Source organism: Streptomyces sp. NPDC001415, from assembly GCF_053597395.1.
On sequence record NZ_JBSFIE010000006.1, the window covers coordinates 1 to 57,671 of the forward strand.

Genomic DNA, 57,671 nt, shown 5'->3' on the forward strand with positions numbered 1-57,671 from the left:
TGCCCGGCACCGTAGTCGTACAGCAGGGCCAGGTCACTCTTGCCGTCGCCGTCGAAGTCACCGGAGTTGAAGAATGCGGTACCGCCTCCCCAGCACGTGCTCTCCCAGACCTTGGTGGGACCGGCTCCCCCGTTGAAGCCGCCGTCGCCGTTCGAGTTGGCGGTCAGGGTGGAAATGGCTTGGTGGGCGTCGCCCTTGCACGTGGCGCCGGAGGCACCGTAGTCGTAGAAGAGCGCGAGGTCGCTCTTGCCGTCCCCGTTGAAATCGCCGGCGGTGAGGAACTTCATGCCCGTGCCCCAGTTGCTTCCGTCCCACTGGGACACCACGCCGCCGAACCCGCCGCTGCCGCTCCCGTCGGCGGTCAGAGTGAACAGGCGGACGTGCCCGGCACCGTAGTCGTACAGCAGGGCGAGATCGCTCTTGCCGTCACCATCGAAGTCACCGGACTTCATGAACGAGGTCCCGCCGCCCCAACAGGTGCTCTCCCATACCTTCTTGGGGGCCTGAAGCGCGCCGTTGCCCTTCGGGTCGGCGAGCCATTCAACGATCGCCACGTGGTTGGTGGGTGAGCAGGTGGAACCTGCAGATCCGTAGTCGTAGAACGCGGCGACGTCGCTCCTGCCGTCTCCGTTGAAGTCTCCGGAGGTGACGAACTTCGGACTGGCCATCTCGCAGGGGCTGTCCGAACGGGGGGTGATGCCGCCCAGACCGCCGGAGCGGTCGGCCTTGCCGGGCAGGCCGAACAGCGCGGTGCGCCTGGCGCTTCCGTTCTGGCCGCAGCCGGTGGCGCTGCCCGTGCCGTAGTCGTACAGCAGGGAGAGGTCGCCGATGCCGTCGCCGTCGTGGTCGTTCGCGGGAGTCTTCTTGGGCACGGTGTCGACGAAGTGGGTGCCGCTGGCGTAGTAGCCGTTGACGGCGGCGTCCACCTGGGCGGGTGTCTGGGCACCGGAGTCGTTGTAGTAGACCCAGTTGACTCTCTGGTCCCAGGTACGGGTCTGGCCGGGGGACATCAGGTCGATGAACCACTCGTTGAAGTTCAGTGTCATGGGCTCGCGCGGGGCGTACTTCGAGGACGGGCTGAAGTACTTTCGGCCGTCCAGGTAGAAGTCGACTGCGCCGTTCACGGCCGTCATCTGCAGGTTGTGCCAGCCCTGGAGCGAGTTGAGTGCGTCCTCCTGGTTGTACGTCTCCTTGTCCGCCGGATCCGTGTCGTGCCATGCGGTGGTGAAGTGTGAGGAACCGGGGGCTCCCCAGCCGCCGTTGGGCAGGTACTCGTGGTCGAGCTCGCTGTAGAGCGGGTTCTCCGGTGTGATGGCGTAGAAGGTCTGGACCGGGTGGTCCATGGGGCGGCCGCCACTGTCGCCGGTGGTGGGTCTGTCAGTGAAGAAGACGCGTGCAGCGTAGGTGCCGCTGTAGAACTTGCGCTGGGCGGTGCTGACTTGGGCCTGCACAGTGCCAGCGGCCGTGCCGTCGGTGCTGGCTCGCAGCTGCATGGCCCGGCCGCCCTGCGCGGTGGAGTCGGCTGGGAAACTCACCCCGTTCGGGGACCACTTCGCACCGATGGGGCCGGGCCCTCCGGACTCCCCGCGCAGGGTCCAGCCGTGCGCGGTGAGGCGAGGATCGTCCGGACCCGTGTAGTTGAAGTCGTCGAAGAGGTTCCCGCTCGACGGCGGCGCGGTCGTGGCTGCGCTTCGCACATCTGGCGAGGTGGACGTAGCCGCCGAGGTGGTGGCACCGACGGTGCTGAGCGCGGTCGATGCGAGGGCCAGAGCCGCGGCGAGGAGCGCGCGGCGTCTGCGGCCCGTGTGTTCGCGGGAATGTACATGGTCCATCGGTTCTCCATAGGGCAGGGAAGGGGGTGGCGGAGCCACCGATCCGGCACGGCACGCGACAGTGCCATGCAGCACGTCGTGCGGGAATTCGCGTTGGCCTGGGCTACGAAGCTGCCGCTGCTTGCCATGGCTTCTGGGGCTATGACCGCAAGCAGTTGCATGTGTCCACGGATCGAACCGCAATCCGGGCGGGATCGGGACAAGCCAGGTGTATTGATCAGATCACTGGGCCCATCGCCCGGTCAAGACGGAGCCGGCTCGGCCGTAAGGAAGGGAAGCGGGTGCTCGGTGTGGTCATGGCCAAGGGCCTCGTGGTGCCGGTCAGCCGCAGCGTGATAGTTCCCACTGCCGCGGCCCTCCCCCCAGCCACACAAGGCCGGGGCGGAGTGCGGTAGTTTGGGGTGTTTGTGCGAGCCGGTACTACCCACTGCCTCGTCTACATCCCTCTACTCGTTCTGGCTCGTTCCCAAGGAGTGCACAGTGACCGGTCTGTCGCAGCTGGTTAAGGCATACGACGTGCGTGGCGTGGTCCCCGACCAGTGGGACGAGGGGCTTGCCGAGCTGTTCGGCGCGGCTTTCGTCACCGTCACGCAAGCCGACACGATCGTCATCGGCTACGACATGCGCCCCTCCTCGCCCGGGCTGTCCCGCGCCTTCGCCCGGGGCGCGGCCGCGCTCGGCACCTCGGTCACCGAGATCGGACTGTGCTCCACCGACGAGCTGTATTTCGCCTCCGGCCGGCTCGACATGCCCGGAGCGATGTTCACCGCGAGCCACAACCCCGCGCAGTACAACGGCATCAAGATGTGCCGGGCGGGTGCCGCCCCGGTGGGCGAGGACACCGGCTTGGCCGAAATCCGCGCGCTGGTCGAGGGCTGGGCGGACAACGGGGCGCCGGAGCCGGTCGCCGTGCCCGGGAGCATCACCCAGCGGGATGTGCTCGCCGACTACGCGGGTTATCTCCGCCATCTGGTGGACCTTTCCGGGATCCGCCCGCTGAAGGTCGTCGTAGATGCGGGCAACGGTATGGGGGGCCACACCGTTCCGACCGTTTTCGATGGTCTGCCGGTCGACCTGGTGCCCATGTATTTCGAGCTGGACGGCACGTTCCCGAACCACGAGGCGAATCCCCTCGACCCCAAGAACCTCGTCGACCTCCAGGCCCGCGTGATCGCCGAGGGCGCGGACATCGGCCTCGCGTTCGACGGCGACGCGGACCGCTGCTTCGTGATCGACGAACGCGGTGAGCCGGTGTCGCCGTCGGCGGTCACGGCCCTCGTCGCGGCCCGTGAACTGGCCAAGCACCCCGGCTCCACCATCATCCACAACCTGATCACCTCGTGGTCCGTGCCCGAGGTCGTCAAGGAGCACGGCGGCATTCCCGTACGCACCCGGGTCGGCCACTCCTTCATCAAGCAGGAAATGGCTCGCACCGGGGCCGTGTTCGGCGGTGAGCACTCCGCCCACTACTACTTCCGGGACTTCTTCAACGCCGACACCGGGATGCTGGCGGCCCTGCATGTCCTCGCGGCTCTCGGGCATCAAGACGGCACAGTCTCCGAGCTTGTCGCCGCCTACGACCGTTACGCGGCCTCCGGCGAGATCAACAGCACCGTCGCCGACCAGGCCAACCGCACGGCCGCCGTCCGGGCTGCTTACCGGGACCGGCCCGGTGCCGCGGTGGACGATCTCGACGGCCTGACCGTTGCCACGGCCGACTGGTGGTTCAACCTCCGCGCCTCCAACACCGAGCCGCTGCTCCGGCTGAACGTCGAGGCGCCCGACAGCGACACCGTCGCCAGGATCCGCGACGAGGTCCTTGCCATCGTGCGAGCCTGACCTCCCGGGGAACGGAGAGCGGAAAGGGCCCGTCGCCGCATGGCGACGGGCCCTTTCCGACGATGTACCGGAAATTCAGGCCGCGATCGGCGCGGACACCCGCACCGCCTGAGCGGGCAGTTCGACCCCGCAGGCGATCCGTACCCCGGCGGGCAGTTCGTTGTGCGGACCCACCTGGGCGCCGTCGCCGATGACGGCCTCCCGCAGAACGGATCCGGTGCCGATCGAGGCCTGCCGGCCGACCACGGAACGGTGCACCAGTGTGTCCGCCGCGATCCGGGCTCCAGGCAGCACGACGCTGCCCTCGACCACTGCGCCGGGCTCGACGACAGCCCCCTCGCAGATCACAGTTCCTCCATTCAGGATGGCCTGCTCGTGTGCCTGCGCACCGGGCAGCACGAGAGCTTCGCCGGTGGCTCCGGGCAGTGCGGGCGAGTCGATCAGGCCGCGTACGAGGTCCGCCGAGCCCTTCACGAAGGCCGTCGGCGTGCCGAGGTCGAGCCAGTAGCTGTCGTCCGTGACTCCCCGCAGGAAACCGCCGGAGCGCAGCAGGCCGGGGAAGGTCTCCCGTTCGACGGACACTTCACGGCCGGCCGGGATCGTGTCGATGACCGAGCGCGTGAAGACATAACAGCCCGCGTTGATCTGGTCGGTGACGATCTCCTCGGCGGTCTCGGGCTTCTCCAGGAATGCCTGGACCCGGCCGTCCGCGTCGGTCGGCACCAGACCGAAGGCCCGCGGATCCGGCACTCGGGTCAGGTGCAGGCTCACGTCGGCCCCCGAGGCCCAGTGGCCGGCGCGCAGCCCGGCGATGTCCAGGCCGGACAGGATGTCGCCGTTGAAGACCAGCACCGGCTCGCCCGGCCCCGACTTGAGGTGGTCGGCGGCATTGCGTATCGCACCGCCGGTACCGAGCGGTTCCTTCTCGGTGACATAGACGAGTTCAAGGCCGAGTCGCGAGCCGTCGCCGTACTCCTGCTCGAAGAGCTCGGCAAGGTAGGACGTGGCAAGCACGATCCGGGTGACACCGGCGGCCGCAGCGCGAGCCAGCTGGTGGGTCAGGAAGGGCACGCCGCCCACCCGCAACAGGGGCTTGGGCGTGAAGGTGGTCAACGGGCGAAGCCTGGTGCCTTTGCCGCCGACGAGAAGGATTGCCTCGCTCATCGTGTTTCTGCCTTTGGTCGGGAGGTGTGGCTCCGCTGCTCCCTCAGCCGGGGGCGAGCGGAGCTCTGCGAGAGGGAGTTACGGAGTGACGGCGTTGCCAGGACCCGCGTAGCCGGAGCCGAAGCAATCCTTGATCGCCTGCTCGGTCTTGGGCCGGCCAGCGAAGTGCATACGTGACGCCTCGTCACCACGCTTGGCGAACGGATTGTCGTCGAAGTAGAGCGACCACCAGTAGACGCCCTTCATCTTGCGCTCCTGGACGACCCGGCAGACCGCGGTGTACCAGTTCGCCTGTACCTCGGTGTTGAGGGCGCGCTTGACGTAGAAGTCACCCGGCGCGTGGTAGGCGCCGGTCATGGCCGCGATGCCCGCTTCGGAAATCACGATCTTGGGAAGGAGGCCGGTCGATTTCTTGTCGAGCCAGGTGTTCCAGCCGTTCACGAGCTGGTTCACCGAGGCGGTGTCGGGCTCCTTGACGGGGAAATAAGCGTCCACGCCGAGCTGTTCGACCGGCATGTTGATCCGGCCGGCCGTGTAGTTGTCGTAGTTGGCGTCGTAGCCGATCTCGCCCGAGTACCGCTTCTCGGCAGCGTCGGCGACACCCTTCCAACGCGGGTCGCCCTCCAGCGAATTGAGCTCGCTGCCCAGGGTGAAGGAGGTAACCTTGTTCTTCTGCGCCATATCGAGGAAGGGCGCAAGGAACGTCTTGTACGAGGCGAACCACGCGTTCCGGTCGGAAGGCTTGATGGACCCTCGCCAATTGGGCATCTTGCCAAGCGACTTCTCGTCCATGAGCGGGCGCAGGGTGGTGCGCAGACCGGCGTCGTGGAACACCTTCACCACGGTTTCGAGCCGTGCGGGGCTCGGGGTGCGCGGCCCGGCGAACGTCTTCGTCGAGGTGACGGTGCCGGTGTAGAAGGGGAAGGACACCGACACCGAGTTGGCCCCGAGGCCGACCAGGTACTTCGCCTGCAGCTTCGCCTTCTCCGTGATGTACGAGCCGGACTGCTCGGGGTTGTCCTCCCAGTAGATCTGAACCCCCCACTGAGGCATGCCCGGCTTCCACGGCTTGGCCACGTGGACCGGCGAGGCACCGGCCGGGACGACGGCGGGCGGTGTGGCGGGACTGGGCGAGGCCGCCTTGGCGGCCGGCTGGGCGGGCTTCTCGTCCCCTATGGCCAGGTGTGGCACGGCGGATCCGGCGGTCCAGCGCAGAGGCTGGTTGCCGAGCAGCAGCGGGACCGCGATCACGCCGGTGACGACGGTGACCGGGAAGACCGCGAGAAAGGGGATACGGGACCGGGATCGTTTCATGGGGCAGTTCCTGGGAGACGGATTTAGGCGGGTTTGGCGATCACGACGAACTTGTTCTCCTCGCGCCGCACGAACTTGATGAATCCGCGGAGACCGCCGAGCCCTTCCAGGATCGAGAACACGGGTATGAGCCCGACGACGACAATGGGTTCCCACCACTTGCGCTTGCCGCTCTGGGACACCAGGGCGTTGAGCCGCAGCCCCTCCCAGTACGTCCAGATGACGTAGGCGAAGTTCAGCGACCACAGCACCACCACCGACTGGGTCACCGGCGAGGTGTTCATGTTTCCGGTGAACCAGGCGATCAGAAGGACGGCACCGATGTGCTGCAGCGGGCCGAGGATCCAGGTGGCCACACACACCGACAGGAACCAGCGGTAGCGCAGCGGAATGGTCCGGTTGAAGCAGAGCGCCACCAGACCCCAGGCCCAGCGTTCGCGCTGTTTGACGAAGTCACGGGCGCTGGCCGGCGAGGCGCCGTAACAACGGCCGTTGAACCAGTCGCTGCGCCCGGGGTAGCGGCGGCAGAACGTCAGCGCGAGCTGAGCGTCCTCCACGATCGCCTTGGGCCCGAAGTCCCAGCCGATGGTGGCCTCGATGGAGGCCCGCAGCAGCAGCAGTTCGCCGTGGACGCCCGCGACCGGTGTGCCCGTGCCGGTCAGTGCCCGGAACCGGGCGATGTCGTCGGCGGGACGCACCGCGTCGGCGAGCCAGGTGAAGAGGTTGACCGCGTTCTCACGCGGATAGGTGAGGATGCCCTGCGCCATGTGCTTGGCGTCGTCAGGGTGCGCCCTGCGCTGCCGGTTGATGAACTGGGCGACGGCCGCCGAGGTGTCCGGGCCGACCGCGGTGTCGTCGTCCATGTGCAGCACCCAGACGTCGTCCAGCGCCTCACCCTCGGAAATCCGCAACTCGTGCGAGTAGTGATTGGCCCGGGCCTTGAACCGGGTGCCGTTGGCCGTGGCGTACGCCTTCGGCACGGTCACCACGCGGATGAGCGGGCTGCGCTCCTCCAGTGCCTGGATCCGGTCGGCTGCCTCACAGCCTTCCTCGGTGAGGACGTCCACCCGCATGTGGGGGAAGTACTGCGGGAGGTGCTCGACGTAGGACAGGACGGAACGTTCGAGCGCCGGGTAGGTGTCGTGCCGCCCGATGGTAGGTACCAGGACGATCAGGAAGTCCTGCTCCACGGGGGCCGGCGGGACCATCTCGTCGGAGCGCCGGACCCGGCGGCGGATCAGCAGCCCGCCCTGCAGTCCCACCATCACGCCGACCACCGGCAGGGACCACACGATGGTCAGGACCCAGCCCATGGGCGTGTTGTTCGGCAGGTAGGACCACAGACCCAACGCGAGCAGGACCACGAAGGGAAGCAGGAACGGCATGAGGCCGGGCTTCCAGGTTGCGTGCCGCTCCGCCATTTTGGCGGCTTGGCGTGTGGCAGTGGGCTCCACACCATGGACAGGGACAGTCATGAACGATTCTCCGTGGTTTACAAGGGACGGGGCCGCGGCTAGCTGCCGGACGTCGGCGGCTGCGGCGGACCGGGGTACGGGTTGGCCGGCTGCTGCGGGTAGCCGTGGGGGTACGGCTGCTGGGCGGGCGGTGCCGGCGGGGGCTGGTGCCCGAATCCCGGCTGGACCGGCGGGAACGCCTGGTGCTGGTGGGGGGCCGGAGCGGTGTGCTGGGCCCACGGGTTGGCCGGCGGTGTCCACGGTTCGTACACCACCGCGTCCCGGACGAGCAGCAGTACCAGGGCGATCGCGACCACGAGGCCGAGGGCGAACGTCGCCAGTTTCAGCTGCCCCTCGGTGGTGTGCGTGAACCAGTCGTGCTGACGGCTGTCGAACAGCGCGCCAGTGAGGCTACGGAGCCGGTTGTAGCCCTCGATGAGAGCCGCTCCGCACGCGAGTCCGCGGGCCCACACACTGCCGCGCAGAATGAGCAGGCCTGCCGCCAGGTACACGACGGCCCAGTTCAGGTTCGCCGTGTCGGCCTGCCCCGAGCCGTCGCCGATGCCGAAGTAGACGATCCCCCGGGCGAAGTCGGCGACGCCGACCTGCCCGAAGCAGTTGTACGCGCTCCAGGCGAGCAGAACGACGGCCCAGGCAAGGGCAAGGAACGCGGCCACGCGGTGAATGCGTGGTATCGAAGACAGTGATGCTCGGCCGGATGCCGGGGAACCGGAGATAGGTCTCACCTCGTAGGAGTCAAGTGCCGGGGCTCCGCAACCCCTTGGGAAGTCGGCGGAACGGCGGCAGGGCAGTGTCAGGACGGGGAGTGCCGGGCCTCAGCCCTGCCCGGGACCGCCGGACGCGGACTGGAGCCCGAGCCACACCTGCCCGTCGCGGCTTGGGCCGGGGCCGCCGGTGAGTGTGCGCGGGGAGTCGTAGGTGGCTTTTACATCGGCGGGGGTGTTCATCCCCTGCGGCCCCGACACGTTGTGCTGGGTCAGTCCCTGGCCCCACACCGTCCAGACCACCCAGGGGGTTTCATCCAACGTGTGGGGCTGGGCCTTGTTGACCGGCGCGTGGAAGGACTCGGCCATCATCCGCGGCTTGCCGTAGTCGGCCAGGCCGTCGTACCACCGCTTGGTCCACGCCCCGCCGCCGAACGGTTTCTGCGGCGTACCGCTGTAGTCGTCGACCCCGACCACATCCACGTACTTCTCACCCGGGTAGTAGTCCCACGGCTCGCTGCCGTGGACGTGGTCCCAGGCGTTCGGGGACCAAACGAAGATCAGGTTGTGGAGCTTGCGGGTGTCGACGAAGTACCCATAGAGGATCCGCCACAAGCCGGTGTACTCGTCCGGTGCCAGACCGGACCACCAGAAGCCGTCCTCGGCGCCCGCGTTCATCTCGTGGTACGGCCGCAGCAGCACGGGTATGTCGTGTGCGGCGAGGTAGCCGAGGTGGTCGGCGACGAACGACAGGTCGTGGAGCAGCGCCTGGTGTTCCCCGGTGCCCGGCGACACAACCCGCCGCACCCAGTCGGGGTCACGGGCCGCGGGTGAGTTGCGCCGCAGCGTCTCCTCGTAGCCCTTGATCCGGCTGCCGGGCCACGGCTGGTGGAACGACATGCCGACGAGCCCGGCAGGCCTGCCCCCGTTCTGCGGAAGCGCCGATGCTCCGCCGTCACTGCGTGGCTCCCGGCCGTCGGTGTTGAACGTGTCGTCGGCAGGCCTCGGCAGACCGCGCCACACTCCGACAGCCAGGTCGACGGCGTCATCGGCATAGGCCCATTCAGTGCGGTGGCCGGGCCAGGAAGCCGAGTACGGGCGCGGCCGGTCCACCCCCCAGCCCTCCTGCCCGTATCCGGGACCAAGGTCGACCTCGACGAAGCCGGGCAGCTTACCCGTGATGTCGAAGGGCTTTCGGTAGTAGTAACCCGGCGGCTTTTTCCCTCGGTAATCGCCGTACTCGGGGTTGTTCAGCTCATTGTGAAGCTCCACGTGCTGGCCGATCACGGTCCTGGCCGGCCGGCCGGCCCGTGCGTCGTTCTCAAGGTCGGCGAGCATGGCGAACACGGCGCGGGCGGCGGGCGACGCGGCGGGATCACGATGAGTGAGGTCACGGTCGACCGAGGCCGCACGAGCCGCTGATCCGCTGGACTCCACGGTCCTCAGACCCGCATAACCCAGCGCACCCGCTACGGCGGCGCCGCCGCTGAAGATTGCCGTACGGCGCCTCAAAACCGCTCTCCTCAGATATCGATCCACCCGTACGGTCCGCTGAAAACTCACCAGGCAGACTCATGGAGATATCAAAGAGTTATAGAGATCCCGTGAATTGGTTCGATGCCGGGTGAAGAAGCAGACGAACAGGATGCCAACCCTAACCCACGTAAAGCAATCGTAAAGCACTTTGTGAGGGTGTGTGGATGTGGATCACGTCACGGCGCTGGCGACCCGGCCCTGCGAGCGACGCCCGCGGAGAGCCTCGCGACCACCGCCGAGCTTCCGGCACTACTGAGCTTCCGGGCGCGAGAGCGCGCGTCGGAGGCTACGGAGGCTTCGCCGATCATGGGCACAGTCGCGCTCCCTGGCCGACACCACACCAAGATCACCAGCAAAGGCGGACCAAAATCGCCACTTCCCGCCTCTGGGCTGCCCCCTGCCACCTTTAGGCGGGCACCAAGACCTTCTTCTCCGAACTCCGTGACTCCCGTGGGGAATTGGGCGAAGTCGTGAGTGGGAATTACGTGGCTTTCAGAGAACCTGGCCTGGGGATGTTTTCGTGAACGTCGACAAGTTCGGCGTGGTGACGCGAAGGGCGAGACGAAGCGTCGTGCCGTTGGATGCGGTGATGAGCAGGGTGTAGGCGCCGGGGTGACCGTTGGCGAACAGTTCGGGCAAGGTCACATGCCCATCCGGTCCGGTTGGCGCCAGTTGCAGTCGGTGTACGCGATTGCCGCTCTGATCGTGGAAGGCAGGGCCTTGGCCCGCAGGGAGGACGGTTCCGTCCTGGGCCTGGAGCTGGGCGGTGAGGCCGAGACCGGCTGCGGGAGTGTGCCTGACGGATGCTGCGATCTCGATGTTCATGAACGAGGTGTTTGCCGACGCTTCCAGGGGCTGGTCGCCGGTGCGGGTGAGGGCGTCGGCAGCGGGCTGGACCTCGCCAGTCATGTCGAGCGGGGTGCTCTTGGTGCCTACAAGGGTGGCGCGGATGGTGAAGGTGCCGGGATGAGTTCCGGCGTCGATCTGCGGGGCCGCGGCAATGCCGTCGGAGTCGGTGACAGCGACAGCGACAGCGGTGGAGCCTTGGAACGTGAAGCGGGCGCCGGTGTCGCCGAGAATCTCGAAACGTACCGGTACTTGTTTGGCCGGGCCGCCTGAGGCGTTCAGCGCCTTGGCCTTGGGCCGGTTGCGGAGGGCCGAGCCCGCTTCGGCGACCATACGTCCCAGGGCCACAGGAATCAGCCGCGTGGCTGGTGCAGGGGTAGGTGTCGGCGGCGGAGTGGGACGCGGTGGGGGTGTCGGCCTCGGTGGAGTCGGCGCCGGGAGGATGGCCGTCGGCTTGTGTGCAGGGGTGTGCCGTGGGGGCTGGGGCGTCTGCCCGGATATATCGGGACCGCTCATGGGTTTGACGGCGGGGGGTATCGGGTCGGGTCGAGCGGTGGTGCCGCTTTGGTAGGTGCGGATCCAGGCGCGGACGTCGTTGAGGTAGGCGCGGGAGTGGTTGTAGCTGAGGATCGCCGCGTCCAGGTCCGTGTCGCGGGTCAGGTCGCGGCTGCCGGCGCACAGGTAGAGGCCGGTGGACAGGGCGGCGTCGTAGAGATTGTTGGGGTCTCGGACGCCGTCGGCGTTGCCGTCCGCTCCCCAGGTCGCCCAGGTCGACGGGATGAACTGGGTGGGTCCCACCGCCCGGTCGAACTCGGTGTCGCCATCCCACTTTCCTCCGTCGGTGTCACGGATCAGGGCGAACGCACCGCCGTCCAGGCGGGGTCCGCGGATCGGGCGCTCGGTCGTGCCGTCCGGGCGCAGCCCGTATCCCGAGGCGTGTACGGACTCGATGCGGCCGATTCCTGCAACCATTTCCCAGCTGAGATTGCACCCTGGCTTGGCTGCCGCCACGGCCGACTCGGCCCGTTTGTAGGCGTCCAGAGCCGTGGCCGCGATGCCGGCCGCACCGCCAGAGGATGACGCGACCGGTCCCGTCGGCATCTGAGGCGGCGGGACCAGGCCGGGCAGGTCAATGCGGCCGCTGCCGCGAGGCTGCGCCTGCGCACTGTCCGGGTCGGGTCCTGAGGTACGCGCATCCGCGATCATCGGGCTCATCACGGCACCGGTCAATGTCCCGCTGAGGACCATGGCACAAATGCCCTGCTTGGTATGGCTGGACAGGCGGATACGGCGGAGCTTCACGGCTACTGGACAATCCTGATGACGAAGGGCGGATACGAAAGCGCGGATCGCACGGTGAGGGACTGGCTGACATAGCGTCAACCCACGGTGGGGGGGTAGGCCAGGTCTATGGACCCCACCGTCGGGATGGTTGACCGTCACATCGCCATCTGGACGCGGGGCAGGTGCCAGGCGGGGCCTGCCTTGGTGGGTTTGGCAGATCAACAGGGCGTTGTTGAGCCTGACGCTTTTCTCGTCCGCGCCCTGTCCGTGCCGCCGACGAAAGGACCGTCGGCGGCACGGACAGTTGATGCGCGGCTCGAAGAGGCAGCTGTCGCCCGCGCGCAGGTGCGAGGGCTTAGCGGGTCCAGGCGTGCTTGCCGTCAGCGAGGGTCCCGTTGCCGTTGCCCTTGTACAGGACAAACTTCCGCTGGTTGTTCCAGAGGCCACCGAGGTCGACCTTGCCGTCGCCGTCGAAGTCACCGCCCAGGATCGCCTGGACGGAGCCCCAGCTCTTGTCAGGCCACATGGAGACGCCGTCAGTCAGTCCGCCCTGGCTGTTGCCGTAGCGAAGCAGAGCGCCGTTGCCGTTGGTGATGACGACGTCGTCCCGGCCGTCATTGTTGAAGTCACCGGTGGTGAGCTTGGACGTGCCCTTCCAGGAGGGGTCCTTCCACATGCTCTGCGAGGCCCCGGTCAGGACGCCGTCGCTGTTGGTGGGGTAGGCGTACAGGTCTCCGGTGGACCAGACGGTGAGCAGTCCGTCGCGGCCGGAGGTGTCCGGCTTGAAGCGGGCGATCTGGAGCATGCCGTTCCAGTTGGTGCCGTCGCCCCACATCAGCTTGCCTTCGGCCAGCGTGCCGTCCGGCTTCCCGGCGAACAGGCGGATGCGTCCGTCGTTCCAGACGGAGGCGACGTCCATCTGGCCGTCGCCGTTGAAGTCACCGGCCACGATCTTGGTGGCGGCCTTCCAGCTGCCGTCGGGCCAGAGCTTGCGCCCGTACTCGAACGTCCCGCCCTCCCGGCCTGCGAAGGTGTGGAGACTGCCGTCCTTGAGGACCACAGCCAGGTCGCTGCGGCCGTCGTTGTTGAAGTCCCCCGCCGTCATCACCGTCGTGACATCCGGGAGCAGCTTGGCCAGTCGCGGCCGGAAGTCGGCGGTGTTGCCCGGCGGCGTCAGAAAGGAGCCCGGGATGTTGTCGATCCGCCCGTCCACGGCACTGGTACGCGTCTCAGCGGCATCGGTACCCAGACAGCCTCCCTGCCAGGAGCGGCTGTTGACCGCGACCACTTCAGCCGTGCCGTTGACGTCCCGCACGGCCGGTGCCCCGGCATCACCCTGACACAGCACCGCCGTGTCCGAACCGTTGAGGCCGACGGAGCCGTCCTCGACGGAACCGACCGTGAACGTCCCCACATGCGGCTGGCCAGGCACCCATTCCGTCTTCGTCCGGCCAAAGCCCACCGACCGCAACTGCTCGCCGGCAGCCGGGGCTGTCTTGCTCATCTTGACCGGCTTCGCACCGACGACCGGCCACGCCAGCAACACCAACGCCACATCACGGTCGGGATGCACGTTCACCTGCACGGCATCCACCACACTGCCGGCCGTGCGACCGAGGTCGGGACGGCCTACCGTGACCGTCGTCCGCACCGCGGGCTTGCCGGACTGCGCCGGCTGACCACCCTTAGCGAAACAAGACGCCGCCGTCATCACCCACTGCGCCTCGACCAGCGCGCCCGAACAGGCCTGCTTGTCGCCGAAGTTCAGCTTGACGGTGTAGCCGAGGTCGCTGTCCTTGGCATCGGTACCGGACAGGGCGCCTGCAGGGCTGGCGGAGATGAGACCTGCTGCTGTAGCAAGAGCGAGCAGACCGGTGGTCCACGTCGTGCGTGAACGCTTGAAAAGCATGCCGATTGTCCTTATGAGCGTTGCGAAAAAGAACGTGCTGCCACAAAGGCGCATTGCCCGCGTACAGGCCCGACTGACTCAAGGCGTGTCTGCCGGACCCGGGGCGGGATGTTGGCAGGGCCCGGGAAAGGGCCGGTTGCGGGAGGCGCCGCCGCTGATGCGGGGTGGTTAGCTGATGGAGCTGTCCCACTGGACGGCGGGGGCGTTCATGCCGGTTGCGGTGCTGGTGAAGGTGAACAGGCGGGAGCGGTCACGTCCGTCGGGGCCGGGGCCGTAGGTGTACCAGGCGGCGATGTCCTGTTTGCCGTCGCCGTTGAAGTCGCCGGAGATGACCTCGCTCCAGTCCCAGTTCCAGCTGTCGGATCCGCTGTCCCACACCTTCTTTGGTGCGCTGACTCCGTCGGTGGTGCCGGTCATGGTCCACAGGCCGGTCTGGCTGCGTCCGTCGCCGGTCTGTCCGTAGTTGTACAGAACGCCGATGTCGGCCTTGCCGTCGCCGTTGTAGTCGCCGGCGGTCAGCTTGCTGGCGCTCCAGTTCCAGGAGTCGCCCTGGCTGTCCCAGACCTTCTTGGGGGAGGTGAGGCCGGAGGCGCCGCCGGAGAACCACAGGCCGGTGCGGTTGCGCCCGTTTTCGTTTCCGTAGTTGTAGAGGACGGCGATGTCCTGCTTGCCGTCGCCGTTGAAGTCGCCCGAGGCGACCTTGCTGGCGTCCCAGTTCCAGCTGTCGGACCCGCTGTCCCATACCTTCTTGGGGGCAGTGATGCCGGTACCGGTGCTGGTGAAGGTCCACAGGCCGGTCTGGCTGCGTCCGTCGCCGGTCTGTCCGTAGTTGTAGAGGACGCCGATGTCGGCCTTGCCATCGCCGTTGTAGTCGCCGGCGGTCAGCTTGCTGGCGTTCCAGTTCCAGCTGTCGTTGCCGCTGTCCCAGGCCTTGACCGGGGCGTTGAAACTGCTACCGGTGCTGGTGAGGGTGAACAGTGCGGTGTGGTTGCGGCCGTTCTCGTTGCCGTAGTTGTACAGGGCGCCGATGTCGGTCTTGCCGTCGCCGTCGAAGTCCCCGGCGGTGAGCTGGACGGAGTTCCAGTTCCAGGAGTCGCCCTGGCTGTCCCACCAGGTGCGCGGCGCGGTCAGAGTCTTGCCGTCGCTGGTGAACATCCACAGCGCGGTGCGGTTGCGGCCGTTCTCGGTGCCGTAGTCGTACAGCACAGCCACATCGTCCTTGCCGTCGCCGTTGAAGTCACCGGAGGCGAACTTGGCACGCTTGGGCAGCGCCCGGACCTGCTGGATCCACGGATTGAGGTCGTCCACCCGAGCCGAAACCGCGCCTGTACGCGTCTCCGCCGGATCGGTACCCAGACAACCACCCTGCCACGAGCGGGAGTTGACCGCGACCAGCTCGGCCTCCGCACCCGACCCGCGCAGCGCCGGCCCGCCGGCGTCACCCTGACAGATCACCGCCTCCTCCGAGCCATTCAGGCCTACGCTCCGGCCGTCGACCGTACCGACGGTAAACGCACCCGAGTGCAGCCTGTTCGGCACCCATTCCGTCCTGGTCCTCCCGAAGCCGGTCGAGGTTAGCTGCTCGCCCGGCGCGGGCGCGGCCGAGGCGATCCTGGCCGGCGTCACACCGGGAACCGGCTGGGACAGCCTGACCATCACCACGTCGCGGTCCGTACGCGGGACCAGCTCGACGGCCTCCAGTACGGAGCCGGTGTTCTGGGTCAGGTCGGTGCGGCCGACCGTCACGGTCGTCTTCACCGCCGGCTTGCCCGCCTTGACGGCCTGGCCGTCCAGGGCGAAACAGCTGGCCGCGGTCAGCACCCACTGGGCATCGACCAGCGCACCAGAACAGGCCTTCTGGTCACCGATGTTGAGCTTGGCGGTGAACGCATAGTCGCCGTCCTTCACCTCGTTGCCCGACAGGGCACCGGCCGGGGCAGCGGAGACAAGACCCGCTCCGGTGGCGAGAGCGAGCAGGCCCGTGGTCCACGTCGTGCGTGAACGCTTGAAACGCATACCGATTGTCCTCATGAGTGTCGTGTCACGGGAGAAAAACACCTGGGACAGGGCTGTAACGGCCGGGCACAGACCGAACCGCCGCCTCGGCACCCTTTGAGAGTGGCCCTCAGGCGATGCCTCCCACCCGTGTTGGTAGTTGAAGCCTCGGGGGGAGGCTTCTGCGAGGCGGGCGCTGCGGGAAGCATGGTTGCAGCTGGGATTGCTTACGGCGTAAATATCCGGGCCGCTGCAGCGCCGTAGGACGGCAGCCGTTGTCGGCTGCCGTGGCACGGCAGCCGGGTCCCGGTGGATGTCGGGCCCGGCAGCCGTGGTGATGGCGGACGCTGCAGGTGTCAGACCAGCTTGAGGGTGGTTTTCCAGGTGTTGCCACCCCACATGGTGGTGCCGTCGGTGAGGCCGCCGTCGCCCTTGCCCTTGTAGAGGTGCATGGTGCCGTCGACCCAGACGGCCATGATGTCGGCGATGCCGTCACCGTCGAAGTCGCCGCCGGTCATGTGCGGGACGGTCTTCCAGGTGTTGCCGCCCATCGCGACCGGCCGTTCGAAGTCGATCTGGCCGTCGCCGTTGCCACGGTAGTAGTGCATGGTGCCGTCGTTCCAGACCGCCATGATGTCGGCGATGCCGTCACCGTTGAAGTCCCCGCCGGGCAGCAGCCGCACCGTGGCCCAGGTGTTGCCGCCGACGGTGACGGGGGTCTCTTCCTCGATCTGGCCGTTGCCCTTGCCCTTGTAGAGGTGCATGGTGCCGTTGTCCCAGATCGCCATCAGGTCCGCGATGCCGTCACCGGTGAAGTCGCCCGCGGTGAGCTGCTTGGTGGTGCCCCAGGTGTTGCCGCCCGCGGCAACCCGCACGCCGTCGGTGATGTTGCCCTTGCCGTCGCCCTTGTACAGGTACATCGTGCCGTCGGACCGGATCGCCATCAGGTCGGCCACACCGTCGTTGGTGAAGTCACCCTTGGCCAGCTTCTTCGTGGTCTTCCACGTGGCCGCGCCCAACTGCTGGGTGTCCGTGCCGGCCAGGCCCTTGGCCTTGTCGCCGGGGTAGATGTGCATGGTGCCGTTGGACCAGATGGCGGCCAGGTCGGCGATGCCGTCACCGGTGAAGTCGTCCTGGACCCGGAAGGCCGTCTTCTGGATCCAGCCGCCCAGGTCGTCCACTCGGACATCGACCGCGCTGGTCCGCGTCTCGGCCGCATCCGTACCCAGGCAACCACCCTGCCATGAACGAGAGTTGACAGCGACCAGCTCAACACCGCCGTTCTGCGTCGTACGCAGAGCCGGAGCGCCCGCATCCCCCTGACAGATCACGGCATCCGCCGAACCGTTCAGGTCAACCGACTTGCCACCAACCCAGCCGACGGTGAACACCGAAGAGTGCAGCTTGTTGGGGACCCACTCCGCCTTCGTCCGCCCGAACCCGGCCGACCGCAGTTGCTCGCCCGCCACCGGAGCAGAAGTGGCGATCTTGACCGGCATCACGTTCTGGATCCGGTTGGACAGCTTGACCATCACGAGATCACGGTCGGCGTACGGCACCAGCTCAACGGCCTCGCGCACGCTGCCGGTGGCCTGTGTCAGATCGCTACGGCCCACCGTCACCGTCGTCTTCACCGCCGGCGCCCCGGCCTGCACCGGCTTGCCGTCGACGGCGAAGCAGCTGGCTGCGGTCAGCACCCACTGCGCGCTCACCAGAGCGCCTGAACAGGCCTGCTGGTCACCGACGTTCAGCTTCGCGGTGAACGCGTAGTCGCCGTCCTTCACCTCGTCGCCCGACAGAGCGCCGGCAGGGCTGGCGGAGATGAGACCTGCCGCTGTAGCAAGAGCGAGCAGACCGGTGGTCCACGTCGTGCGTGAACGCTTGAAAAGCATGCCGATTGTCCTTATGAGCGTTGCGAAAAAGAACGTGCTGCCACAGGGCGCATTGCGCGATTACAGGCCCGACTAATTCAAGTCGTGTCTGCCGGGCCCCGGCGGGATGTTGTCAGAGGCTCGGCTAGGGCCGGTGCAGGTGGCGCCGTCGCCGAGGCAGGTGGTTAGCCGATGATGCTGTCCCACTGGACGGTGGGGGCGTTCATGCCGGTTCCAGTGCTGGTTGTGTCGTCCCGGTGGGGTTGAGTTGGATGTGAAGGTGCACGTCGCTTTGTGAAGAGACGTGGATCCCAGAAACCCGACTCACACATGCCGACCCTCAGGTCCCGGTACGACATCCGAACACCCTCAGGAAAACCGAACTCGCCAGCTGCACCGTCAACTTGACGGATCCTCGACGGCTTCTCCACCACACATTAACGTTCTTTGCGTTGCCGAAATAATGGGAGCTGCGGAGTGATTGAATCAACCGACGCGGAGGTCGAGCAGATCGGCCTGGTTGTAGTCGTTGTGCTTGTCGGCCACGCCAACGGGCTTTACCTGGTGCGGGCCTTCATTGGTGACGACCGTCTGCTTCTTCCCATTGGAGGTGAGTGTGGCTTTTACGACTTGGTTCTCGGTCCAGATACCGCTCACGTCTGGAACCTCCAGTGTGAGGTACCCCTTCGCCCCGGTGACTTTGAAGCAGTGGAAGATCGTGTCGAATTCCTTGTTGGCTTCGACCTTGATCTTCCAATCGTTCGCGGAGCATTCGGTCAGGACGATGTGACCGTCGCCCTTCAGGAGCTTGATTCCCTTTTCCTTGAGGATCTTGTCTGCGCCCGGGTACTTGAAGTCCTCGATCGCGAGCGGCGGGAGCTCACTGGCAGCCGCCTGGGCACCGGCGTTAGGGGGCTGCGGGGTGGCTTGGGCAACAGTGAGGGTGCAGACCCCCGCGATCGCCGTGGTGGCACCAAGAACGACAGCTATTAGCGTCTTGCGCGCGCCAAGTATCACCAGAGGTTCCTTCCAGATGGTTGGCGGCCGGAACGTTCGGCCGCAGGAGCGGTTCGGCCCGAAGGGCAGTCGCGAACGTATCACCACACGAAACTCAGAGAGTAAGCAGGGCTCATTGAGTAGCGAACTCGAGGCGATGCCGAGATGCTGTCAGGCCCTCGATGGTTCGCCTACCTGACTGGGATGGCGAGTACCACTTCGAGTGGACATGGCTCCCCTGCTGCTATGCAGTAAGCATACCTTAAATTTGCCTGTGCTTTGCAGCAGTTATGCTCGCTGCTTCGATCAGAGGCAACATACAACTAGCACGAAGGATTTTTACGTAGTGAGAGGGAGAAGGAAGCGGTGTCACGGCCTACGCGCCATGTGCGGAGGCGTGCTTCCGCTGGCACTCGTCGTGGGTGTAGTGGGGACGAGCCCCGCTAACGCCGACGACGGAAGTCCCATACCAGTGACTGACCGTGGCCGTGTTGTCCAGTTCTGGAAAGCTGGCGGTGAGGGCGTCAAGGCCGCAGCGGAAGCGGCCTTGTTGGGCACTGACGCGGATGTGAAGCGTTTCCTGGAGAACGAGCAGGTACGTGCTGATGCCCAGGACAACCGCATCGACGCGCTGCGGATGGTCTCCCTGGGAGGCATCAATGTTCGCGGTGCAGCAACGAAGGCGCTGTCCGGGACTCCGGAGGATTTGGCGAACTTCCTGAAGGACGGCTGGGAAAAGCCACTGGAGGCGGACCAGCGGACTCAGGCTCTCCAAGTCATCGGCAGCGGCGACCGATACGTCCAGCAGGCCGGTAAGGCCGCGCTGAACGGCTCTCCAGACGACGTACGCAGATTTCTGCACAAGACCCGATACTCCGCGGAGCAGGCGGACAATCGGGTTCGGGTTCTGCGCCTGCTGAACGAGGGCGGCCCCGCGACGAAGGAGGCAGCCAAGGTTGCTCTGGGCGGATCCGCCGCAGACATCAAGGAGTTCCTGGATGTCGGCAAGGACGTTGCGCAGAGCCGAGATCAGGAACGCACCACCGTTGAGCAGCTGGCGCAGCAGGCCACGGAGGCCGGCGACCGAGCCAAGCGCGAGACCGAGGAGGCCAAGGAGGCGTCCGACCGTGCTGTGACGGCTTCGAAGCTGGCCAAGGAGGCCGCAGAGGAGGCCAAGCGGGAGACGGAGGCGACTCGTAAGGACTCCCTGAAGGCGGCCGCCGCCGCCAATCGTGCCGCCCAGGCTGCAAAGGGTGCGGCACGTGCGGCGCAGCAGGCGATCAGCGCGGCCAACTTGGCCAACGCCTCGGCACGGGTCGCAGCCAACGCCGCCTCCCGGGCGGCCGCTGCGGCGGCTGGTGCGGCCAATGCGGCTGCACAGGCGCAGAATGCCGCTGCTGCTGCGGCGTCTGATGCCTCCCAGGCCTCGGCCGCACGGCAGGCGGCCCAGCGGGCTCGTGACGCAGCGAAGGGCGCGGAGAAAGCAGCCGAGGCTGCCGAGCACGCGCGCACTGCGGCAACAGAAGCAAGCCACGCGGCCGACGCGGCCGCCGGTGCCGGCGCGAACGCGGACGCAGCGGCCACGGCTGCGAGCGAGGCGAGCAGCTTCGCTGACGCGGCCGGCGCGGACTCGGCCGAGGCCCGAGCCGCTGCCAATCAGGCCAAGCGACACGCCGCCGAGGCCAACCGGGCAGCGCGGGTCTCCTCGGGGCTTGCCCGAGAGGCCGCGAACGAGGCGGCTGCGGCACGCGATGCGGCCAACTCGGCTGCGCGGCATGCCAACAAGGCGGCCGCCGCAGCCGAGGACGCGGCCAATCATGCGGGCGAGTCAAACAAACAAGCCGACAAGGCCGCAGCTCACGCCAAGGCCGCCAACGAAGCAGCAACCGAGGCGACCAACGCCGTAAACCAGGCGCGCAAGACACACGAACTGGCAGGCAAGAGCGAGGCAGAGGATCTCAAGACCCGCACTGCCGAAGCGATCGAGCAGGCCAAGGACCTCAAGGCCGAGGACGACCAACGCGGGGCCGACCAGGCCAGCGCGGTCAAGGAGGCCAAGGAACTCAACGCGGAGGTTTCCCGCCTGGCCGCCGAGGCGGCCAAGACCAACGCTGATAAGAAGCAGGTGGTGACTCAGGGGCGCAAGGTCGCGCTGTTGACAATGCGGACCGGTGCACCGTGGAGCGAGGCCGCTGCTGAGGCCGCGCTGGCTGGTTCGGACGAGGTGATCCGCGACTACGTCACGTCAGGCTGGAAGCGGGCGACTCAGCAGGACGAGCGCGAGCGCGTCGAGCGCTTGGCCGATGAGGGACTGAACGCCGGTGTCCGGCAGGCGGCCGAGAAGGCCCTCAAGGGCGATGACGAGACGATCCGCGAGTTCCTGACCAGCGGTCAGCACAAGGCCGCGAACGGTGAGTACCGGATCAAGGCACTGCGTCTACACAGCTCGGGCGGAAAGCAGGTTCAGGAAGCTGCCAAGGCGGCTCTGGACGACGGTTCTCCCGAGAGACTGCTGGAGTTCCTCGACAAGGGTCAGTACAGCGCCCGGGCAGCTGATGAACGGATCGCCGCGCTACGGCTGGTAAGCAGTGGTGGTCCAGAGGTCAAGGACGCGGCGCAGATCGCGCTGGAGGGTCCACCGCAGCTGCTGCACGACTTCCTCCAAACCGGTCAGTACATGGCGGCCCGTAAGGACAATCTCGCCGCCACCCACGCCGCGCAGATCGAGCGCCTGATCGCTCAGGCCGCCGGGGCCGCAGCGACCGCACAGGAGAACGCGCACAAGGCTTACGAGCACTACGAGCGCGCCCGTAACGCCGCCGACAAGGCGAACGAGTACAAGCGTCAGGCCAAGGAGTCGGCCGACCGCGCCGAGAAGTACGCCGCCGACGCCCGTACGTCTGCCGAACGGGCCGAGGCATCCGCCAAGCAGGCTGCCGAGTCCGCGCGAAGGGCGCGTGCTGCGGCGGCCGACGCCGACCGTGCCGCCCTTGACGCGGAGGTCTCCGCTAACCGGGCCGAGCACTCGGCAGCCGCAGCCCGTAACTCCGCCGATGAGGCATGGGCAGCCGCCAACGCGGCCCGCGCATCCGCCGAAGCAGCCGGCAAGGATGCCGCCGCGGCGGACAAGGCAGCCGGCGAGGCCATGGCCATCGCCATCGAAAAGCGGTTCAAGGAGGCCGAGGAAGAGCGCAAGAGGCTCGAAGGCAAGGAGGAGCGCGAGACCCAGGACCAACTGGACCAGCTCGATCGCCTGCGCGAGGAGTTCCTCGCGCAAGAGGGCAAGATCGACTGGGGGCAGTTCGCCAAGGACGGCGGTCACCTCCTCCTCGACGGTCTCGGTAGTACTGACATCCCGATCGTCAGCAACGCGGCCAATGGGGTCAACTGCGGCTGGTACGGAGCGGAGAAGCAGTACGTCGACGCCGCGATGTCCTGCGTCGGAATCGCGCCTGGCGCCGGTGTCGTCAACGCGGGCAAGACCGCGAAGGGCGGCAAGAAGATCGTGGGCTTCTTCAAGAAGCTCTTCAGCGCCGGCCGCAAATGGGCCCCGCCGTGCCCGGTGAACAGCTTTACCCCGGAGACGCCGGTGGTCCTGGCGGATCGGACCACCAAGCAGATCAAGGACATCAAGGTCGGCGACAGGGTCCTGTCAACCGACCCCACAACGGGGAGGACCGAAGCGAGGCCCGTCGATGACGTCATCGTCGGCAATGGCACCAAGCACCTGGTCGAGCTGACCGTGGACACCGGCGGCGGCAAGATCACTGCGACCGAGGGCCATCCCTTCTGGCTGGAGGACCAGCGGAACTGGATCGCAGCTGGTGAGATCAGGCCGGGCTCGATGCTCCGTACCTCGTCCGGTACCTGGGTCAAGGTCACGGCAACCAAGGCGTGGACGGCACCTCAGAAGGTCTACAACCTCACCGTCAACGGCATCCACACCTTCTACACGATGGCCGGGGATGCTCCGGTCCTGGTCCACAACTCGGGCTGCAAGTGGGCATCTGAGTTCAACGATCTGCCTCGGGGCAAGCAGAAGCACGTCAGGGAGATGCAAAGCCCTGAAGAGATGCGCGCTGCCTTCGAGCGGTGGGCCAAGGGTGGCGAACGGCTTCCGGATGTCGGAGGCCGGGAGAGCTACCTGCTCGAAGACAAAACCATTGTTACGTGGCGGCCGAGCTCGACGTCCGGCGGAGAGACGATCGACATCGTCGCATACGGCAACAACAAGGGGAAGAAGAACCCCAAGGTGCACCTTCCCAAGAAGTAGCGAGGTCTGACCGTACTCTGGTGAGTCCGTTTGGATGCCCTGCCGGAAATCCTCCGGCAGGGCATCTGTGCACTTTCTGGCTTCCTCTGGGCCTGGCCCGTGCGCTGCACGGTGAATCATCCGGGATAATAGAGAGCATGGATAATGCAGAAATGACGGACGGGTTCGTGGCCGAACCGGACCCCGATCAGGAGCTGAGCTGGCTGCACAAGCGACTGACGCCGGAAACTGATGTACGGCAGCATGTCGTCACCGAAATTGTCCCTGAGGGATTCCCGGCCTACGTACGTGTCTTCCACTCTTGGTGGCTGGAGGAAGTACCTGGACTGCGCAGGACGTGGCGGGAGATGGCGGAGGCCGCCGACGCCCAGTATCACAGCGAACTGACAGCTGGCCCACTGCGGCAAGAGATGCTTAATCCGCCGGTCGGGGAACAATGGGAGACAAGTGAGGGGGATGCTGACGCAGACACTCGGCAGAAGCTTGTGGAAATTCTGTCGGATGCCACGACACCGGGCCAAGCCGTTTTCTTCAGCTATGAGCTTGCCAAAAGTCTCCACCGCGAAGAGCCCATTGTCTGGAAGTCCACGCTCACTGGCCTAGAGGCGGTAAGGGCACACACAGGCGAAGAGTACGGCGGGCCGGAGCACTGGTGGCCCGCGGACCGCAGTTGGGTCGTCGCCTGCGACTGGGACCTGACCTCGACATATGTGGCGTGTTCGGAAGAGCTCGCCGAACGCCTTGTCCGCAGCGACCGCCTCGAAGCGCTCAGGGTTGACCCGACCACACGCATCGACGGTACGTGACCGGGTCACCGAGTATGGAATGCAGGCAACGACCTCCTTCTGAGCCCACCGACGGCGTTCCTGGATGAGCGGTTCGCACCTTCACAACAGGGCTGAACTGTCCGGCCCTGGCAGCATCCCGTGATTCTGGTTCAGGCCGCGATTCCGTGAATCCCCAGGTTGAAGGCGCGAGTGCGGGAACGTTTCTTGTGGGGATTGACCTGTGCGTGCCGACAATCCTCGTCACCCTACGCGACCTGCGTGTATTCGTGGATGAGGCCGCCGAGGCGGTCTCGCCGGATAACACGATGTGAGCCATCGGCAGCGGGCAGTTCGGGAGCGCCGACACGGTCGGGACATCGCTGTCTGAGTGATCGGTGAGGCCGATGCTCGTTGTGGTGGCCGGCGTACTCGGCGACGACGATGCGCAGGTGGCGCTCTCCCGTGATCAGGACCCGGTCGGTGGCCTCGCGGCGGCACGAGCCGACCCAGCCCTCGGCGATCGCGTTCATCCGGGGCAGGCCCGGCAGGATCGGCACCGCGCGAGCGCCGATGGCAGTGAAGACCGCATCGAAGCCCTCGGTGAAGTAGCAGGCATTGTCCCGGATCAGGTACCGGATGCCGGCGGTGCGCGTGTCGTCCAGGCTCATCAGCAGGTTGCGGGCCTGCTGGGTGGCCCACGCGGCGGTGACATGGCGGGTGACGCCAGCGATGTGCACCCGCCGGGTCCCGTGCTCGATGAAGAACAGCACGAACAGGCGCCGCAGGAAGACCGTGTCCACGTGGAAGACATCGACGGCGAGGATCCCCTGCGCCTGGGCAGAGAGAAACCTCGCCCAGGAGCGGTCAGCGCGCTGGGGCGCCGGGTCGATGCCGGCTCGTTTCAGGATCTCCCAGACAGTGGAGGCTGCGACCCTCCAGCCGAGGTTGAGCAGTTCGCCGTGGATACGGCGATACCCCCATCCGTCGTTCTCCCGAGCCAGGCGCAGCACCAGGGCACGCAGCATCTCGGGCTTGGCCGGGCGGCCCGGGCCTCGGTGCGGACAGGTCCACTTCTTCGCGACCAGCCTCGCGTGCCAGCGCAGCACGGTACGGGGAGTGACCAGCAGCGTCAGCTCTGAACGGTGACGCTTACGCAGCAGCCGGAACAGGGCAGCAAGCACCGCACGGTCCCCGCGGGCGAAGACAGACTTGGCGCCGCTGCGCTGCAGGACGGCCAACTGGTGCCGGAGCACCAGGATCTCGACATCCTTGGCCGCAGAGGACCGCGCCAGCAGGCGCAGCCAGCCGAGCAGCAGGCAGCCGAATCGGTAGACCAGACGGAACGTCACGATTCCCCAGAGTGCGCCGACAGCCCCACGAGCACTTTCGACGTGATCACATCGTGACCTCAAGTCGCAGCTCAGCGTAGGTGACAGGGTTTTCGGCACCCACACCGTCCCTCGTGATTATCGATACCCAGTCCGTCCGTGCGGCGGCCGGTGTTCCGAAGACCACGACGGGGCTGGATGCGAACAAGAGGGTGTCGGGGCGCAAGCGGGGGCTGGCCGTCGACGTTCTTGGCCTGATCATCGGTGTCGTCGTGCTGGCCGCCTCCGCCCATGACAACACGGCCGGCACCGCCCTGCTTGACCAGGCCGCCGAGCGGTGCGGGATGCGGTTGGAGAAGGCCCTGGTCGACCAGGGCTTCAAAGACGAAGTCGTCATCCACGGCGTCCTGTTGGACATCGACGTCGAGATCGTCCGCCGCAACCCGGATGACCAGCGGAAGGGCTTCGTCCCGCAGCCGAAGAGATGGATCGTCGAGCAGGTCAACGGCACGTTGCTGCTGCATCGGCGGCTGGCTCGCGAGTACGACCACCGGCCTGACACCTCCGCCTCCCGCGTCTACTGGGCCTCCATCGCGAACATGACCCGCCGCCTCACCGCACCGAGTCCCGCCTGGCGCGACACCCTCGGGCTCGCCGCGTGAACATCTCCGAGCTCATGGCAGACCTCCAGGCCCGCCACGACCAGGCCACCGCCCGGGCCGGTGAACTACGCGGCCAGATCGAGCACTTCACCGCTGCTCTGGCCGAGACCGAAGCACAGCTCGCGGACCTGGCCACGACCACCAAGGTCATCGCAGAACTTGTGCCCGCCGCCGATCAGGCCGAGGCCGATCCGCCCGAGACGAGCACCGCCTACCAGGCGATCGTCAACGCCTTGAACCAGCACCCCGATCGGGAGTTCCGGGCCCGCGAACTGCACCAACTCCTCGGCATGCCCACCCACGAGGCAGCGGTCAACGTCACCCGCGCCCGCCTCGGACGCCTCACCCGCCAAGGCTTCCTCACCCAACCCGGACGAGGCCTCTACCAGAAACGGACATAATGTCCACTCAACACGCACTCATCGATGCTTGAGCCGCCCCGAAGCTCTCGGACAGTGAGCGTTTTCCAACCTCATGTTGATGCGTGGTGAAGACGCCCAGTGTCAGGGCTTGAAAGAGCCAATCGTCCGCAGCCCCATGGGCGAGGTCTACCCACTCCCAGTTTCCCTTGTGGCAGCATCTGAGCGATTTTTCTCCTTAAAGGGTGTCAGGACTTGCTGCAACACCCGAGGAGACCGCCCATAGATGAGGTTCTTGGCCCCTATCCCCCGCCTCCCGCGCACCCTTGCGCTCTGCGGCCCGTTGCGTCGGCACGGACTGGGGCCGCAAACGTCGCTTCCTCACAGAGGCAACCAAGGCCACACCGGTATGGCGGGAACGAAGAGCCCGTCCAGGTGATCACTCCGGAAGAACCCCCCGGCCTCAGCTCGGCCGCAGCTGAAATCTTGCTGCGCATCCTCCTTGCATCCCGCGAGAGCCGACCCCCCGAAGAGTGATCTGTGATCTGCTCAGCCGCCGTTCACGGTCGTCAGTGCGCCGGGCTGGCTCTCTGGCCCCGATCGAGGGTACGACGGTCGACCACCGGCCGCCCGGCCGCACCATCATCGCCACGGGAGTACGTCGTGATCAGATTTGCCTTCGCCGGACGCTGCTCGACCGAAGACCTCCAAGACCCGGAAGCCTCAAAGCACTGGCAACTCCTCCGGGCCAAAGGACTGATCGAACCAGTCGGCGGACACATCGTGGCCGAGTACTTCGACTCCGGCCACTCACGCGCCCTGCCGTGGAAGCGCCGCCCACACGCCGCCGCGCTGCTTCAGGACCTCCGCGACCCACAACGCGGCTTCGACGCCGTCGTCATCGGAGAACCTCAACGCACCTTCTACGGCAACCAGTTCGGAAACACCTTCCCGCTCTTCGTCCACTTCGCCGTACCGCTCTGGGTTCCAGAAGTCGGCGGGCCCATCGACCCCGACAACGAGGCCCACGACCTCGTCATGTCCGTCTTCGGCGGCATGAGCAAAGGCGAACGCAACCGCATCAAGATCCGCGTGCGCACCGCCATGGCCTCCCAGGCCCAGCTCGAAGGCCGTTACCTCGGCGGACGCCCCCCGTACGGCTACGCGCTGGAGGACGCCGGCCCGCATCCCAACCCTTCCAAGGCCGCCGACGGCAAGCGGCTGCACCGGCTCGTACCCGATCCTGTATCTGCGCCCGTGATTCAGCGGATCTTCGCCGAGTACCTGCGCGGCATGGGCTACCTGGCCATCGCCATCGGGCTAACCCTCGACAACATCCCCTGCCCGTCCGCCTACGACCGCCCGCGCAACTCCCACCGCCACGGCACCGCCTGGTCCAAAGGCGCCGTCGCCACCATCCTCAACAACCCGCGCTACACCGGCCACGAAGTATGGAACAAACAACACAAAGAAGAGGTCCTGCTCGACATCGACGACGTCACGCTCGGGCACCGCACCAAACAGACCTGGAACACCCCGGACCAGTGGATCTGGTCTGCGAACCCCGTCCACGAACCCCTCGTCACCCTGCAGGACTTCAAAGCCGTACAGACCGAGCGCCAGACACGCCACCACCGGCGCGATCATCCCCGGCCGCTGCTCCGCCGCACCCACCGCCCCTATCAACTCCGCGGACGGATGCGCTGCTCGCTCTGCCGCCGCACCATGCAAGGCAGCTTCAACAACGGCCACACGAACTACCGATGCCGCTACACCCAGGAATACGCACGCACCGCCGCCCTGGACCACCCACCAACCCTGTACCTCCGCGAAGACGCCGTAGTGCCCCCGCTCGACGCCTGGATCGCCAAGGTCTTCGAACCCGGCCGCCTCACCCGCACCCTCCGCGAACTGCAGCGCAGCCAGGAGCGCACCCTGTCCACCGCTCCCGAACTCGACGTCGCCCGCATCACCATCACCGACTGCGACCGCCGCATCGCCCAATACCGCGCAGCCCTCGACCGCGGCACCGACCCGGAACTCGTCACCGGATGGATCAACCAGACACAGACCGAGAAAGCAGCCGCCCAACGCCAACTCAGCGAGACCACCGCCGCCCGCCGCAGTGTGCTCACCGAACCCGAGATCCGCGACCTGGTCGAACAGCTCGACGACATCGCCGCGGCCCTGACGTCCGCCGCCCCCGAGAACAAACAGCGCCTGTACGAAGCCCTGGGCCTCAACCTCGTCCACTATGCAAAAGAGCGGATCGTGACTGTTGAGTCACAACCCGCTCTGATGTGCACACGTGGCAAGTGTCCGAGGGGGGACTTGAACCCCCACGCCCGATAAAGGGCACTAGCACCTCAAGCTAGCGCGTCTGCCATTCCGCCACCCGGACTAGGTGTTGTCTTCGCGGTGTGTTCCCCGCGGCGACATAGAGAACTCTACCAGGGGTTCGAGGTGCTGTTCACCCGCATATTGCGTGGTCAGGCGAGCGTCACGCCTTGTTCGCCGCTATCCAGTCGTCGTTCGCCTGCCAGGCGTACAGAGTGTGGCCCTCCATATACGCGTAGTACAGGTCGCAGCGGGCCGCCGCCCGTTGCTCGGCGTGCTTGGGGAACCACGCCGGCTTCATGGCCGGCGGCTTCGGGGTCGTGTCCGGCTTGTGGGGCCTGCACGTGGGCGGGAGGGACGCCGAGGGGAGGGTGGCCTTCAGGAGGCGGTCGCCTCCGGTCGTCTTCATCGCGTACTCGATGCGCTTCGCCTCGTCGGGGAGCCAGCGGGGTACGGAGGCGCGGTCGCGCTTCGCCTCCTTGCCGGAGCTGTAGGAGGCAGCCTCGTCGTGGCGGTTCTGGAACCAGTCCTTCGCGGCCGGTACGGCTACGACCGCGGCGAAGCCGACGGCCACCGCCACCGAGACGGCGGCGAGGACGATGGTCCGGGTCCTGGTACGGCCAGTGGACATGGTTCCTGCTCCCTTGGTCGGCTCAGCCGCGTTCGTTTCGTCGTCTTCCATTGTTCTGGCGCGGGTGTACGGATTCGTACTCCGTGAGGACCAATGCGTGTACGACTGTGGGACCACACGGCGGCGTGGCGGCATCAACACTGCGGCGCAGGCCTAGCCTCGCCGGGTGAGCAAGGGCAAGGGATACCGGCGGCCGCGTGCGCTTTCGCCGCTGCGGGAGCATCTGCGGGACACCTTCTGGTTCGCGCCGACCGCGGCCATGGTGTTGATCTTCGTGCTGTGGACCGGCGCGTACGAACTCGACGCGGCGATCATCCGGCTGCTCCAGGACCACCAGGAATTCGACGCGGTCGACGAGCTCATCCGGGTCGTCAACGACGCCAAGACCGTGATCAACACGGTCAGCTCGGCGATGATGACCTTCATCGGCGTCGTCTTCAGCATCTCGCTCGTGGCCGTGCAGATGGCCGGTGGGCAGTTCACCCCCCGTGTGGTCCGGATCTTCGTGCGCTCCCGGATCACCAAGCTGACCTTCGCCGTCTTCCTGGCCACGTTCACACTGTCGCTGCTCGTGCTCACCTCCTTCGAGGGCGAGACCGACCCGCGCCTTGTGACCACCGTTCCGTTTCTGCAGAGCGTCCTGACGCTGCTCATGGTCGCGCTGAGCCTCTTCCTCTTCATCGCGTACGTGAACTCCACGCTGCGGCTCATGCGGGTCGGGCACGTCGTCGACCGGATCACCGGTGAGGCATTGCGGGTCGTGGACAAGATGCCTCGTGGAGGTCTCGACGGGCTCGACCTCGGCCCGGAGACCGCTCGGGTCGCTCACAGCGGGCGAGCCGGCGTACTGCGGGATGTGAACATCGCCCGACTGGTGCGGGCCGCGCGGCGGCAGGGCGTGGTGCTCCGGCTCATTCCCCGCATCGGGGACTTCGTGGTGCCGGGCACCCCGCTGTTTTCGGTGCACGGGAGTGATGAGGCCGGAGTGCCATCGCGGGGCGCGCTGCGCTACACCGTGGCGGTGGGTGTGGAGCGTACGTTCCACCAAGACCTCGGGTTCGGGCTCCGTCAGCTCTCCGACATCGCCCTGCGGGCTCTCTCGCCGGCCGTCAACGACCCGACCACCGCCGTTCAGTGCCTCGACCGCATCGTGCAGTTGCTCACCGCGCTGGCGGACCGGCCGCTCGGAGCCGTGGGGCATCCGGACGGCAAGGGTGAGGTCCGGCTCGTCCAGGACGTTCCGGCCTGGGCCGATCTCGTCGACCTCGGCTTCGCCGAGATCCGGCTCTGCGCGGTCGGAAACCCGCAGGCCACCCGCCGGATCATGGCGGGGCTCGACGACCTGCTCCGGCTCGCCCCCGCACCGCGCCGCGAGCCGCTGCTCCGGCACCGGGAGCTTCTCGCGCAGGCCGTCGCGCTCGCGGTGCCGGAGGCGGCCGAGCGCGCCTTCGCGTTGGAACCGGACCGGCAGGGAATCGGGTGACATCGACCTGCCGGTCCGGGGTACGGGATGAGCCGAGCGGCCCGATCTCTACGGGATGAGCTGGTACGCCGGGAAGTTGCCCGGGGCGCGCTCGCCCGCCGGGCCCTCGGTGACCGCGCGGACCAGGAGTTCGCCGCGTTGATGAGCGGGCCGAAGTCCAGGGCGGGCAGGGCGTCTTCGGGGTGCTCCACTGCCAAGGGGTGGCCGGTGCGTACGGTGCGTATGGTCGGCAGGTAGACGGCCAGGAACTGGTCGAACAGGGTGCGCTGGACGACGAGCCGGGGGTAGGCGGTGCAGCGCTGCTTGCCGTAGTCGAAGAGCTTGGGGATGACGGAGGAGAGCGCGTCCCGGTCGGGGAAGTTCCAGATTCCCCAGGTGTTGAGGCCCTCCTGTTCCAGGATGTGCCGCTTGCCGAGGTCGGCGACGGCCGTGGCGAAGCGATACGGGCGCCGGTGTCGCGCCCGCCGACGAAGGACACGCAGCCGATTTCGGGGAACGGACGAGGGCTTCGGAGAGTTCGCCGCCGCTGCCGCTGACCAGGGTGACCGGGATGCCCTCGCGTATAGCGGCGGGCTGCACAGCCTGCTGCTACGCCAGCCCGGCCGGCCGGCTGGACCAGGGTGCGGGACATCGCGGCCAACCCGCAGCCTCTCAGCCGAGAGGTGGTGTAGGCCCACATGTGGCTGCGGCCGCCCCGGAGTTGAGACGGACCGGGGCGGCTTCGCTGTGCTCGGCTAGTGTGTCGGCCGCATATACGAACGACATGCCTGCTGGGGGAACGTATGTCTGCCGTCGACGGCATCACGGTGGAGGCGGGGAGCGTCGCAGGGCGCCGGGTCTCCACGCTGGAGCTCTTCTTCGACCTCGTCTTCGTCTTCACGATCACACAGCTGACCGTGCTGCTCACCCATGACCTGTCCTTCGCGCAGGCCGGCCGGGTACTGCTGATCTTCGCCGTCCTGTTCTGGATGTACGGGGCCTACGCCTACCTCACCAACCAGGTGCCGCCGGAGACCAACGCCCGTCGCTTCTCACTGATCCTCGGCATGTGTGGGTTCCTCATATGTGCGCTGGCCGTACCAGGGGTGTTCACCACCAACGGCGTCGCGTTCGGCCTTGGGTTCCTGCTGGTCACCGTGGTGCACAGCGCCCTGTACGCGCTCCTTCACGGGCGGTACGTCCTGAGCTTCGCGCTCACCAACGTTCTCGCGGCGCTGTGTGTGACGTCGGCGGGCACGGTGAGCGGCCGGGCCGCCGAAGGGCTGTGGCTGGCCGCGCTGGTGCTGCAGGCCGTCACGCCCGTCCTGTCGAGCCGCATCACCTCGGACGTGGACGGCGAGCGGATGCCGGTCACGGGCCGGGTGGGCGCGCTCGACCCGGCGCACTTCGTGGAGCGGCACGGCCTGCTCCTCATCGTCGCGTTCGGCGAGTCCGTGATCGCCATCGGTGTCGGATCCGGCGAACTCAAGCTGGACTGGGGCCTGTTCGGCGGCGTGGTCCTCGCCCTCGCCCTGGCGACCGCGCTGTGGTGGACGTACTTCATCCGCGACGAAGAGGCAGCCGAGGAGGCGCTGCGCGCGCTGTCCGGGCTCGCCAGGTTCCGGGTGACGATGCTCGCGTACTACTACAGCTTCGTGCCGATGCTGCTCGGGGTCGCGGTGCTCGCGGCCGGGGTGAAGAAGTCCATCGGGCACCTTCCCGAGCAACTGCCCACCGCTCCGGCCGTCGCGCTGGCGGGCGGGGTGACGCTCTTCCTCGGGGGGAACGTCGCCTTCCGCGCGGTGCTGCGCATCGCACCGCTCGGCTTCCGCGCGGCCGGCGCGACAGCCGCCCTCGCCACGATCCCGCTCGGGACCCGTGTCTCCTCCCTCGCCGAGCTGTTCGCCCTGGTGTTGGTACTGGTCGCGATGCTGCTGGCCGAGGCACGGTGGGCGCCTTGCCCGCACGACGACGACAGGGGAAGCGCATGATTCTGGTGACCGGCGCGACGGGAAACGTGGGGTCCCAACTGGTCCGGATCCTGGCCGAGTTGCTCGACGGCACCGGCGAGGAGGTGCATGCGCTCAGCCGGTCCGGCAACCCGGCGGGGCTGCCCGCGAACGTCATGGCGATCGCCGGAGACCTCAACCACCCGGAGACCTTCGCGGCCTCACTCGCCGCGGCACGCACGCTGTTCCTGATGCCCGGCTACGACAACATGGCGGCCACCCTCGCCGCGGCCCGGGCGGGCGCGGCCGAGCACGTCGTACTACTGTCCGGTGGCTCTGCCGGCGGCGGCGACCTCACCAACGCCGTGTCCCGGTACATGATCCAGTCCGAGACCGCGGTACGGAAGTCCGGGCTGCCCTGGACGTTCCTGAGGCCGAGGATGTTCATGTCCAACACCGTTGAGTGGGCGGAGCAGTTGAGGCAGGGCGATGTGGTGCGGGCGCCGTTCGCTGGAGTGCGGGCCGCCGTGGTCGACCCGTACGACATCGCCGCGTGCGCGGCCGCGGCGCTGACCGGCCAGGGCCACCACGAGCGTATCTACCCGCTCTCCGGGCCCGAGTCGCTGCTCCCTGCCGACCGGGTACGGATCCTCGGCGAGGTCCTCGGCCGCGACCTCACCTGCGTGGGCGTCCCCGACGACGAGGCGTACCGGGAGATGTCGGCGCGCATGCCCGTGCCGTACGTCGACGCGTTCTTCAGCTTCTACGTGGACGGCACGCTCGACGAGTCGGGCGTGGTGGACACGGTGGAGGAGGTCACCGGGCGCGCTCCGCGCACCTTCCGGGAGTGGGCCGCGGCGCACGCCGATGCGTTCCGGTAAGCCGTCTCGGAGTCGGGCGGGCGCGCGGCGATCCCGGCCGACCCGGAGTTGGCCGCGGCGAGCCGGGCCGCCTCGGCCTCCAGGAGCGTACGCACCGAGAGCGGCTGGTCGGCCTCCTCCTCGATGGGCTGGTGGACGAACGCGTCCTGCGCGGGCCGCAGGTCGAACCAGCCCTCGGTGTCGAGCCGCTGGAGCGCCTCGCGCACGGGCTGCCGGGAGGGCACCGACAGAGCCGACAGACCGGAGGACGTATCCGGCCCGGCCGTTGGGCAGTTGACCGGTTGGACTTCTCTGCCGGGCGGAACTCGGACGGTCCGCTGATCGTCCTACAGCACATGCCTTCCACACTTGTACTTGGTGTCGACCCGCACACAGTCCCCGGCCTGGACGGCGACGCCATGCGCGCGGTCCTCGACAAGGAGCTGGCGCGCTTCGGCGAGCACGGCATTGACGCGTCCATGGCTCTGATCGCGTTGGACGAGACGGCCGAGTCCACGGTGATCGGCGCGCTGACCGCGCATGCGTGGGACGTCGTCGTCATCGGGGGCGGAATCCGCAAGCCCGAGGCTCTGCTCGTCTTCTTCGAGGTGGTCGTGAACCTGGTCCGCCAGCATGCCCCGGCGGCCGCGATCGCGTTCAACACCAGCGGGGGCGACAGCGTGGAGGCGGCCGAGCGGTGGCTCTGAAACGGAGCCCGCGCCAGGAGCCGCAAGGCAAGCGCGCCTTGAGTTGTCAGTGCCGCGTGCGACAGTGAACGACATGCTTGCGATCACAGTCGAGACGGAGAACGGGCAGCGGCACACCAGGGCCACCGCCGAGCAACTGGCCGGGCTTGTCCACCGGATCGGCGGGGAGGACGACAGGTTCCTGGTGGTCGGGCGGATCCCCGATCTGCCCGATGTGTTCGTCCAGGTGTGGCACGAAGCGGATGGCGGCTACACACTGCAGTACCGTGACGGCGCGCCCGACCGGCACTTCGAGACGACACTCGACGAACCCGGGCCCGTGGTCACGGCCATGACCGGATGGGCGCGTGCGAGGGAGGACTGGCATGCCGGGCTCGACTGGGAGCGGCTGGACTTCGGACCCCCGGCGCCCGTTCCCCCGCTGGAGCTCGACGACGAGGCCCGCGGGCTGCTTGAGGCACGGGTCCGTGAGGTGATCGTGGGCGGCTACGCGACGCGCCAAGAGCTGGCGGAGCTCGCCGAGGACTATCTCGTGACGGGCGACTCCCGGCCCGTATCGCCGCAACAGGCACGGGAGTTGGTGGACCGGATGTGGCTGGATCGTGTGGCGGAACAGGCCGCCTGGGCGGACGACGAGACGGCCCCCGAGCGGATCACCCGGGCCTTCGGCGTTCTGGAGACGGCCGGTCTCACTGCCCGGGAGCACTTCACCTGTTGCCGCTCCTGCGGCCAGTCGGAGATAGGCGGGGCGGGCGCACCGGACGCCCGCGGCTTCGTCTACTTCCACTCCCAGTCCACCGACGCGGCCGCGGCCGGGCACGGACTGACGCTGCACTACGGCGGTTTCGACGGCTCGCCCGAAACCACCGCGTCGGTGGGCCGGGAGGCCGTGGCCGCACTGGAGCAGTGCGGCCTGTCGGTGGAGTGGGACGGTGACCCCGGTCAGGCCATCAACGTCACACCGCTGGACTGGCGCAAACGCCTCGCGTGAGCCAGGAGGTCACACCAGGCAGGGCGGCCCGGGCCCGCATCGGCCGCTGCGCCGGCCCTTCCGTCTCCTCGGCCTCCGCCTCGCCGGGAGCATCCGCGCGTACGCCGCCAAGCGCGCCGGGGGCGAGGTCCGGGCACGGACGTGTCCGCAGGCGGGGTGGACACGGAACGGCCGGCGATCTCCACCCCTGGTTCCACCCATGGGTCCAGGTGTGTGAGGCCGGGCGACAGCAGTCTTGAGGGCATGACAATGACCGACTGGATCACCGACATCGCGCTCGTCCTCGTCGTCTTCCGGCAGCTGCGGGAAGGCCGACTGGACCTCAAATCCTTCCTGATCCCGCTGGCGATCGTGGCCTTCGTCGCCCACACCTACCTCGACTCCATCCCCACCGCCGGCAACGACTTGGTGCTCGTCGGAGCGCTGATGGCCGTAGGTGCGGCGCTCGGCATCGCAGGCGGCGTCTACACCCGTATCCGCGTCGCGGGCGAGCACCTGCTGATCAAGGCCGGTGCGGTCTCCGCGATCCTGTGGGTGCTCGGCATGGGCGCCCGGATGGGCTTCCAGGTGTGGGTCGAGCACGGCGGCTCCGACGACGTCGCCCGGTTCAGCGTCGCCCACCACATCACCACGGACCAGGCGTGGGTCGCCGCCTTCGTCCTGATGGCGCTCACCGAGGTGGTCACAAGGCTCGCCACGATCTTCCTCCGCAGCCGGACGGTCGCCCGCCAGGAGCCGCGAGTGGCCGCGATGCCTGCCGCCCGCACGCTCGACCGTACGGCCTGACCATGAACTCTCGACCGTACGGCCTGACCGTGGGCTATGGTCGCGCCGTGCCCGAAGCCCAGAGCGCCCCGGCCTCCGGGCCGGCCTCGCCCCAAGAGGCCGGCCCGCGGGCCGTGCCCGATCAGGATCCGCGTATGCAGTGGGCCCTGACGCTGTTCGTCATCGGTTCCGCGATCTGGACGGTCCGGCCGCTGGACCTCAGCGGCCGGGGCCTGGCATGCGGCGCCCTGCTCCTGGTCAACTGCGTCGCGCTGGCGGCCAGGCACCTGCCCGAGGACAGGGTTCCCCCACGCGTCGCCCTGGTGTGGCTGACGGCCGGCGTCGTCGCCGCGGCGGCACTGCTCGGCGTCAGCAGCAGCGGCACGGGCTACCTCTTCGCGTACTTCCTCGTCGGGCACATCGGGTTCCGCCTTGAGACGAGACGTGCCCTCACTCTCGCGGCGCTGTGCGGTGTGCTGTGCAGCGGCGTGCTGTACTTCCGCGCCGGCTCCGGCCACGATCTGCTGCCCTGGGCGCTCGGCCTGACCACCGGCGCCCCGGTCCTGATCGGCATCCTCAACCGCAGCAACCGGCAGGCCGTACGGGCGGCGATCTCGGCGGCCGAGTCGGCGGAACGGGCGGCCCGCGCCGAGGCCCAGGCCGCCGTACTGACCGAACGCGGCCGGATCGCCCGTGACGTGCACGACGTCCTGGCTCACTCGCTGGCCGGCATCAACATGCAGCTGGAGCTTGCCGACGCGCTGATCGACACCGGCGACCTGGACAAGGTCCGCGAGGCGAACAGGAAGGCGCACAGCATGGTCAAGGAGAGCCTCAAGCAGGCCCAGTGGACCGTGTACGCGCTGCGTGAGGACTCCCTGCCGCTGGTCGGGAGTCTGACCGCGATGCTGGAGTCGTCCGGCCACCGCGACGCGCTGACCGTTGCGGGGACCGCCCGCGAAGTGCCGTCCCGGGTGACCCAGAACCTGCTGCGGATCGCTCAGGAGGCGCTGACCAACGCGGCCCGGCACGCGCCCGGCGGCGATGTCCGCGTGGAGCTGACCTTCGCCGAAAAGTCCATGAGACTGACGGTGAGCAACAGTCCGGCGACCCGTAGGGTGAGCGCGGACGTCGGCAGCGGGATGGGGCTCATCGGCATGCGCGAACGGGTCGCCCTGCTGGGCGGAACGATCACAGCGGGCCCGGTCGTGGCCGACCCGGACGACGGCGGACCGGACGAGGGCGGCTGGCAGGTGGAGGCAGTGATCCCGGGATGAGTGAACCGACACGGAACGCGCAGCGGTTGAAGGTGATCGTGGCGGACGACCAGGCCGCCGTACGGGAGCCGCTGGCCACGGTCCTCGGCCTGTCCGAGGACATCGACGTCGTCGCGGCCGCCGCCGACGGGGCCGAGGTGCTCACCGCGGTCGCCGCGGGGCCGGTGGACGTGGTCCTGATGGACCTGCGCATGCCGGTGATGGACGGCATCGAGGCGACGCGGCGGCTCACCGAGGAGCATCCGGAGGTGGCCGTGGTCGTACTGACGACCTTCGCCGACGACGACTCGATCCTGGCCGCGCTGAGCGCCGGGGCCCGCGGGTACCTGACCAAGAACGCGGGGCGCGAGGACATCGCCCGCGCCATCCGCGCGGCCGCGGCGGGCCAGTCCGTCCTCGACCGCGAGGTCCAGGACCGGCTCCTGGCCACGGCCCGCACCAAGGCCCCGACGCCCGAACAGCCGCTGCCCGGCGACATCACACCGCGCGAACGCGAGGTGCTGACCCTGATCGGCCAGGGCCTGCCGAACCGGGCGATCGCCGAGAAGCTCTTCATCAGCGAGGCCACGGTCAAGACCCACATCAACAACCTGTTCGCGAAGGCCGACATCACAAGCCGCGCCGACGCCGTACGCCGGGCCATCGCGGCCGGCCTGACCTGACCCCGCTACGGCACTCGGGCCCTCCCGAGGCGCCGCGTCGCAGGCGCGACCACCCCGCCCGTCACGGGCAGCGTACGACCTGACCCGCGTACGAGAGGTTGCCGCCGAAGCCGAAGAGCAGGACCGGGTCGCCGGTGCTGATCTCGCCGCGTTCGACCAGCTTGGACAGGGCCATCGGAATGCTGGCCGCCGAGGTGTTCCCGGATTCGACGACATCGCGGGCGATGACCGCGTTGACGGCGCCGATCTTGCGCGCGACGGGTTCGATGATCCTCAGATTGGCCTGGTGCAGCACGACCGCGGCCAGGTCCTCGGGGGTGAGCCCGGCGCGCTCGCACACCTCGCGGGCGATCGGCGGCAGCTGGGTGGTGGCCCAGCGGTAGACGGACTGGCCCTCCTGCGCGAACACGGGCGGCGTGCCCTCGATGCGTACCGCATGCCCCATCTCGGGCACCGAACCCCACAACACCGGGCCGATGAGGGCCTGTTCACTCGCCTCGACCACCGCGGCGCCGGCTCCGTCGCCGACCAGGACGCAGGTGCTGCGGTCGGACCAGTCGGTCACCGCCGTCATCTTGTCCGCGCCGATGACCAGCGCCCGCTGCGCGGTGCCGGTGCGCACCAGGCTGTCGGCGGTGGCGAGCGCGTGCGTGAACCCGGCGCACACCACGTTGAGGTCCATCACCGCGGGCGAGCCCATGCCGAGCCGGGCGGCGACCCGGGCGGCCGTGTTCGGCGAGCGGTCGACGGCCGTGGAGGTGGCGACCAGGACCAGGTCGATGTCGGCCGGGCCGAGACCCGCGCCGGCCAGCGCCTTCGCTCCGGCGTGCGCGGCCAGTTCGTCCACCGGCTCGTCGGGGCCCGCGACATGACGGGTGCGGATGCCGACCCGGCTGCTGATCCATTCGTCACTGGTGTCGACCAGCTCGGCGAGGTCGTCATTGGTGAGCACCTTGGCGGGCTGATAGTGCCCGACGGCGACAACGCGCGAGCCTCGCATGCCGGTCATGACGGATCTCCTCGGTACGAGCATGGACGGTTGATCGGGTACGAGCACGGACTGCTGACATCCGGAGCCATCCAGTCTTCGTGGCTACTGATGGGTACAGGGGCGCGAGATCCAACAGGATTCACTGCCGCACCTTTGGAGGCTTGTGTCAGCGTTTCGCCCGGGGGAAGCCCGAGGAGCGTCCGAGCCGAGAGCGTCAAAGGTCTTGATTACCCGGGAAAGGCATACTGCAGACGGCGCGGACGGGGAGGACCACCGTGCGCGCGTACCGCGGCGTCGGCTGCGACCTCACCCTCCACGTGCAGGACAATGAGATCGTCAAGGTCACCTCGCCGAACCACAACCCGGTGACCCACGGCAACCTGTGCGTCGAGGGACACTTCGGCTTCCGGCACGTACAGACACGAGACCGACCAGACCGACCAGATCAACGAGACCGACGAGAGCGATCGAGGGACTGAGGACATGGGACGGGTCACCGAGCGCCGCCGCGTCATCCGCATCCGGGACGGGGTGGTCTCGGCCCGCCCGGACACCCTGGTCGCCGAAGAGCCCTTGGAGATCCGGCTCAACGGCAAACCCCTCGCGATCACGATGCGCACGCCGGGCGACGACTTCGCGCTCGCGGCCGGGTTCCTGGTCAGCGAGGGGGTGCTCGGCGCCGCGTCCGAGCTCCAGTCGATCGTGTACTGCGCGGGCGCTACAGCGGACGGGCACAACACGTACAACGTGGTCGACGTGAAGCTGGCGCCGGGCGTCGCGGTGCCCGACATCACCCTCGAACGCAACGTGTACACGACGTCCTCGTGCGGTCTGTGCGGCAAGGCCAGCCTGGACGCCGTCCGTACGCAGGCCCGCTTCCCGATCGCCGACACTCCCCCGGTCCGGGTGGAGCCCGAACTGCTCGCGAGCCTCCCCGACCGGCTGCGCGCGGCGCAGCGGGTCTTCGACCGGACCGGGGGTCTGCACGCGGCGGCGCTCTTCTCGCCGGAGGGCGAACTGCTCGACATACGCGAGGATGTAGGCCGCCACAACGCGGTCGACAAGCTGGTGGGCCGCGCGCTCCAGGACGACCGGCTGCCGCTGTCGCGCTGCATCCTGCTGGTGTCGGGCCGGGCCTCCTTCGAGCTCGTCCAGAAGGCGGTCATGGCGGGCATCCCGTTCCTCGCGGCGGTCTCCGCGCCGTCCTCGCTCGCCGTCGACCTGGCCGCCGAGTCCGGACTCACCCTGGTGGGCTTCCTGCGCGGCAGCTCCATGAACGTGTACGCGGGGGACGAGCGCATCGCCCTGCGCTCGGGCGTCTGACCCGCCGCCGACCGAGCGGCCCGGCGGCCAGAAGCGCCCCTGCGCCGGCCGGGGCTTTTGCCGCCCCTACCGCTTACCACCCCTACCGATCCGAGGGGTGGGGCCCCTGGTCCGGAGCTGGCCACCGGCCGGGATGCCTCCCAGGCCAGGGCCACCGACCGGCTCGTCAGGCACCTGCTTAGGCTGACGACGTGCGGCGAGTGGCGCTGCCTCGAACCTCGATCGGAGAAAGCGGCGCGATGCGTGTGAGTCGGCGTACGGTCCTTGCGGTAGCGACAGGTGGAGTGCTCACCGGGTGCTCAGGACCGGCGAAGCCCGCCCCGGCCGTCCCCATTCCCACTGCCTCGCCCTCCTCATCGGCGACGGGTTCGCCCGGACCCTCCGCACCACCGGCCGACGGGCCGACAAGGGGCGAGATCGTCGCCCGATACGGCAAACGGACCTCCACCGGCTGGGGGCTGAACGTGCCGGGAGCGCTCTCCCGGCTGTCGGTCGGCGGGAAGACGGCCGCGCTGACCTTCGACGCATGTGGAGGCAAGGGGGGCAGCGGATACGACAGCGCACTCATCGCGTTCCTGCGCCGACGCTCCGTCCCCGCAACCCTGTTCATCAACTCCCGCTGGATCGACGAGAACCCGTCGGTCTTCAAGGAGCTCGCCGCCGACCCGCTCTTCGAGATAGCCAACCACGGCACCCGGCACCTCCCGCTCTCCGTCTCCGGGCGCTCCGCCTATCGAATACCCGGCACCCGGGACGCGGGCGAGGTCTTCGACGAGGTCTCGGGCAACCGCGCCAAGCTCGCCGGTCTGCTCGGCCATCCACCCCGCTTCTTCCGCTCCGGTACGGCCTACTGCGACGACGTGGCCGCCAGAATCGTCACCGATCTCGGAGAGCGCTTCGCGAGTTTCGACGTCAACAGCGACGGCGGGGCGACCTTCACACCCGCTCAGGTACACCAGGCCATGCAAGGCGTACGCCCGGGCTCGGTCGTCATAGGCCACATGAACCATCCGCAGGGCGGCACCGCACGCGGAATCAGCAGCTCGGTCCCTCAACTCCTCGACAGGGGCTACGTGTTCGTGCGCCTGTCGGACGCGGTCAAAGCCTGATCAGGGGTCCTGTGCGGGGCCCGGGCTGCCAGCACTCCGCGCCGCCCCGCACAGCACTTGAGCAAGCCGACTCGCATGTCGCCTGAGTAAGGTGCACCCGGTCAACTTCCTTCCAGCAAAAGGGTGTTACATGCCGATCGCGCGGAGATCAGTACTGACCGGCTCGACGGCGGCCGCGGCCGCCACCGCCCTCGGCACCGCAGGACACGCCGACGCCGCCGGTCAGTCGCGGCCCGCACCGTTCCCCTTGCTTCAGCGCACGCCGGGCCGTATAGGCGCGCCGGGTGTGGCCGGGCTGCACCTTCAGTTCGGCGCGGACCCCGCCACCGAGATGACCGTCTCCTGGATCAGCCCCCAGTCCGTGCGCCGCCCGCACGTGCGCCTCGGCTCCCCCGACTCGGGCACCGGCCGGGTGGTCGATGCCGAGACCCGCACGTACCGCGATGGACTCTCCCGCGAAGAGGTGTACGTCCACCACGCCCGCCTCACCCACCTGCGACCGGACACCACCTACCTGTACGCGGCTGGGCACGAGGGCGCCGCGCCGGAGACCGGTTCGTTCACCACGGCGCCGCGCGGGCGCACCGCGTTCACCTTCACCAGCTTCGGCGACCAGGGCGCACCCAATCTGCGCCGGGCCGTCCAGTGGCCGACGGGCGGCGCCCCCTCGCCCTCGGGGCGCTTCCCGCTCTACACCAGCAGCCAGGCCGGCACCGCGGCCTCCGCCGACATCGTGGCCGCGGTGGAACGCGTCGAGCCGCTGTTCAACCTGGTCAACGGCGACCTGTGCTACGCCTCGGCGGCCGGCGTCTTCGGCCAGAACCGGGTGGCGACATGGGCGGACTGGTTCATCGGCAACAGCCGCTCGACGCGACTGCGGCCGTGGATGCCCTGCGTCGGCAACGGCGAGAACGAGAAGGGCAACGGGCCGCTGGGGGTGACCGGTTACCAGACCTACTTCACTCTGCCCGGTTCGGCGGCCTCCACCGACCCGGAGACCCGGGGCCTGTGGTACGCCTTCACGGTCGGCGGAGTCCGGTTCGTCAGCCTGGCCAACGACGACGTGGCGATCCAGGACACCGGCGACACGTATGTGCGGGGCTACTCGTCCGGGGCCCAACGCCGTTGGCTGGAACGGGAGTTGAAGGCGGCACGCGCGGACCGCGGCATCGACTGGATCGTCGTCTTCATGCACCACCCGATGATCTCCAGCAGTCGCAGCGGAAGCGGAAGCGACCTCGGGATCCGACAGGCCTGGGGTCCGCTCTTCGACACCTACGGGGTCGACCTGGTGCTCAGCGGCCACGAGCACTACTACGAGCGCTCGCTGCCGGTCCGGGGCACACTGCCGAACGAGGCCCGCACCCCGGTCCCGGTCTCCACGAGCACCGATGTCGCGGACACCGCCAAGGGCACCGTCCACATGATCATCGGGAACGGCGGGAACTTCGCGACCACGCAGGACGACCTGTTCGAGGAGCCCAAGGGGCGCGTCGTGGTCGATCTGAGCAAGGAGACCGAGGGCCGTCACCGCAAGGCGGTCTTCGTCACCGAGGACGCCCCCTGGCGCGCCGTCCAGGACCGTACCCACACCCACGGCTTCGCGGCCTTCGACGTGGATCCGGGCGACACCCGCACCGGTCGCACGCGTATGCGGGTCACGTACTACACCTTCGACGGCCCCTACGGAGACCTCACCCCCGTGGACACCTTCACCCTGGAACGGCCCCGCGGGGACGTACGGCGCTGAGGGACGGAGGGAACGTACGGCACCGAGGAGACGAGGGGACGGACGACTCCGAGGGAACGAAGGGAGTGTAGGAAATCCCCCATCCGCCTGGGCGAATTGCCCTGAGTCCCAGGGATTTGCCCGCGCACCGGTTTGTATTCCCGTCCCGCCATGGCGCCGAATATGGGACATGTGCGACCCAGATCGATTTCAGCAAGCCTGAGTGGAGTGTCCGCAGACCAGGGGTTGCGGTTTGAACTGCTGCCGGTATGGTCTAGTCCGACTCAGAGGAATGACCAACTCCGCAGTCCGGAAAGAAAGGCGGGGAAGCCCACGAATCGTGCGGCGAGATGCCGCGGAGCCGGGTTTTACGGCCATGCGTCGGCAGGGTGAGCCATGCCGACGTCAGCCCCGGGACGAGGCCCCGCCCCCACCACCAGGCGTAGCATTTGTCCACTTTGGGAGATTTTACTGGCGCGGCGAAGGCCGTTCCAGAATTCAAAGGCAGCTCACGGCAATTCCGAATTCCTTCCGCATCACGGAATGCGAAGACGACCGAAAGACGTGCGAGGCGAGGCAGATCATGGACGCTCCCACGACGACGGGCGATAACAGCTCTTCCGGCGGCAGCAATGGCGAGCGGGGTTGGTTCACTCCGCCGAACAAGTCCTCTGCCAGTCCCAGCAGGTTGCGGCAGGATGAACACGAAGACGCTGAAGACAGTGCCGTTCGTGTCCCCGCGCAGTACGGCATGCCCCGCAGCGCACCGAATCCCATTCGCCCGGTCGGCAACACGGCGGAGCGAATGCGCAGACCGGCGCCACCCGAGCCACCTGCCGCGTCAGCTTCCCCCTACCGCCCCGAAGACGACCCGGGACCCGAGGGGAGCCACCCCCCGGCCCCGGATGCGGCGCCGGCCGCTGAAGCCATCACGACGGCTGAAGCCATGACGTCCACCGGAGCCGTGACGTCCACCGAACCCGTCACGCACGACGCGGCCGAACCCGTGGACGCGAGCCCAGAGCCCGCACCCGACACCTGGCCCGCGGCAGCGGTTCACCACGCGCCCTCCCCGGCGAACTCACCGGACCCCGACCCCCATGCGGGCGCCCAGGCCGGCCCCGAAGCCGACGCCGCCCCAAAGGCCGCCTCCCCCACCGCCGTCCTCATCCGGCGCACCATGGCGGAGATCGAGCCCGTGGCCGACAAGGTCACGTCCTACTTCTACGCGCTGCTGTTCGTCCGGCACCCCGATCTGCGCGCCCTCTTCCCCGCAGCGATGGACACCCAGCGCGACCGTCTCTTCAAGGCCCTGCTGACGGCGGCCGAGCACGTCGACGACGCCGACACCCTCGGCGACTACCTGTCCCACCTCGGCCGCGGCCACCGCAAGTACGGCACCCGGCCCGAGCATTACCCGGCCGTCGGAGAGTGCCTGCTCGGTGCGCTCGCCCGATACGCACCCGACACCTGGAACCCGGAGACCGAAACGGCCTGGGTGACCGCGTACACCGCGATCTCGCAGATCATGATCGATGCGGCCGCCGCGGACGAGGCCCTCTCCCCCGCCTGGTGGCACGCCGAGGTCGTCTCCCACGAGCTGCGCACCCCCGACATCGCGGTCGTGACCGTACGCCCCGACCAGCCCTACCCCTTCCTCGCCGGTCAGTACACGAGCCTGGAAACCCCCTGGTGGCCGCGCGTGTGGCGGCAGTATTCCTTCGCGTCGGCCCCGCGCTCCGACGGTCTGCTCTCCTTCCACGTCAAGGCGGTTCCGGCCGGCTGGGTCTCCGGGGCACTCGTGCACCGCGCCCGCCCCGGCGACGTCATCCGCCTCGGCCCTCCGGCCGGTTCCATGACCGTGGACCACACCACGGACAACGGACTGCTGTGCCTGGGCGGCGGCACAGGGATCGCCCCGATCAGGGCGCTGGTCGAGGACGTCGCCGAGCACGGCCGCCGCCGCCTCGTGGACGTCTTCTACGGCGCCCGCAGCGGAAGCGACCTGCACGACATCGACCCCCTGCTGACGCTGGCACGCAAGCACCCGTGGCTGTCCGTGCGTCCGGTCGTCGCGACCGGACCGGCGGGCGGCGAGGCGAACAGCATCAGCGGTCAACTGCCCGACGCCGTAAGGCAGTACGGGCCGTGGCGGGCGTACGACGCGTATCTGTCCGGACCCGCGGCCATGGTGCGCAGCGGTGTGGACGCGCTGGTGGGAGCCGGCATGCCGTCCGACCGCATACGGCACGACTTCATCGAAGAGCTGGTCATGGCGGGAGACTGAGGACTTGGCAACAGAGATCGAGCACGGCAGGGCAGCGGAGCAGGGAGGGGTACGACCCGGCAGCGACGGCGAGCACCTGATGCAGCGTCACCTGGGCACCACCGAGCGGGCCGACCGCTTCTACGACGACCAGGTCCTCGACCAACTCAACCCGCGCATGCGGGAGTTCGTCGGGCGCCAGGAGATGTTCTTCCTGGCCAGCGCCGACCGCCGGGGCGAGTGCGACTCCACCTTCCGGGCCGGCCCGCCCGGCTTCGTCCGGGTCCTCGACGAGCGCACCCTGATCTACCCCGAATACCGCGGCAACGGCGTCATGGCCTCGATGGGCAACATCGCGGAGAACCCCCAAGTGGGCATCCTGATGGTCGACTTCACCCGGGACCGTATCGGTCTGCACGTCAACGGCCGGGCTCGCATCCTCCTGGACGAGGAAGTCCGCGCCCACCACCCCGAAATCCCCCTCGACCCGGCCCCCGGCCGCCGCGCCCGCCTGTGGGTGGAGGTGACGGTGCAGGAGGCCTACATCCACTGCGCCAAGCACATCCCCCACATGCAGAAGGTCCCCCCGCAGCAACGTGCCGCCCGCGACTGGGGCACGGACGACTACCGCCGCAAGGGCGGAGACTTCTTCGGCGCGGCAGAACGGGCGACCGCGCCCAGCCATCACGCCCGGCACCCCGACACCGCACCGGCCTCCGAGGTGTACTGACCCCGGCTCACTCAGCGATACGCGCCTCAGCGGGCCCGCTTCCGGGCCTCTGAAGGTGGCGGAATCATTTGGAGGGCCAGGGTGGCCGGGGGTTCGGCGACGCCTGGGCCGCCTTGGTCCGCCCAGGCCAGGATGTCGTCGGTGGCGTCGTCGTCGAGGATCCAGCCGAGCCAGGCCGCACGGGCGCCGCGCTGGCGGGCCCGGGCCGAGGGCTGGACCACGATCACGTTGGCCTGGCCGCAGGGGCCGAGGCAGTCGGTGGTGCGTACGGCGAGCCGGCCGCCGGACTCGGCGGCCGCCGTACGCAGCCGCTCCAGCTGGCGCGTGTGGTCGGTGCCGGGGTTCTTGGCGGCGTCGCCGCAGCAGCACCCGCGGCACACGACGAGGGTGCAGGGGCGTGAACCGGCCGCGGATATCGAGAACTTGGGCATGTGATCAGCCGAATCCGATGGCGGAGGCGGTGACGACCGTTCCGAGGCGGGGGAAGTTCAGGGCGACCGCGGCCCGGTGTTCGTCCTCGGTCAGCGCGGCCATCGCATCCTCGGCGAACAGCAGGTCGTAGCCGAGGTCGGCGGCCGCGCGGGCCGTCGACTCGACGCCGAGGTTGGTGGCGATGCCTCCGAACACGAGGGTGTCGATGCCGCGCTCCGCGAGCAGATCGTGCAGGCCCGTCCGGTGGAAGCCGCCGATGGTCCGCTTCACCACGATCAGGTCGCCCTCGACCGCGAGACCCGCGACGAGCTCGCTGCCGGGCGGCTGGGCGGACACCCCGGGACGTTCGACCCGTACGAGCACGACGGTCGCGCCCGCCGCACGGAAGGCGTCCGCCAACTCCCTTGCCGTATCCACCACTTGCTCTCCGGAGCGCGGGGCGAGCGGCAGCGCCGTGATGCGGTCCATGAGGTCGACGAGGACGAGCGCGGTGCGCGCGGGGTCGAGGGTGGCGGGCTCGCCTTCGAGTGCGGTCATGGCGGCACCGTACCGGCCCCGATGATCTAGACCGTACGCCGGGGACCTGTTCAGGCCACGGGCAGGCTCGGGAGCAGGCCCCGGAAGGAAACCGTTACGCCTCGTGCAGGCGCGCCAGCAGCGCCACGAGGCGGCGCGCTTCGGCGGGGGCGAGCGGCGCGAGGAGCCGGGCGTTGGCCTCTTCGGCCACGGCCGCGCAGCGCGCGAGGAGGTCCTGGCCGGCCGGGGTGACGGTGACCGCGTTCTTGCGGCGATCCCTGGGATCGGGCTCGCGGACGGTGAGGCCGTCGGCCTGGAGGTCATTGAGGATGCCGACCAGGTCCTTGGGGTCGATGGCCAGCCTGCGACCGAGGTCGGCCTGCGCGATCGGGCCGAGTTCGGACACCGCGGCCAGCACCGCGTGGTGCAGCATCTTCACGCCCTGCTCCGCCAGCGCCTCCGCGACCAGACCCCGGCCGCGCGCCGCGACCCGGCCGATCAGCCAGCTGGGCAGCGACTGGATGTGCTGGAGCGGGGGGAGGTCCGCCTCTGGCCCGTCGGAGGCGGGTGGTCCGAGTGCGGGCGACACAGCCTCGGGCGTCTCCGCCGGGGGCGATGGAAGCGCGGCGTCAATCCCGCCGTCGTCCGGGGCGCCGTTGACCGGGGCCTGGTTGAGAGCGCTCTCACTCGCGCGGCGGGTCCTGCTGGTCATGCGAGCCATGTGCACACCCTAACCGAAAAAACATTGGACTTCCCAACGATCCAATTTCCGTCTACCGTTGGAACTCCCAACGAGTTTCCCACCGCTGCCCCAGGAGCGTGCAATGCGTCGTGTCCGGTACGAAGTCAACGGCGGCCCCGAAGTCCTGTTCGTCGAGGACGCCGCCGCGCCCGAGCCCGGGCCGGGCGAGGTGCTGGTCGACGTCGAGGCGATCGGAGTGACCCTGCCGTCCGTCCGCAAGGTTCGCGAGGGCCGCGAGCCGATCCCGCTGGGCGGCGAGGTCGCCGGCACGGTGGCCGCGCTCGGCGAGGGCGTCACCGGATTCGCCATCGGCGACCGGGTGACCGGGCTCTGCTTCTCGCACGGCTACGCCGAACAAGCCGTCCTCCACGTGGCCATGACCTCGCGCATCCCCGCCCACGCCACCGCCGTGGACGCCATCGCCCTGGTCCGCAGCGGGCTGGTGGCACGCGGCGCCTACGAGTCGGGGCGCCCCGAGCCCGGCGAGTCGGTCCTGGTCACGGCCGCCGCGAGCGCGATCGGCACGATGGCCCTGCAGCTCGCCGGGGCAGGCGGCGCGAAGCGCGTTGTCGCCGCCGTCAGCTCTGCCGAAAAGGCGGACTTCGTAAGGGAGTTGGGGGCGGACGAGGTCGTCCTGTACACGGACGAGACCTGGGGCGAGCCGGTCGACATCGTCATCGACGCGGTCGGTGGCGAGCTGCTCGGCCCGGCCGTGAGAGCGCTCTCGCCCGGCGGGCGCCTCGTCGCGTTCAGTTCGGGCGGCGGCACCATCGAGGCGTACGACCTGCTCGTGGGCGGCAAGTCGGCCATCGGCTTCCAGATGGGCATCATCGCCCGCAACAAGCCCGCGCTGTACGCCCGTTGGCTCGACGAACTGTGGGAGCTGCACGCCGCCGGAAAGCTGCGAACCTCCGTCGCGGCCGAGCTGCCGCTCGCCGACGCGGCCCGAGCCCACGAACTGATCGAGTCCCGCCGCAACCTCGGGAAGGTGGTGCTGGTGACGGGGCGGGCGTGACCTGGAACGGCGGCCGGACCATCGCCCACACCGCCCGCCCCCCTGCCGCGAGCCGTCTCCCGCCGACCGCCTGCCACCTGCCACCTGCCACCTGCCACCTGCGTCCGACAACTCGCCTGCCCTGTCCGATGGTTGACCCAGCGAAGGCACGCACCCTCCATCATCACCTGGGCTCGACAACCCGCTCGCCCCAGTCGATGCGGTACGAGTACTGCCAGGCCATCCGCTTCTCCGGCTTGAGAGCCCTAGCTTCCGACCCGTACGCCCCGCTCGCCGTCCGCTTCCTCCCCATCCGCTTCCTCGCAGTCGGCTTCCTCGCGTGCGGCAGCCGAGCCCGGCCCGGACTGCGGCAGTACGTCGCGAGCCCGGCGCTTGGCGATCACCGCGCAGACCATCAGCTGCATCTGGTGGAACAGCATCAGCGGCAGCACGGCCAGCGAGGCCTGGGCGCCGAACAGCACGCTCGCCATGGGCAGGCCGGCGGCCAGGCTCTTCTTCGAGCCGGCGAACTGGATCGCGATCCGGTCGCCCCGGTCGAAGCCGAGCCGCTTCGCTCCGTACCAGGTCAGCGCGAGCATCCCGGCAAGGAGTACGGCCTCGACGGCGAGCAGCGCGCCGAGCCTGGCCACGCTCACCTGGTGCCAGATGCCGCGGACCATGCCCTCGCTGAACGCGCTGTAGACGACCAGCAGGATCGAGCCCCGGTCGACGTACCCGAGGACCTTCTTGTTCCGGACGAGGAACCCGCCGACCCAGCGCCGCAGCAACTGCCCGGCCAGGAACGGCACCAGGAGTTGCAGCACGATCTTGAGGAGGGAGTCCGCGGAGAAGCCGCCCCCGCTGTTGCCGAGCAGGCCCGCCGCGAGCAGCGGGGTGAACAGGATTCCGGCGATGCTGGAGAAGGAGCCGGCGCAGATCGCGGCGGGTACGTTGCCGCGGGCGATCGAGGTGAACGCGATCGACGACTGGATCGTGGAGGGCACGAGGCAGAGGAAGAGCAGACCGTTGTACAGGTCCGGCGTCAGAACGAACGGGACGAGCCCCTTCGCCGCCAGGCCGACCAGCGGGAACGCCACGAACGTGCAGGCAAGCACGGTGACGTGGAGCCGCCAGTGGCGCAGCCCGACCATCGCCTCGCGGGTCGAGAGCCGGGCCCCGTACAGGAAGAAGAGAAGCGCGACGGCCCCGGTCGAGGCGCCGCTCGCGACGTGGGCGGCCGCCCCGGAGGCCGGGAGCAGGGCGGCGATTCCCACCGTGCCGAGCAGCGCGAGTATGTACGGGTCGACCGGCAGCCAGGACGGCAGCTTCGGGGTGCGGCGGCTCATGTGCTCCACTAACGGTGCGTTTGTGTGTGCGTCCGGCATGTGTGCGTCCGGCATGTGTGCGTCCGGCATGTGTGTCCGGGGGGCGTGCTGGACCAGGATCATGCCCTCCCTCCCGATGGTGCCCCGCTTCCGGCCGATCGGGAATCCCGTACACCACTCTTACTGTCATCACGTTCCGCGATGGGTGGCGCTACCGTGGGCGGCATGTACGACGCGAACCAGCTGCGGACTTTTCTCGCCGTCGCCCAGACCCTGAACTTCACCCAGGCCGCGCGGCGGCTCGGGCTGCGGCAGTCGACGGTGAGCCAGCACGTGCGCCGGCTGGAGGACGCGGCCGGGCGGCAGCTGTTCAGCCGGGACACGCACAGCGTGCGGCTGACGGAGGACGGCGAGGCGATGCTCGGCTTCGCGCGGACGATCCTGGCCGCGCACGAGCGGGCCGCCAACTACTTCACCGGGACGCGGCTGCGCGGCCGGCTGCGGTTCGGCGCTTCCGAGGACTTCGTCCTGACCCGGCTCCCGGAGATCCTCCAGTCTTTCCGCCGCGACCACCCCGAGGTCGACCTGGAGCTGACGGTCGAGATGTCCGGGACTCTCCACCGGCGCCTTGAGGCGGGCCGCCTCGACCTGGTGCTCGCCAAGCGGCGGCCCGGCGACAGCCACGGCGAGCTGGTGTGGACGGACGAGCTGTGCTGGATCGGGGCGCCCGGGCTGCGACTGGACGCCGACCGGCCCGTTCCGCTGATCCTGTTCCCGCCGCCCGGCATCACGCGGGCGCGGGCGCTCGAAGTCCTGGAGGAACACGGGCGTTCCTGGCGCATCGCGTGTACGAGCGGGAGCCTGAGCGGCCTGATCGCGGCGGCCCGCGCCGGCCTCGGCGTGATGGCCCACACCCGCGGCCTGATCCCGCCCGGCCTCGACCCGCTCCCGGCCCGGGCGGGTCTGCCGGAGCTCGGCGGGGTGGACTTCGTGCTGCTGCACAACCGGCGGGGCTCGGCCGCGCAGGAGGCGGCGGGCGCGCTGGCGTCGGCGATCCTGGCGGGCGGCGATCGGCTGCACCCGGGGCGCCGGACGGGCTGAGAGTCTGTGTCTCAACCCCGCCCGCGTCCATTGCGCCGGGCACGCTGGCCCTGAGAGCGCTATCGGGCCGGCCCCGGAACGCTGAGCTGTTTGATGCGGCGCAGCTTCGCCGTCGTCTCGATGTGCTGGATGCCTTCGAGGGTGCCGAGCTTGCCGCTGAGGTAGGCGTAGAGCTCGGCCGTGCTCCGGGTCAGGACCGTCGCCACCAGGTTGGACGGGCCCGCGGATGCCGAGACGAAGGCGGCTTCCGGGTGCCGGGCGATGGCTTGGCCGACGCTGTGCAGGGCGGCGGGGGCGGCCGTGATCCAGAGGGTGGTGCCGACCGGGAAGCCGATGTGCTCCGGTCGGTACTCGACGTCGATGTACAGGGCGCGCGAGGCGAGCAGTGCCGCGAGCCTGCGTTTGACCGCCGACTCCGAGCGCCCGGTGGCGAGTTGGAGCTCGGGGTAGGTGGCGCGGCCGTCCCGTTCCAGGGCGCGCACGAGGGGCTCGTCCTCGGGTGTGATGCGGGCGGGGCCGGCCGGCCGTGACAGTTCCGGGCGCAGCTCGGCTGCCTGGGCCTCGTTGAGCGCGCCGGACTTCATGAGCCAGCCGTCGCTGCCCCCGAAGAACGTGTGCAGCATCTGGTAGGCGCGGATCTCGACGATGTGCGGGGTGCGCGGCAGCTTGCCCAGCATCAGCTCGTCGCGTTCACCGTCGCTGCGCGGCCGGGTCATGCAGATCACCTCGGTGCCGCCCGCGGCCAGCGCGATCCATGCCGTGTCGGGGCGGCGGGCCAGCGCGGTCGCGATGGCCTCGGCGCTGTCCGGGGTGCAGCGAAGCCGCAGCATCCACTGGTCCTGGCCGAGCCGCTGGCCGTCGCGGACCGCGATGACCTTCAGGCCGACGTCGGCGCACAGCCTGCGGTAGCGGCGGGCGACCGTCTGGTCGGAGACGCCGAGCACGGTGGCGATCCGGCTGAACGCGGCCCGCCCGTCCCGCTCCAGCGCATGCAGAAGCTGCCGGTCGAGTTCGTCGAGGCTGTGGGATTCCATGCGTTGAAACCGCTCTCCTGTCGAATTCCGGCGGGATCGCACCGCCGACCGTCCACATCGTCCGGTGATCATCGATCGTACGGAGGCACACGCACCGACCGGAAGATCTTGGGGAGTTGGGATTATGAGTATGGGGAGCATGCGTATGTGGGGGCCGCTGACGGCGGTGTGCCTGGGCACGTTCATGTTGTTGCTGGACGTGTCGATCGTGGTCGTGGCGCTGCCCGACATGGTGCGGGCGCTGAACGCCTCGCTCAGTGATCTCCAGTGGGTGATCGACGTGTACGCGCTGGCGCTGGCCGCGCTGCTGCTCGGCGCGGGGGCCGCGGCCGATGTGCTGGGCCGGCGGCGGGTGCATGTGGCGGGCACGGTGGTCTTCGCGCTCGCCTCGCTGGGCTGCGGCCTCGCCTCGAACGCCGGGCTCCTGGTGGCGGCCCGAGCGGTGCAGGGTATGGGTGCCGCCGCCATGTTCGCCACCACACTGCCGTTGCTCGGCTCCGTGTATCAGGGCAAGCAGCGTTCCGTGGCGCTGGGTATGTGGGGCGCGGTCAGCGGCGGTGCCGCGGCGGTCGGCCCGGTCATCGGCGGGCTGCTCACCGAGGGGCCCGGCTGGCGCTGGATCTTCTTCGTCAACCTGCCGGTGAGTGTGGCATCGGTGTGGCTCACGTTGCGCGTCGTACCGGAGTCGAAGGGGGCGCCGGGACGGCGGGTCGACTGGGCGGGCACGGCGGCGTTCGCCTGCTTCGCCGGTGCGGCGACGTATGCCACGGTGCGAGCCGGTGATGTGGGCTGGACCTCGGCGCCCACCCTCGGCGCCTACGGTGTGGCCGTACTCTCGCTGCTCGTGTTCGCGCTGGTGGAGCGGCGTGCCGTGAACCCCCTGCTCGACCTGGCGCTGCTGCGCAGTCCCGCCCTGGTGGGCGTGCTGCTCGGGGCCTTCGGCTTCAGCATGGCGGCGTTCGGCACCATCCCCTTCCTCTCGATCTGGCTGCAGACCGTGCTCGGCATGAGCCCGCTGCGCGGCAGCCTGGTGCTGCTTCCCCTCGCCGGAACTTCCTTTGTGGTGGCGGCAGTTGGGGGACGGCTGCTGCACGGGATGCCGGCCCGGTTCGTGATCGGCGGCGGGCTGTTGCTCGTCGGGGTCGGCGGGTTCTGCATGGCGGTCCTGGACGCCGGTTCGGGCTGGCCCGCGCTGGTTCCGGGACTCGCCCTGGCGGGTGTCGGTACGGGGCTGGTGTCGCCGGGGCTCGGCGGCGCGGCGCTTGCCGCGGTTCCGTCGGGCCTGGCCGGGATGGCGGGCGGGGCGGTCAACACGTTCCGCCAGCTCGGGTACGCGCTGGGCGTCGCCGTGCTCGGCACGGTACTGACCTCGCGGATGCAGGACACCCTCGGGCCCGCGGCCCACACGGTGGCGGGCGGCGGTGCCGAATCACTGCGGGGCACGGTGTCCGACCACATGGTGTCGGACCCCACGGCGTTCGACCACATGGTGCGCGCCGCCTTCGCGTCGGGCCTGAACATGGTGGCGGTGGTCGCGGGAGCGGCAGGGCTCGTCGCGGGGGTACTGGTGCTCGCACTCGTACGCGGCCGACGCGAGCAGCGACCCGAAGTCACGCTGGACGGCGAGGACCTGGGGCGGGAGCACATGACCGTGCCCGAGACGGTGTAGGCGCGGCGCACGCGACCGGGCGTGGTCCGGACCAAGACCGGCACAGCCGTGGGCTGAGGGGCGCCGCCCGCACAGCCCACGGTCATGCACAAGATGGCACAGCATCATGCCCAGGCGGTCGGACCGCGTTGTCGTCCCGTCGCTGAGGCGGCGGCTGACACCTGGAGGTGGTTGCATTCGGGTGGTGGGGTTGTCCGGTTCGGGACGGTGCGGCAACGGGTCCTCGTTCCGTAGGGTCTGCACCACAACGAGGCGCACCTTCCGCAAGTCCCCCGGAGGTTGACGTGCTGTACGCATTTGGCTTCGAGCGGGTCGGTGTTGTGGTGAGCGACCTCTACTTCGTCGACCCGAATCCGCTCCCGGGACAAGAGACCCCGGAGCACGGAGTGCGCCTGGAACTGCGGATCTTCGAGCGCGGTGAGCTGACCGGATCCATCTACTCCGCGCGGCCCATCTCCATCGGCCGCCCGCTGTGGCGGGTGGATCTCCTCCAAGATGCGGACGCCGCCCCGCATACGTTGGACCGGGCGCATCATCACCCGAACTTCGCCGGCTGGGACCCCGGCCCGCGGGTCTTCGTCGAGGAGTTGTCCAGCGACCCGCTGTCGTGGCTGACTCGCAAACTGTGCGACGTTCCAGGCCTGTTGAAGGAGACAAACATTTCTCCGAGCGAGATCCCGGCATCGGACGTGGACGCTCTGCGCACGGCGGCGCCCGAGATCGCGGAAACCGTCCGTGGGCTGCTGGAGCGGGTGTGGTCCGGGGAACTCGGTCGCCCGCCAGAAGACACCGTTTCGGGGGCGGCCACCAGCATGCGAGTGAGCTGGCTCTGAGCACGGCGCCGGGCGGCCACCGCCGCCGACAGGGCCCTCTCGTCGGACTCGGCCTTGCGGATCCGCCGCGATCAGGAACTCGCCGGGCGCATCAGGCGCTCCAGATTCCCGCGATCCGGACACGTCGGTCCCTGCGGATCAGCAGGTCAGTCATTACTTGATCGGGCCCGCTTCCCCTGATGCGTCTTGCACGCCTCGAAACATGGGAACCATCCGGACGAATCCGAATTGCCCCATGTGATAGGAAATCTTCCGGTTCATCAAGGAATGCGCCTTACCGGCCTTTACATTCCGTCGAGTGGCGGGTCCCCGCAGCCCCTCACAGCGCGACGCCAGGGGCGTCGCCGGCGCGCGGGAGCATGATCGTCTTCACGGAATGTGTGCCTGATCCTTCCGTGGGCACCAACCTTCCAAGGTCGTTCGGTACCAAACTCGATCCGGCAGTCGACAGCTCACCCGGCCCTCAGCCGGGCGGCTCTCGCTGGCAGGCCGCTTGGAGCCGTTCGCCGTCGACTTGTCAGTCGAACGTCTGCCGGAGCCGAGAGAACTTGGTGCGGCGGTACCAGAGAACCTTGGGAGAGACAGCATGGGCGTCGCACGGCGACTGCCTGCACCCTCGCTCGCAGAAGAAGTGCTCCTCGGCTCAGCGGAGCCGTCGGAGAGGTGCCTGCCCACTGCGGCTGGCCGCACGGTCGGGCATGACGGCAGGACCAGCCACATGCCCCAGCTCAAAGACCACGTGCACCAGGTGATGGCTCGGCGCCGCCAATCTCCGCCCCCTGGGACCCCTGGCTACGTACATAGCCGCGCCGCCCTGTTCGACCCGGTATGGAACTTCGACCCGGTATGGAACAGGGTCCGACCAAGCCCTTAATCAGGCAAAAAGGTGCCACTGACCAGCACTTTCGCTGGCCAGAAGCCTCTGAAGAGAGACTAGTCGGGCTGTACTTAGGGTACGGTCACCGCGCTGTGCGGAGCGCCACCGGGGGTGGCCACCCCGGAGGGAGGCAGGTCATTGCGCGAGTTCACGGTTCCACCCATGGCGACGGCGCCTCAGGTCGGCGGGCTGGCGGACGCGGTCTTCGACCATGCCCTCGACGACCCGCACCGCGTTGCCCTCTGCCGCAAGGACGAGGCGGGGCAGTGGCAGGACGTGACCGCGGCCGCGTTCAGGGACCAAGTGTTCGCGCTGGCCAAGGGGTTGATCGCGGAAGGGGTGCGGTTCGGAGACCGGGTCGCCATCATGGCCCGCACCCGCTACGAGTGGACGCTCTTCGACTTCGCCCTGTGGACGATCGGCGCCCAGCCGGTGCCGATCTACCCGACGTCCTCCGCCGAGCAGGTCTTCTGGATGCTGCACGACTCCGAGGTCACCGCCTGTGTGGTGGAGCACGAGGACCACGTCATGACGATCGGCTCGGTCGTCGACCGGCTCCCCCACCTCAAACGCCTGTGGCAGCTCGACACCGGGGCGCTGGACGAACTCCTCAGGGTGGGTGCGTCCATCGACGACGAGGTGGTCAACCGGCACCGGCGGGCCGTGACACCGGAGTCGGTGGCGACCGTCATCTACACCTCGGGCACCACAGGACGCCCCAAAGGGTGTGTGATCACCCACGCCAACTTCATGTTCGAGACGGACATGCTGATCTCCCGCTGGGAGCCGGTGTTCCACTCCCGCCCCGGCGACGAGGCGTCCACTCTCCTTTTCCTGCCACTGGCCCATGTCTTCGGGCGCATGGTGGAGGTCGCGGCGATCCGGGGCCGGGTGAAACTGGGCCACCAGCCGGCCCTCTCCGCGTCCGCGCTGCTGCCGGACCTCCAGTCGTTCCGGCCGACCTTCATCCTCGCGGTCCCGTACATCTTCGAGAAGGTCTTCAACGCGGCCCGCCGCAGGGCCGAGGCCGACGGGAAGACGGGGCCGTTCGACAAGTCCGTCGACATCGCGGTCAAGTACGCGGAAGCCGTGGAACAGAAGGCATTCGGTCTCGGGCCCGGCCCCTCGGCGGCGCTGCGGATGCAGCACCAGTTCTTCGAGAAGACGGTGTACGGCAAGGTCCGCGACGCGATGGGCGGGCGGGTGCGGCACGCCATGTCGGGCGGCTCCAGCATGGGCCGCCGGCTCGGCCTGTTCTTCGAGGGCGCGGGCGTCACGGTCTACGAGGGCTACGGCCTCACCGAGTCGACCGCCGCGGCCACCGCCAACCCGCCCGAGCGCACCCGGTACGGCACGGTCGGGCAGCCCATCCCCGGCACCACCGTGCACATCGCGGACGACGGCGAGGTGTGGATCCACGGCGGGCAGGTGTTCTCCGGCTACCTCAACGAGCCGAAGGCCACCGAGGCGGTGCTCCGGGAGGGCTGGCTGGCCACCGGGGACATCGGCGCACTCGACGAGGACGGCTACCTCACCATCACCGGGCGCAAGAAGGAGATCCTGGTGACCTCGGGCGGCAAGAGCGTGTCGCCGGTCGCCCTGGAGGAACGGGTCCGGGCCCACCCCCTGGTAGCCCAGTGCATCGTGGTCGGCAACGACCGCCCGTACATCGCGGCCCTCGTCACCCTCGATCAGGAGGGCGTGGACCACTGGCTCGCCATGCGCGGCAAGCCCCCGCTCACCCCATCCGAGCTGGTGCGCGACCCGGACCTGGAGACCGAGGTGCGCCGCGCGGTGGTGGCCGCCAACACCCTGGTCTCCCAGGCGGAGTCGATCCGCACGTTCCGGATACTGGCCCACCAGTTCACCGAGGAACACGGCCTCCTCACCCCGTCCCTGAAACTGAAGCGCCGGGCGATCGAGGACGCGTACGAGGTCGAAGTGGACGCGCTGTATCGGTGAGGGGGGCAGGCGTGGGGTGCGGCCTGGTGAGAACGCTCTCGGGTGTGATGGACAGATGAGAGCAGTGTGGCGGCCTACTGAATGAGAGCGCTCTCGGGGTGCGGGGATGAATGCTCGCGGCCGTACTTGACTGCTCCTGCTACGCCGGGGTGAAACCGGGCGGCCCGCCGAGCGGACCCATCCCCTGCGTCGCTGTTCCCCGAGGCTGGACGCGGAACTACAACAGACCGATATTGGTGAGCG

43 protein-coding genes, 1 tRNA gene and 4 pseudogenes (1 of these 48 running past the window's edge) are annotated in these 57,671 nt (G+C 68.6%); 25 read left to right on the forward strand and 23 right to left on the reverse strand.

What is annotated here, in order from left to right:
- A partial coding sequence (locus ACWC2B_RS09520; protein ID WP_450715901.1) for an FG-GAP-like repeat-containing protein occupies positions 1–1,832 on the reverse strand: 1,832 nt, incomplete at its 3' end.
- Between the two features lie 480 nt (positions 1,833–2,312).
- Here ACWC2B_RS09520 and ACWC2B_RS09525 point away from each other — a divergent pair.
- The gene (locus tag ACWC2B_RS09525; protein ID WP_450715902.1) at positions 2,313–3,671 is read left to right on the forward strand and encodes a phosphomannomutase/phosphoglucomutase; all 1,359 of its coding nucleotides are present in this window, start codon (positions 2,313–2,315) and stop codon (positions 3,669–3,671) included.
- A 75-nt stretch (positions 3,672–3,746) separates the two neighbouring features.
- Here the strand turns inward: ACWC2B_RS09525 and ACWC2B_RS09530 are convergent, their stop codons facing one another.
- The 10 genes from ACWC2B_RS09530 to ACWC2B_RS09575 all read right to left on the reverse strand — a co-directional run bounded on the left by ACWC2B_RS09530 (position 3,747) and on the right by ACWC2B_RS09575 (position 18,786).
- A complete protein-coding gene (locus ACWC2B_RS09530; protein ID WP_450715903.1) occupies positions 3,747–4,835 on the reverse strand; it encodes a sugar phosphate nucleotidyltransferase in 1,089 nt (362 codons plus the stop codon).
- Positions 4,836–4,913: 78 nt separating this feature from the next.
- Positions 4,914–6,149, reverse strand: coding sequence for a glycoside hydrolase family 113 (locus ACWC2B_RS09535; protein ID WP_450715904.1), 1,236 nt, complete (start codon positions 6,147–6,149; stop codon positions 4,914–4,916).
- A 23-nt stretch (positions 6,150–6,172) separates the two neighbouring features.
- Positions 6,173–7,624, reverse strand: coding sequence for a glycosyltransferase family 2 protein (locus ACWC2B_RS09540; protein WP_450715905.1), 1,452 nt, complete (start codon positions 7,622–7,624; stop codon positions 6,173–6,175).
- A gap of 38 nt (positions 7,625–7,662) precedes the next feature.
- Entirely contained in the window at positions 7,663–8,280 is a 618-nt protein-coding gene (locus ACWC2B_RS09545) for a hypothetical protein (protein ID WP_450715906.1), read from the reverse strand.
- 159 nt (positions 8,281–8,439) lie between these two features.
- On the reverse strand, positions 8,440–9,840 hold the full coding sequence (locus tag ACWC2B_RS09550; RefSeq protein ID WP_450715907.1) for a glycoside hydrolase family 26 protein: 1,401 nt from the start codon (positions 9,838–9,840) through the stop codon (positions 8,440–8,442).
- A 516-nt stretch (positions 9,841–10,356) separates the two neighbouring features.
- Entirely contained in the window at positions 10,357–12,093 is a 1,737-nt protein-coding gene (locus tag ACWC2B_RS09555; protein ID WP_450715908.1) for a lytic transglycosylase domain-containing protein, read from the reverse strand.
- 256 nt (positions 12,094–12,349) lie between these two features.
- Positions 12,350–13,903, reverse strand: coding sequence for an FG-GAP-like repeat-containing protein (locus tag ACWC2B_RS09560; RefSeq protein ID WP_450715909.1), 1,554 nt, complete (start codon positions 13,901–13,903; stop codon positions 12,350–12,352).
- Positions 13,904–14,071: 168 nt separating this feature from the next.
- Entirely contained in the window at positions 14,072–15,919 is a 1,848-nt protein-coding gene (locus ACWC2B_RS09565) for a trypsin-like serine protease (RefSeq protein WP_450715910.1), read from the reverse strand.
- 335 nt (positions 15,920–16,254) lie between these two features.
- Complete coding sequence (locus tag ACWC2B_RS09570; RefSeq protein WP_450715911.1) at positions 16,255–17,790, reverse strand: FG-GAP-like repeat-containing protein; 1,536 nt, start codon at positions 17,788–17,790, stop codon at positions 16,255–16,257.
- Between the two features lie 465 nt (positions 17,791–18,255).
- A complete protein-coding gene (locus tag ACWC2B_RS09575; protein WP_450715912.1) occupies positions 18,256–18,786 on the reverse strand; it encodes a hypothetical protein in 531 nt (176 codons plus the stop codon).
- A gap of 451 nt (positions 18,787–19,237) precedes the next feature.
- Here ACWC2B_RS09575 and ACWC2B_RS09580 point away from each other — a divergent pair, with 451 nt between their 5' ends.
- Together ACWC2B_RS09580 and ACWC2B_RS09585 are read left to right on the forward strand one after the other, a co-directional pair.
- Positions 19,238–23,038 (forward strand): polymorphic toxin-type HINT domain-containing protein, encoded by a 3,801-nt coding sequence (locus ACWC2B_RS09580; RefSeq protein WP_450715913.1) that lies wholly within the window; start codon positions 19,238–19,240, stop codon positions 23,036–23,038.
- Positions 23,039–23,190: 152 nt separating this feature from the next.
- On the forward strand, positions 23,191–23,844 hold the full coding sequence (locus ACWC2B_RS09585) for a hypothetical protein (RefSeq protein ID WP_450715914.1): 654 nt from the start codon (positions 23,191–23,193) through the stop codon (positions 23,842–23,844).
- Between the two features lie 227 nt (positions 23,845–24,071).
- Here the strand turns inward: ACWC2B_RS09585 and ACWC2B_RS09590 are convergent, their stop codons facing one another.
- The gene (locus tag ACWC2B_RS09590; RefSeq protein WP_450715915.1) at positions 24,072–25,154 is read right to left on the reverse strand and encodes an integrase core domain-containing protein; all 1,083 of its coding nucleotides are present in this window, start codon (positions 25,152–25,154) and stop codon (positions 24,072–24,074) included.
- A gap of 104 nt (positions 25,155–25,258) precedes the next feature.
- Between ACWC2B_RS09590 and ACWC2B_RS09595 the strand changes: the two are divergent.
- The 3 genes and pseudogenes from ACWC2B_RS09595 to ACWC2B_RS09605 all read left to right on the forward strand — a co-directional run.
- Positions 25,259–25,795, forward strand: a pseudogene (locus ACWC2B_RS09595) (transposase); the annotation flags it as partial.
- Positions 25,792–26,196 (forward strand): hypothetical protein, encoded by a 405-nt coding sequence (locus tag ACWC2B_RS09600; RefSeq protein ID WP_450715916.1) that lies wholly within the window; start codon positions 25,792–25,794, stop codon positions 26,194–26,196. The pseudogene ACWC2B_RS09595 and the gene ACWC2B_RS09600, both read left to right, overlap by 4 nt.
- 621 nt (positions 26,197–26,817) lie before the next feature.
- Positions 26,818–28,506 carry a recombinase family protein gene (locus ACWC2B_RS09605; protein WP_450715917.1) on the forward strand — a complete coding sequence of 563 codons (1,689 nt, stop codon included), beginning with the start codon at positions 26,818–26,820 and terminating at the stop codon, positions 28,504–28,506.
- Here the strand turns inward: ACWC2B_RS09605 and ACWC2B_RS09610 are convergent.
- Together ACWC2B_RS09610 and ACWC2B_RS09615 are read right to left on the reverse strand one after the other, a co-directional pair.
- Positions 28,471–28,555: transfer RNA gene (locus tag ACWC2B_RS09610), tRNA-Leu, on the reverse strand. The genes ACWC2B_RS09605 and ACWC2B_RS09610 overlap by 36 nt on opposite strands.
- A gap of 99 nt (positions 28,556–28,654) precedes the next feature.
- A complete protein-coding gene (locus ACWC2B_RS09615; protein ID WP_450715918.1) occupies positions 28,655–29,122 on the reverse strand; it encodes a hypothetical protein in 468 nt (155 codons plus the stop codon).
- 166 nt (positions 29,123–29,288) lie between these two features.
- On the opposite strand from ACWC2B_RS09615, the gene ACWC2B_RS09620 reads away from it, so the two are divergent.
- Positions 29,289–30,605, forward strand: a complete 1,317-nt coding sequence (locus tag ACWC2B_RS09620) for a DUF2254 domain-containing protein (protein WP_450715919.1) — start codon at positions 29,289–29,291, stop codon at positions 30,603–30,605.
- A 125-nt stretch (positions 30,606–30,730) separates the two neighbouring features.
- On the opposite strand, the pseudogene ACWC2B_RS09625 reads toward ACWC2B_RS09620, so the two are convergent.
- Positions 30,731–31,172: pseudogene (locus ACWC2B_RS09625) on the reverse strand (aldehyde dehydrogenase family protein); the annotation flags it as partial.
- 215 nt (positions 31,173–31,387) lie between these two features.
- Here ACWC2B_RS09625 and ACWC2B_RS09630 point away from each other — a divergent pair.
- Both ACWC2B_RS09630 and ACWC2B_RS09635 read left to right on the forward strand, forming a co-directional pair.
- A complete protein-coding gene (locus ACWC2B_RS09630; RefSeq protein WP_450715920.1) occupies positions 31,388–32,575 on the forward strand; it encodes a low temperature requirement protein A in 1,188 nt (395 codons plus the stop codon).
- Positions 32,572–33,414, forward strand: coding sequence for an NAD(P)H-binding protein (locus ACWC2B_RS09635; protein ID WP_450715921.1), 843 nt, complete (start codon positions 32,572–32,574; stop codon positions 33,412–33,414). The genes ACWC2B_RS09630 and ACWC2B_RS09635 overlap by 4 nt, the downstream gene beginning before the upstream one ends.
- Before the next feature lie 23 nt (positions 33,415–33,437).
- On the opposite strand, the pseudogene ACWC2B_RS09640 reads toward ACWC2B_RS09635, so the two are convergent.
- Positions 33,438–33,632: pseudogene (locus ACWC2B_RS09640) on the reverse strand (GntR family transcriptional regulator); the annotation flags it as partial.
- A 117-nt stretch (positions 33,633–33,749) separates the two neighbouring features.
- On the opposite strand from ACWC2B_RS09640, the gene ACWC2B_RS09645 reads away from it, so the two are divergent.
- The 5 genes from ACWC2B_RS09645 (at position 33,750) to ACWC2B_RS09665 (ending at position 37,795) form a co-directional block, all read left to right on the forward strand.
- Positions 33,750–34,100, forward strand: a complete 351-nt coding sequence (locus tag ACWC2B_RS09645) for a hypothetical protein (RefSeq protein ID WP_450715922.1) — start codon at positions 33,750–33,752, stop codon at positions 34,098–34,100.
- Positions 34,101–34,173: 73 nt separating this feature from the next.
- Positions 34,174–35,091, forward strand: coding sequence for a DUF6891 domain-containing protein (locus ACWC2B_RS09650; RefSeq protein WP_450715923.1), 918 nt, complete (start codon positions 34,174–34,176; stop codon positions 35,089–35,091).
- A gap of 243 nt (positions 35,092–35,334) precedes the next feature.
- A complete protein-coding gene (locus ACWC2B_RS09655; RefSeq protein ID WP_450715924.1) occupies positions 35,335–35,877 on the forward strand; it encodes a hypothetical protein in 543 nt (180 codons plus the stop codon).
- A gap of 134 nt (positions 35,878–36,011) precedes the next feature.
- The gene (locus tag ACWC2B_RS09660; RefSeq protein ID WP_450716209.1) at positions 36,012–37,133 is read left to right on the forward strand and encodes a sensor histidine kinase; all 1,122 of its coding nucleotides are present in this window, start codon (positions 36,012–36,014) and stop codon (positions 37,131–37,133) included.
- Positions 37,130–37,795 (forward strand): response regulator, encoded by a 666-nt coding sequence (locus ACWC2B_RS09665; protein ID WP_450715925.1) that lies wholly within the window; start codon positions 37,130–37,132, stop codon positions 37,793–37,795. Before ACWC2B_RS09660 ends, ACWC2B_RS09665 begins: the two co-directional genes overlap by 4 nt.
- 61 nt (positions 37,796–37,856) lie before the next feature.
- Here ACWC2B_RS09665 and ACWC2B_RS09670 read toward each other — a convergent pair whose 3' ends face one another.
- Positions 37,857–38,795, reverse strand: a complete 939-nt coding sequence (locus ACWC2B_RS09670) for a beta-ketoacyl-ACP synthase III (protein ID WP_450716210.1) — start codon at positions 38,793–38,795, stop codon at positions 37,857–37,859.
- A gap of 251 nt (positions 38,796–39,046) precedes the next feature.
- Between ACWC2B_RS09670 and ACWC2B_RS09675 the strand changes: the two are divergent.
- From ACWC2B_RS09675 to ACWC2B_RS09700, 6 genes and pseudogenes are all read left to right on the forward strand, one after another.
- Positions 39,047–39,265, forward strand: a pseudogene (locus ACWC2B_RS09675) (hypothetical protein); the annotation flags it as partial.
- A 4-nt stretch (positions 39,266–39,269) separates the two neighbouring features.
- Positions 39,270–40,109, forward strand: a complete 840-nt coding sequence (gene fdhD / locus ACWC2B_RS09680; RefSeq protein ID WP_450715926.1) for a formate dehydrogenase accessory sulfurtransferase FdhD — start codon at positions 39,270–39,272, stop codon at positions 40,107–40,109.
- 464 nt (positions 40,110–40,573) lie between these two features.
- Entirely contained in the window at positions 40,574–41,218 is a 645-nt protein-coding gene (locus ACWC2B_RS09685) for a polysaccharide deacetylase family protein (RefSeq protein ID WP_450715927.1), read from the forward strand.
- A gap of 130 nt (positions 41,219–41,348) precedes the next feature.
- Positions 41,349–42,968, forward strand: a complete 1,620-nt coding sequence (locus ACWC2B_RS09690; RefSeq protein ID WP_450715928.1) for a purple acid phosphatase family protein — start codon at positions 41,349–41,351, stop codon at positions 42,966–42,968.
- 562 nt (positions 42,969–43,530) lie between these two features.
- A complete protein-coding gene (locus tag ACWC2B_RS09695) occupies positions 43,531–45,234 on the forward strand; it encodes a globin domain-containing protein (RefSeq protein WP_450715929.1) in 1,704 nt (567 codons plus the stop codon).
- A gap of 4 nt (positions 45,235–45,238) precedes the next feature.
- The gene (locus ACWC2B_RS09700; protein ID WP_450715930.1) at positions 45,239–45,943 is read left to right on the forward strand and encodes a pyridoxamine 5'-phosphate oxidase family protein; all 705 of its coding nucleotides are present in this window, start codon (positions 45,239–45,241) and stop codon (positions 45,941–45,943) included.
- A gap of 26 nt (positions 45,944–45,969) precedes the next feature.
- Here ACWC2B_RS09700 and ACWC2B_RS09705 read toward each other — a convergent pair whose 3' ends face one another.
- The 3 genes from ACWC2B_RS09705 to ACWC2B_RS09715 all read right to left on the reverse strand — a co-directional run bounded on the left by ACWC2B_RS09705 (position 45,970) and on the right by ACWC2B_RS09715 (position 47,414).
- Positions 45,970–46,374 (reverse strand): (2Fe-2S) ferredoxin domain-containing protein, encoded by a 405-nt coding sequence (locus ACWC2B_RS09705; RefSeq protein WP_450715931.1) that lies wholly within the window; start codon positions 46,372–46,374, stop codon positions 45,970–45,972.
- Positions 46,375–46,378: 4 nt separating this feature from the next.
- Positions 46,379–46,912: an isochorismatase family protein gene (locus ACWC2B_RS09710; RefSeq protein WP_450715932.1), complete on the reverse strand. Its 534-nt coding sequence runs from the start codon at positions 46,910–46,912 to the stop codon at positions 46,379–46,381.
- Positions 46,913–47,006: 94 nt separating this feature from the next.
- On the reverse strand, positions 47,007–47,414 hold the full coding sequence (locus ACWC2B_RS09715; protein WP_450716211.1) for a MarR family winged helix-turn-helix transcriptional regulator: 408 nt from the start codon (positions 47,412–47,414) through the stop codon (positions 47,007–47,009).
- A gap of 301 nt (positions 47,415–47,715) precedes the next feature.
- On the opposite strand from ACWC2B_RS09715, the gene ACWC2B_RS09720 reads away from it, so the two are divergent.
- Positions 47,716–48,648 carry a quinone oxidoreductase family protein gene (locus tag ACWC2B_RS09720; RefSeq protein WP_450715933.1) on the forward strand — a complete coding sequence of 311 codons (933 nt, stop codon included), beginning with the start codon at positions 47,716–47,718 and terminating at the stop codon, positions 48,646–48,648.
- A 245-nt stretch (positions 48,649–48,893) separates the two neighbouring features.
- On the opposite strand, the gene ACWC2B_RS09725 is transcribed toward ACWC2B_RS09720, so the two are convergent.
- Entirely contained in the window at positions 48,894–49,973 is a 1,080-nt protein-coding gene (locus ACWC2B_RS09725) for a bile acid:sodium symporter family protein (protein WP_450715934.1), read from the reverse strand.
- A 204-nt stretch (positions 49,974–50,177) separates the two neighbouring features.
- Between ACWC2B_RS09725 and ACWC2B_RS09730 the strand changes: the two genes are divergently transcribed.
- The gene (locus ACWC2B_RS09730) at positions 50,178–51,053 is read left to right on the forward strand and encodes a LysR substrate-binding domain-containing protein (protein ID WP_450715935.1); all 876 of its coding nucleotides are present in this window, start codon (positions 50,178–50,180) and stop codon (positions 51,051–51,053) included.
- Between the two features lie 59 nt (positions 51,054–51,112).
- On the opposite strand, the gene ACWC2B_RS09735 is transcribed toward ACWC2B_RS09730, so the two are convergent.
- On the reverse strand, positions 51,113–52,087 hold the full coding sequence (locus ACWC2B_RS09735) for an Lrp/AsnC family transcriptional regulator (protein ID WP_450715936.1): 975 nt from the start codon (positions 52,085–52,087) through the stop codon (positions 51,113–51,115).
- Between the two features lie 139 nt (positions 52,088–52,226).
- On the opposite strand from ACWC2B_RS09735, the gene ACWC2B_RS09740 reads away from it, so the two are divergent.
- From ACWC2B_RS09740 to ACWC2B_RS09750, 3 genes are all read left to right on the forward strand, one after another.
- Positions 52,227–53,756 carry an MFS transporter gene (locus tag ACWC2B_RS09740; protein ID WP_450716212.1) on the forward strand — a complete coding sequence of 510 codons (1,530 nt, stop codon included), beginning with the start codon at positions 52,227–52,229 and terminating at the stop codon, positions 53,754–53,756.
- Between the two features lie 284 nt (positions 53,757–54,040).
- Complete coding sequence (locus ACWC2B_RS09745; protein WP_450715937.1) at positions 54,041–54,589, forward strand: hypothetical protein; 549 nt, start codon at positions 54,041–54,043, stop codon at positions 54,587–54,589.
- 1,039 nt (positions 54,590–55,628) lie between these two features.
- Positions 55,629–57,428: an AMP-dependent synthetase/ligase gene (locus tag ACWC2B_RS09750; RefSeq protein WP_450715938.1), complete on the forward strand. Its 1,800-nt coding sequence runs from the start codon at positions 55,629–55,631 to the stop codon at positions 57,426–57,428.
- Positions 57,429–57,645: 217 nt separating this feature from the next.
- Here the strand turns inward: ACWC2B_RS09750 and ACWC2B_RS09755 are convergent, their stop codons facing one another.
- On the reverse strand, positions 57,646–57,671 hold the 3' end of the coding sequence (locus tag ACWC2B_RS09755) for a hypothetical protein (protein ID WP_450715939.1). The gene runs 121 nt beyond the window's last position; the window shows 26 of its 147 coding nt (coding positions 122–147); its start codon lies beyond the right edge, outside the window — the gene reads right to left on this strand; its stop codon occupies positions 57,646–57,648.

Bases quoted from the DNA above. Each gene is read 5' to 3' on its own strand.
- ACWC2B_RS09530 (WP_450715903.1), bottom strand. From the start codon at position 4,835: ATGAGCGAGGCAATCCTTCTCGTCGGCGGCAAAGGCACCAGGCTTCGC.
- ACWC2B_RS09535 (WP_450715904.1), bottom strand. From the start codon at position 6,149: ATGAAACGATCCCGGTCCCGTATCCCCTTTCTCGCGGTCTTCCCGGTC.
- ACWC2B_RS09540 (WP_450715905.1), bottom strand. From the start codon at position 7,624: ATGACTGTCCCTGTCCATGGTGTGGAGCCCACTGCCACACGCCAAGCC.
- ACWC2B_RS09560 (WP_450715909.1), bottom strand. From the start codon at position 13,903: ATGCTTTTCAAGCGTTCACGCACGACGTGGACCACCGGTCTGCTCGCT.
- ACWC2B_RS09565 (WP_450715910.1), bottom strand. From the start codon at position 15,919: ATGCGTTTCAAGCGTTCACGCACGACGTGGACCACGGGCCTGCTCGCT.
- ACWC2B_RS09570 (WP_450715911.1), bottom strand. From the start codon at position 17,790: ATGCTTTTCAAGCGTTCACGCACGACGTGGACCACCGGTCTGCTCGCT.
- ACWC2B_RS09585 (WP_450715914.1), top strand. From the start codon at position 23,191: ATGACGGACGGGTTCGTGGCCGAACCGGACCCCGATCAGGAGCTGAGC.
- ACWC2B_RS09615 (WP_450715918.1), bottom strand. From the start codon at position 29,122: ATGTCCACTGGCCGTACCAGGACCCGGACCATCGTCCTCGCCGCCGTC.
- ACWC2B_RS09630 (WP_450715920.1), top strand. From the start codon at position 31,388: ATGTCTGCCGTCGACGGCATCACGGTGGAGGCGGGGAGCGTCGCAGGG.
- ACWC2B_RS09635 (WP_450715921.1), top strand. From the start codon at position 32,572: ATGATTCTGGTGACCGGCGCGACGGGAAACGTGGGGTCCCAACTGGTC.
- ACWC2B_RS09645 (WP_450715922.1), top strand. From the start codon at position 33,750: ATGCCTTCCACACTTGTACTTGGTGTCGACCCGCACACAGTCCCCGGC.
- ACWC2B_RS09650 (WP_450715923.1), top strand. From the start codon at position 34,174: ATGCTTGCGATCACAGTCGAGACGGAGAACGGGCAGCGGCACACCAGG.
- ACWC2B_RS09655 (WP_450715924.1), top strand. From the start codon at position 35,335: ATGACAATGACCGACTGGATCACCGACATCGCGCTCGTCCTCGTCGTC.
- ACWC2B_RS09660 (WP_450716209.1), top strand. From the start codon at position 36,012: ATGCAGTGGGCCCTGACGCTGTTCGTCATCGGTTCCGCGATCTGGACG.
- ACWC2B_RS09665 (WP_450715925.1), top strand. From the start codon at position 37,130: ATGAGTGAACCGACACGGAACGCGCAGCGGTTGAAGGTGATCGTGGCG.
- ACWC2B_RS09670 (WP_450716210.1), bottom strand. From the start codon at position 38,795: ATGCGAGGCTCGCGCGTTGTCGCCGTCGGGCACTATCAGCCCGCCAAG.
- fdhD (WP_450715926.1), top strand. From the start codon at position 39,270: ATGGGACGGGTCACCGAGCGCCGCCGCGTCATCCGCATCCGGGACGGG.
- ACWC2B_RS09690 (WP_450715928.1), top strand. From the start codon at position 41,349: ATGCCGATCGCGCGGAGATCAGTACTGACCGGCTCGACGGCGGCCGCG.
- ACWC2B_RS09695 (WP_450715929.1), top strand. From the start codon at position 43,531: ATGGACGCTCCCACGACGACGGGCGATAACAGCTCTTCCGGCGGCAGC.
- ACWC2B_RS09705 (WP_450715931.1), bottom strand. From the start codon at position 46,374: ATGCCCAAGTTCTCGATATCCGCGGCCGGTTCACGCCCCTGCACCCTC.
- ACWC2B_RS09710 (WP_450715932.1), bottom strand. From the start codon at position 46,912: ATGACCGCACTCGAAGGCGAGCCCGCCACCCTCGACCCCGCGCGCACC.
- ACWC2B_RS09720 (WP_450715933.1), top strand. From the start codon at position 47,716: ATGCGTCGTGTCCGGTACGAAGTCAACGGCGGCCCCGAAGTCCTGTTC.
- ACWC2B_RS09725 (WP_450715934.1), bottom strand. From the start codon at position 49,973: ATGAGCCGCCGCACCCCGAAGCTGCCGTCCTGGCTGCCGGTCGACCCG.
- ACWC2B_RS09730 (WP_450715935.1), top strand. From the start codon at position 50,178: ATGTACGACGCGAACCAGCTGCGGACTTTTCTCGCCGTCGCCCAGACC.
- ACWC2B_RS09735 (WP_450715936.1), bottom strand. From the start codon at position 52,087: ATGGAATCCCACAGCCTCGACGAACTCGACCGGCAGCTTCTGCATGCG.
- ACWC2B_RS09740 (WP_450716212.1), top strand. From the start codon at position 52,227: ATGCGTATGTGGGGGCCGCTGACGGCGGTGTGCCTGGGCACGTTCATG.
- ACWC2B_RS09750 (WP_450715938.1), top strand. From the start codon at position 55,629: ATGGCGACGGCGCCTCAGGTCGGCGGGCTGGCGGACGCGGTCTTCGAC.